Genomic DNA, 56,769 nt, shown 5'->3' with positions numbered 1-56,769 from the left:
GGCGATCGGCGCCAAGATCCCCAAGGGCGTCCTGCTCTACGGCCCGCCCGGAACCGGCAAGACCCTGCTCGCCAGGGCCGTCGCCGGTGAAGCCGGGGTGCCGTTCTACTCCATCTCCGGTTCCGACTTCGTCGAGATGTTCGTCGGCGTCGGCGCCTCTCGGGTCCGCGACCTGTTCGAGCAGGCCAAGGCGAACGCTCCGGCGATCATCTTCATCGACGAGATCGACGCGGTGGGCCGTCACCGCGGCGCCGGTCTCGGAGGTGGCCACGACGAGCGCGAGCAGACGCTGAACCAGCTCCTCGTCGAGATGGACGGCTTCGACGTCAAGGGCGGCGTGATCCTGATCGCCGCGACCAACCGGCCCGACATCCTCGACCCGGCGCTGCTGCGCCCCGGTCGTTTCGACCGCCAGGTCACCGTCGACCGCCCCGACCTGGAGGGCCGCAAGGGCATCCTCAAGGTGCACGGCCGCGGCAAGCCCTTCGCCGAGGGCGTCGACCTCGACATCATCGCCCGCCGGACGCCCGGTTTCACCGGTGCCGACCTGGCCAACGTGATCAACGAGGCCGCGCTGCTCACCGCGCGGGCCGACCAGAAGCTGATCACGATGGAGCTCCTCGAGGAGTCCATCGACCGCGTGATGGCCGGTCCCGAGCGCAAGTCGCGCGTCATGTCGGACCAGGAAAAGAAGATCATCGCGTACCACGAGGGCGGGCACGCCCTGGTGGCGCACGCGCTGCCCAACTCCGACCCGGTCCACAAGATCACGATCCTGTCCCGCGGACGCGCCCTCGGCTACACGATGACGCTGCCGATGGAGGACAAGTTCCTCGCGACCCGCTCGGAGATGCTGGACCAGCTCGCGATGCTCCTCGGCGGCCGTACGGCGGAGGAGCTCGTCTTCCACGAGCCCACCACCGGCGCCTCCAACGACATCGAGAAGGCCACCACCATCGCCCGCCGCATGGTCACCGAGTACGGCATGAGCGAGCAGCTCGGCGCCCGTAAGTTCGGCAGCGGTAACGGCGAGGTCTTCCTCGGCCGTGAGATGGGTCACGAGCGCGACTACTCCGAGAAGATCGCCTCCACGATCGACGAGGAGGTCCGCCGTCTCATCGAGTCCGGGCACGACCAGGCCTGGGAGATCCTTGTCGAATACCGCGACGTGCTCGACAACCTGGTGCTGGAGCTGATGGAGAAGGAAACCCTCTCCCGCGACCAGGTTCTGCAGATCTTCGCCCCGGTCGTCGTCAAGGAGAAGAGGCCTTCCTACTCCGGCTACGGCAAGCGGCTGCCCTCCAACCGCCCGCCGATCCTGTCCCGCAAGGAGCAGTCCGGCAACGGCGCGCTCCCCACGGGCGAGCAGGTGGCCGGTGGCAACGGTGCCCTTCCCGCGGGGACGGGTCACCCCGACTCCTCGCCAAAGGACGTGAACTGAGCGTGGCGGGTGCCAAGCCGCTTCAGGTCGACACGGTCCGGCTGGAAAACGCTGTCCGCGAGATCCTCATCGCCATCGGTGAGGATCCCGACCGCGACGGCCTCCAGGCCACCCCGGCCCGCGTCGCCCGCGCCTACGCGGAGCAGTTCGCCGGGCTGGGACAGACCCCACAGGACGTCCTGACCACGGTCTTCGACGTCGACCACGACGAGATGGTGCTCGTTCGCGACATCGAGGTCTACTCGACCTGCGAGCACCACCTCGTGCCGTTCCACGGCGTCGCCCACGTCGGCTACATCCCGAACGCGAAGGGGCAGGTCACTGGCCTGTCCAAGCTCGCCCGCCTCGTCGACGTGTACGCCAGGCGTCCCCAGGTGCAGGAGAGGATGACCTCCCAGATCGCCGACGCGCTCATGAGCGTGCTGGAGCCGCGAGGGGTCATCGTCGTGATCGAGTGCGAGCACCTCTGCATGACCATGCGGGGTGTCCGCAAGCCCGGTGCCAAGACGATCACCTCGGCGGTGCGCGGAGACTTCCGCAACAGCGACAAAACCCGCGCGGAGGCGATGGCCCTCATCATCCGCTGATCGCCTTCTCGCGTGTTTTCGAGAGCTCGTACGGGCACCCCGCCCGGACCGCCCATCGGTGGTCCGGGCGGGGTTTCCGCGTTCCTGAGGGGGGTGACGGACCTGTGGCCCGGTCCGGGGCAGCAGCCGTGACAGCGTCTGTGGCAGCGTCCGTGAAAGAGCCCGTGACAGCGTCCGTGGCAGGGGTCATGAGGGAGCCCGTAACCGGGCTTGTGGCCGGGAAGGGCTGCGGCGCGGGGAAAGTCCCCCAAGCCGGCCTTGACCGGTCTACTATCGCCACACCCGGCAGGGCCGGGCGCCCCGACCGGGTTCTCTCCGGTTTTCGGATCGCGACGGACACGCCCGAGGGCCCCACGGAGCCGTCGGCGCCGGGTGGAGGAGAACGCATGGCGGCCAGCGGACGTCCCGGGCGGGACACCGGCCGAAGGCCGTCCGCCCTGTGACGGGTGTGCGGATTCGTTATGGCGCAAGCCGGACCCACGAGACGGGCGTACGGTGCACAACGCCTAGGCTTGTCGCCATGACTACGTGGAGTGTGCCCGGGCTGCCGGACGCGGGCCGGTGCCTCGTGATGGGCGTGGTCAACGTGACTCCCGACTCCTTCTCCGACGGCGGCAGGTGGTTCGACCCGGCCGTGGCCGTGCGTCACGGCCTGGAACTGGTCGAGCAGGGCGCGGACATCGTCGACGTGGGCGGCGAGTCCACCAGGCCCGGCGCCGCGCGGGTGCCGCTGGAGGAGGAGCTGGCCAGGGTCGAGCCCGTCATCCGGGAGCTGAGCCGCGAGGGCGTCACCGTCAGCGTCGACACCATGCGGGCCGAGGTCGCCCAGATGGCCGTGGAGGCCGGGGCGAAACTTGTCAACGACGTCAGCGGGGGGCTGGCCGACCCGGCGATGCCGAGGGTCGTGGCCGCCTCCGGCGTGGCGTACGTGGTGATGCACTGGCGGGGGCACAGTCACGCCATGGACCGCAGGGCCGTGTACGGCGACGTGGTGACCGAGGTGCGCGAGGAGCTCGCCAAGCGGGTCGCCTCCGTGCTGGCCGAGGGGGTGGCGGAGGAGCAGATCGTGCTCGACCCGGGGCTGGGCTTCTCCAAGAACCCCGAACACAACTGGGCTCTGATCGCGGGCCTCGACAGGCTCGGAGAGCTGGGTTACCCGTTGCTCGTCGGGGCCTCGCGGAAACGCTTCCTGGGTCGCCTCCTGGCCGACCCGGACGGCACTCCGCGCCCCTTCAGTCGCAGTGACGACGCCACACTCGCCGTGACCGCGCTCGCCGCGCAGGCGGGGGCATGGTGCGCGCGTGTGCACGACGTCCGTCCGAACGCGGACGCCGTCCGTGTGGCTGCCGCAGTTCAGGGAGCGAGATCATGAGCGTCGACACCACCGCCGTCGAGACGGTCAACCAGGCGTTCTACACCGCCATCGAGGACGCCGACCTCGACCGGATGACCGAGATCTGGGCCGAGGACATCGAGGGCGAGCAGGTGAGCTGCGTCCATCCCGGCTGGCCGATCGTGAACGGCCGGCAGGAGGTGCTGCGCTCGTGGGCGCTCATCATGGCCAACACGCCCTACATCCAGTTCGTGCTGACCGACGTCCGCGTCATGGTCCTGGGCGATGTCGCCATCCTCACCTGCGAGGAGAACATCCTCACCGCGGGCGACGAGGGTGATTCCAGCTTCGCGGCGGGAAAGGTGGTCGCGAGCAACACCTTCGTGCGGACGTCGGCGGGGTGGCGGCTCTGGCTGCACCACGGCTCGCCCGTGCTGCAGGGCGACGACGAGGACGAGGAGGAGGAAGCCGCGTGAGCGAACGCACCGGTGAGCGGTCCGGCGGGGACGGCGGTTTTCCCGCGGACGACGGGCGGCCCGGTGGGAGTCGCGATCTTGTGGCGGACGAGCGGCCCGGTGGGCACGGCGACTCCCCGGAGGGGGGCGGATTCCGGGCCCACGCCGGGGCGCCCCTGCGGATCGACGACGGCGTCAGCGACCTGATCGGCGATTCGGCCGATGAGCCGGTCGGCGGCTCGCTTCGGAATCCGCTGGAGAACCCGGCCCTGAGCTCGTTCGGGGACGCGACGTACGGCCTGCCACCGGGCGCGGCCGGCAGGACGGTCGCCGACCGGATCAGCCTGAGGGGGCTGCGGGTGCACGGGCGGCACGGCGTGCTGGCGGCGGAGCGGGAGCTCGGCCAGGAGTTCGTCGTCGACGTCACCCTGTTCCTCGACACGGCTCCGGCGGCGGCCGGTGACGACCTCACCGAGACCGTCCACTACGGCGAGCTCGCCGAGGACCTGGCGGAGGTCGTGCGGGGCGAGCCGGTCGACCTGATCGAGACCCTGGCCCAGCGCCTGGCCGACGTCTGCCTGGCCCGTGAGCTCGTCCAGGTGGCGGAGGTGAGCGTGCACAAGCCCGCCGCGCCGATCCCGCTGCCGTTCGACGACGTGATCGTGACGATCACCCGGGGCCGGGCATGAGGGTGGTCCTGGCGCTCGGCAGCAACCTGGGCGACCGGTTCGACACCCTGCGGGGCGCGCTCGGCGCCCTCTTCGAGAAGCCGGATCTCACGTTCGTCGCGGTGTCGCCGGTCTACGAGACCGACCCGGTCGGCGGCCCCGAGCAGGGCGCCTATCTCAACGCGGTGGTGATCGCCGAGAGCGCGCTGGAACCTCGGGCGCTCCTCGATCGTGCTCAAGGTGTGGAGAACGCCTTCGGCAGGGTCCGGGTGGAGCGCTGGGGAGCGCGCACGCTGGACGTCGATCTGATCACCGTGGGGGACGTCGTCATGGACGACCCCGATCTCACGCTGCCGCACCCCAGGGCGCACGAGCGCGCGTTCGTGCTGGTTCCCTGGGTGCGGGCCGACCCGGGCGCGGTCCTGTCCGGGAGCCGGGTGGCCGACCTGCTGGCCGGCCTCGACCAGGGCTACGTACGGCCCCGCCCCGACCTGATCCTCCAGAGGCCCGCGTGAAGCCAACCCGCCCCGGCGTGCTCGTCGGGATCTTCCTCGTGTTCACGATCCTCACCTGGGCGCTCCTCAAACCGCTCTACTCGGATCTGCCGACCGTGCCGTGGACGGCGATCCCGACGGTGCTGCTGCTGGCGGTCGGCGAGTTCTACAGCGGGTGGATGACGAAGGCCAGGATCGAGCGCAAGCCCGACACCAAGCCCGTCGAGCCCCTGGCCGTGGCCCGCCTGGCCGCCCTGGCCAAGGCCTCCGCGTACGGCGGGGCGGTCTTCGGCGGGATCTTCGCCGGGTTCACCCTCTATACGGTGGAGCTGCTGGAGCAGGAGGTCCCCCGCCGCGACTTCTTCATCACCGGCGGGTCGTTGCTGGTGTGCGTGCTGCTGGTCTGCTCGGCCCTGTACCTGGAACACTGCTGCAAGGTGCCCAAGGACTCCGCGGACGGCGATCGCTGAGGTGCCGCGCCCGGCGCCGGCCCCGCCTCGCCGTCCGGCGCGGAGGAACCGAAGGGTCGAGGGGGCGCGCTAGCGTCGTCGCCGTGCCGTCCACTGGCGTCCGAAGAGCATGATGACCGGGAGGGTGCAGACCAGCGCCCCGGCGACGGCGAGCGGGCGCTCCAGCCACCAGAACAGGTCCGGCCGCACGCCCTCCCCGGGCCCGCCGCCCGCCAGCCACCAGGTCAGCGCCACCCAGATCGCCATGCCGGTCGTGTGGAACAGGAACAGCGGCAGCGCGAAGCGGTTGACCGTCTCGTTCACGCGCTGCCACCTGGGGTGTTCGAGCAGGCGTTCCATGGACGGCCTCAGCACCTCCACCAGGCCGATCTGGAAGATCAGCAGTGCCACGATGACGAAGGTGGGCGGCGCCATGTTGGACAGCTTGTCGCCGGGGACGCCCACCATCGAGCCGGGGTAGATGCCCGAGTAGACGAGGCCGAACAGGGCGAACAGCCCGGTCCACAGGATGGCGACGTCGAAGCGGCGGGGCAGCGCCACCACCCTGTCGTAGAAGAATCCGGCCTGGTGGGCCAGTCCCCAGACGATGATCATGTTGAGCCAGCCCGCGGCCTCGTACCCGTAGCGCAGCCGCAGCACGTCGACGACGAGGGCCGCCCCCGCCAGCCAGATCAGGGCCAGCACGTCGTAGTGCCGGTGCAGCCAGAGCGAGATCGGCAGCAGGGCGATCAGCACGAGGTAGACACCGATGAACCAGAGCGGGCTGATGACGAGCAGGACCACCCGGTCCATCCACTCGATCCCGAACGCCCGCGTCACGATCGCGCCGAAGACGATCCAGGTCCCGGCCAGCGCCAGCGCGGGGATCGCGAGGCTCCGGATGCGCCGCCACACGAAGGTGCCGATGCCGACCCCGCGCTCGCAGGCCCGGTTCCACGACAGCAGGTGGACGTACCCGCCCACGTAGAAGAAGAGCGGCAGCACCTGCAGCAGCCACGTCAAAATCCACAGGCCCGAGGTGAAGCCCAGCGGGCTCGTCGGCGAGGGGCCGTCGGGTCCCCACTGCAGGATCGTGAACGCCCAGTGCCAGACGACCACGACGATCAGGCTGAACGCGCGCAGCCAGTCGACGTACCGGTCCCGCCGTGGCCCGTCCGCGGCCGGGGGAGCCTCGGGCGGTACGGGGTCCGAGGTCGCGGTGGTCTCGGCAGGGGTGCCGGGGGTTTTCAGGGAGGGTGACGCGGGGGGCGTGGGGGGCGCCGAGGGGGTCGCCCTCTCCTGCTCCCCGCCGGGTTCGATCATGCGGTTCCAACCGTGCCTTACTTGTCGATGTCGCCGACGACGAAGAACATCGAGCCCAGGATGGCCACCATGTCCGAGACCAGGTGGCCGGGGAGCATCTCGCGCAGCACCTGGACGTTGTTGAAGGAGGCCGAGCGGAGCTTCATCCGCCACGGTGTCTTCTCCCCGCGCGAGACCAGGTAGTAGCCGTTGAGGCCGAGCGGGTTCTCCGTCCAGGCGTAGGTGTGGCCCTCGGGAACCTTCAGCACCTTGGGCAGGCGCTGGTTGACCGGCCCAGGGGGCAGGTCGAGCAGCCGTTCCACGCAGGCGTCGGCCAGGTCGAGGGAGACCTTCACCTGTTCCAGCAGCACCTCGAACCGGGCGTGGCAGTCTCCCGCCGAGCGGGTGACGACCTTCACCGGCAGCTCGCCGTAGGCGAGGTACGGCTCGTCCCTGCGCAGGTCGACGTCGACGCCGGAGGCGCGGGCGATCGGGCCGCTCACGCCGTACTGCATGATCGTCTCGCGGTCGAGCACGCCCACGCCGCGCGTGCGGGCGAGGAAGATCTCGTTCCCGGCGATCAGGTTCTCGATGTCGGGCAGCCGTCGCCGCACGTCGGCCACGGCCTGGGAGACCCGGCCCGCCCAGCCCTCGGGGATCTCCTCCTTGAGGCCGCCGACCCGGTTGAACATGTAGTGCATGCGCCCGCCGGAGATCTCCTCCATCACGGCCTGGAGGGTCTCGCGCTCCCGGAACGCGTAGAAGACCGGGGTGATCGCGCCGAGCTCCAGCGGGTAGGACCCCAGGAACATCAGGTGGCTGAGCACCCGGTTGAGCTCGGCCATCAGCGTGCGCGTCCAGACCGCCCTGACCGGCACCTCCATGCCGAGCATCCGCTCCACCGCGAGGACGACGCCGAGCTCGTTGGCGAACGCCGACAGCCAGTCGTGCCGGTTGGCCAGCACGATGATCTGCCGGTAGTCGCGCACCTCGAAGAGCTTCTCGGCGCCCCGGTGCATGTAGCCCACGATCGGCTCGGCCGAGCCGATCCGTTCGCCGTCCAGCGTGAGCCGTAGCCGCAGCACACCGTGCGTGGACGGGTGCTGCGGCCCGATGTTGAGGATCATGTCCTCGGTCGCGAGCTCCTTGCCGTGCGCCCCCCGCACGGCTTCGGCTCCGGCCCCCAGCCCCACGCTCAGCTCACGGGGTGCGCCTTCAGTCATAGGGCCATGCTGTCACGTCAGCCGCGCGAGGCAAGATCTCGCAGGGCGCCGATCAGCCGGTCGACGTGCTCGGAGGTGGTACCGATGCCGATGGAGGCGCGGACGGCGGAGGCGGTGACGTCGTCGCAGCCGCCGTCCTTGGCGCCCAGCAGGTGCCGTACGAAGGGGTGGGCGCAGAACTTGCCGTCGCGGACGCCGATGCCGTAGTCGCCGGACAGGGCCTCGGCGACCTCGCGGGCGGTGAAGCCGTCCACCACGAAGGAGACGATGCCGACGCGCGGGTGGTCCGGGCCCCACAGGGACAGCTCGTGGACGCCGGGGACGGAGGCGAGGCCCGCGCGCAGGCGCCCGAGGAGGCGCTCCTCCTCGCGGACCAGCGGGGTCCAGCCGGTGGCGGTCAGGGCGTCGCAGGCCGCGGCGAGCGCGACGGCGCCCAGCACGTTCGGGGTTCCGGCCTCGTGCCGGGCCTCGGGGTCGTCGTACCACTCGGCGCCGTCGTCGTTCACGGCCTTCACCGCGCCGCCGCCCCGCAGGTACGGCTCGGCGTCGGTCAGCCAGTCGGAACGGCCGATCAGCGCGCCGGTGCCGAACGGCGCGTAGAGCTTGTGGCCGGAGAAGGCCACGTAGTCCAGGTCGAGCGCCGTCAGGTTGAGGCGGCGGTGCGGGACGAGCTGCGCGGCGTCGACGAGGACGCGGGCACCGTGGCGGTGGGCGATGTGGGCCAGCGCGGCGATCGGCCAGAGCTCCCCGGTGACGTTGGAGGCGGCGGTCACGACCAGCAGCTTGGGGCCGTCGATCGAGGCCAGGGCCTCGTCGGCGGCGCGGACGGCCTCGCCGGGGAAGGCGGGGGCCGCCAGCCGGACGACCCGCTCCCAGGGCAGCAGCGAGGCGTGGTGCTCGGTGTCGAAGACCACGGCGGTGGTGCCCTCGGGCAGGCTGCGGGCCAGCAGGTTGGTCGCGTCCGTGGTGTTGCGGGTGAAGATCACCGAGTCGTCGGGACGGGCGCCGACGAAGGCGCGCACCGTGTGCCTGGCCTGCTCGTAGCGGGCCGTGGTCAGCTGGGACGCGTACCCGGCGCCACGGTGGACGCTGGAGTATGCCGGGAGCGCGGCGGCGACGGCGGCGCTCACCGGCTCCAGACAGGGGGCGCTCGCGGCGTAGTCGAGGTTGGCGTAGCGGACGAGCCTGCCGCCCCTGACCGGGACCTCCAGGTCCGAGCCGAGCACGGCCGGGATCGGCCGGTCGTCGGACGCGCGGGTCTCGGGGACGGTCACCGGGACGGCGGGGAGGACGGCGGGGGCGGCGGTGGACACGGTGGACACGGTGGACGTGGTGTTCGCCGGGTTCGCGGTGTTCGCGGGGGTGAAGATCGTCAGGGTGGACACGCCATGGCTCCTTCGAGGTCATCGGACCCCAACCCATGGCATAGGTGCCTGGAGCCCGCGCTTGCCCGGCACACCTCGTGCCGGACCAGGTCCTCACCCGGGGCACCCCGCCGCGGACGCGAGGGTTGCCGGCCAGCGAGCCGGGGCTTGTCACTGGCACTCATGACCTACGGGGGAACTATAACCGACTCCCCGCGGTGCCCCGCAAGTCCGAAACGTGATCAACCCGATATCGCCTCCGGAGAGGCGCTCCGGGGAGCGCCCGGTGAATTTGCCAGCGAAGCGTGATGAGAGGGAAGGAACTCAGGGCCTTCCCCGGTCGTCCTGGCAGTCAGCCGAAGAAGCATTCAGCCAGCTGGACGACGGTGCGTTCGAGCACCGGACGACGAAGGAGAAAGCAATGGACTGGGTGACCAACCCGGAGATATGGATAGGGTTCTTCACCCTTGTCGCCCTGGAGATCGTCCTGGGAATCGACAACATCATCTTCATCTCGATCCTGGTGAGCAAGCTCCCGCCCGCTCAGCGCGACAGGGCGCGCAAGCTCGGCCTCCTCGTCGCCCTGCTCAGCCGCCTCCTGCTGCTGCTGGCGCTGTCGTGGGTGGTGAGGCTCACAGAGCCGATGTTCGAGGTTTTCGGGCAGGGCATATCGGGGCGCGATCTGATCCTGATACTCGGCGGCCTGTTCCTGCTGGGCAAGAGCGTCCACGAGATGCACGGCAGCCTGGAGGGCGAGTCCGACCACTCCGAGGGCAGGGTGGCCTCGTCCTTCACCTCGGTGATCATCCAGATCATGATCCTCGACGTCGTCTTCTCGCTCGACTCGGTGATCACCGCGGTCGGCATGGTCGACGAGCTGGGCGTCATGATCGCGGCCGTCATCGTCTCGGTCATCGTGATGCTGGTCGCCTCCGGGCCGATCAGCCGCTTCGTGGAGCGGCACCCGAGCATCAAGATGCTCGCGCTGTCCTTCCTGGTGCTGATCGGCGTCGTGCTCATCGCCGAGGGGTTCGAGCAGCACATCTCCAAGGGCTACATCTACTTCGCGATGGCGTTCTCGCTGCTGGTGGAGCTGCTGAACATCCGGATGCGCGGCAAGGCGAGGCGGAAGCCGGTCGAGCTGCGCGCCCGCTACGAGGCGGATGAGCAGGCTGGTTCTGAAACCCAGGAGACCCTGGAGACCCCGGTGGGCCGGAAGGCTCCGGCGGGCCGGGCGGACGAGCAGGTCGAGGGGGGAAGGCCGGACGGACGGGCAGGCTCCTAGCGCGGGATTACGATGCTTACGTGCGCTTTGATCCTTGGAATCCGGAATTCGTCGCCCACCCCTATGACGTCTACGACGAGCTGAGGCGGGAGCGGCCGGTCAGCTTCTTCGAGCCGACCGGCCAGTGGCTGGTGGCCAGGCACGCCGACGTCAACGCGCTGCTGCGAGATCGCAGGCTCGGCCGCTCCTACCTGCACGTGGCCTCGCACCAGGAGTTCGGCAGGCCGGACGACCCCGAGTTCCAGGACCCGTTCTGGCGGGTGATCAGGGCGGGGATGCTCGACGTCGAGCCGCCGGTGCACACCAGGCTCCGGCGGCTGGTGTCGAAGGCGTTCACCCCCCGCATGGTCCAGGCGCTCCGCCCCAAGGTCGCCCGCATGGCCGGGGAGCTGGTGGACGTCTTCGTCGAGCGCGGCGGCGGAGACCTGATCGCCGAGGTCGCCGAGCCGCTGCCGGTCACCGTGATCGCCGAGATGCTCGGCGTGCCCGAGGCCGACCGGCACCTGCTGCGGCCCTGGTCGGCCGACATCTGCGGCATGTACGAGCTCCAGCCGTCGGTCGAGGCCCAGCGCACGGCCGTACGGGCGGCCGAGGAGTTCTCCGCCTATCTCGTCGAGCTGGCCCGCGCCCGCAGGGCCGATCCCGGTGACGACCTGATCAGCGCGCTCGCCCTGGTGGCCGACGAGGGCGACAGCCTCACCGAGGAGGAGCTGGTCGGCACCTGCGTGCTGCTGCTCAACGCCGGGCACGAGGCCACCGTCAACGTCACCGGCAACGGCTGGTGGTCGCTGTTCCGCAACCCGGCCGAACTGGAGCGGCTCCGCGCCGACCACGCCCTGCTGCCCACGGCGGTCGAGGAGCTGATGCGCTGGGACACCCCACTGCAGATGTTCGAGCGCTGGGTGCTGGAGGACGTCTCGGTGGGCGGGATCGACATCCCGCGCGGCACCGAGGTGGCGCTGCTGTTCGGCTCGGCCAACCGCGACCCCGAGGTCTTCGCCGACCCCGCCCGCCTGGACGTGGGCCGGGCCGACAACCCGCACATCTCCTTCGGCGCCGGTATCCACTTCTGCCTCGGGGCACCGCTGGCCAGGGTCGAGCTGATCGAGTCGTTCGGCGCCCTGCTGCGCAAGGCACCGAAGATGGAACTCGTCACCGAGCCCTCCTGGGGACCGGGTTACGTCATCCGGGGTCTCACCTCCCTCGACGTACGGGTCTGAACCGGCCCGGCCGGAGCGCACGGTCGGGCGACGCGGGCGACGCGGGCGACGCGGGCGACGCGGGCGACGTCACGCATGAAGCGGGTGACGATCGGCGCGCCCCTCCGTTCGCCGCGGATCGCGGGCCCATCGGAACGACGGCGGCGGTTCGGCGGGTCAGGGACGGCTCTGGCAGAGCCAGCCGAACCCGCCGAGTCCTCCGGCGGCGATGAGCTCCGCCTCCTCCGAGGCCCTCGCGAGGGCCTGCAGGTAGCCGCGCGGATCGTTTCCGGCCTGCTCGACCGCTGGACGGCTCCCGGTGACGCCGAGGGCGCGCAAAGCCTCGCGCTGCGTGGTCAGCGCCGTCGTGACGGCTCCGGCGCTCTCGCCGGAGGCCGCGCAGGCGTCGAGCGCCACGTGGGCGGTGATGTCGCACGAGCCGTCGGGCACGGGCGCGACCAACGCCCCGTCGCGGTAGCCGGCCAGCGTGCCGTACGGCGGCCGGTCCTCCAGGGCGTGGGTGTAGTCGATCGCGATCGCCCGGCCGCGCGCCAGCCGTACGATCACCGACGCCCAGGCCCTGTCGCGCGGCCTGCCGATCTCGGCCCGCTCGCCGGGGGCCCGCATCGGCCACCAGCGGTCCAGCCACGCGAGATCGGCCTCGGAGGGCCTGCCGCCGAGCCGCTCCTCACCGTCGGTGACGTTGACCAGGACCAGCCGGGGCCCGTCGGCCGTCTGCTCCGCGATGTCGACGGGGATGTTGTCGAGCCACTCGTTGGCGATCACCAGCCCGTGGATCCCGTCCGGCGCGGCCCGCGCCCAGACGATCTCCTCGGGCAGCGCCGGGGGCCGGGGCGCCAGGTCGACCGCGGTCACCCGGAGCCTCGACCGGAGGGCGGGCGGCGCCGCGGCGAGCACACCGGCCGCCAGCCCGCCCTCGCCGGCGCCGATGTCGACCAGGTCGAGCACCTCGGGACCGCCGAGCGCCTCGTTGATCGCGGCCAGCTCGCGCAGCACGGCCTCGGCGAAGACGGGGGAGGCCCCGACCGAGGTCCGGAAATGGCTGGAGGGGCGCTCCCGGAGATAGAAGCCGCTCTCGCCGTAGAGCGCATGCTCCATCGCGGCACGCCAGGTGAGCCACACGTTCTCAGACGCTACCCGCCGGGGCGGCGGAACGAGATCGACTCGCGCTGACGCTTCGAGTGAATTCATGACTACATTCTGTCACCGATTTACACGATCGTTGTCGACGCCGCGTTGGCGCGCCGCAGGCCGGATCACCGTGTGAGCCAGGTCCGCGGGCCGTCCGGCGCGTCCCGTACGCTCCCGGTGTGCCCGATCCGGGCGCCTGGGGGCGCCCCCCGCCGCCGAACACGAGTCTTGACGCGGTTGCGGCGACATGGCCCGTTACGCTGGTCAATCGGGCACGGAGCCCCACATGGTCGAAGGACGGGACGTCATGGACGCAGTCGATCGCCCGGCACGGCTGGCCGTCGGAGTGGTTGGAGCGGGCAGGGTCGGTTCGGCGCTCGGCGCCGCGCTCGTCAGGGCGGGGCACCGGGTGGTCGCGACGAGCGGCGTCTCCGACGCCTCCAGGGAGCGGGCGGTCGAGCGGCTCGGGCTCGTTCCCACCCGGCCCGAGGACGTGGTGGCCGGCGCGGACCTCGTCCTGCTGACGGTCCCCGACGATGTGCTGCCCGGCCTGGTCTCCGGCCTGGTCGAGACCGGCGCCGATCTGCGCGGCAAGCTGGTGGCCCACACCAGCGGCGCGTACGGCCTGGCCGTGCTGAACCCGGCGATCAAGGCCGGGGCGCTGCCGCTGGCGCTGCACCCCGTGATGACCTTCACCGGACGCGACGACGACCTGCGCCGCCTCACCGGGATCTCGTACGGGGTGACCGCTCCCGACCCGCTCCGCCCGGTGGCCGAGGCCCTCGTCATCGAGATGGAGGGCGAGCCGGTCTGGATCGCCGACGAGGACCGGCCGCTCTACCACGCGGCCCTGGCGGGGGCGGCCAACCACATGGTGACGCTCATCGCGGAGTCCTTGGAGCTGCTGGAGAGGATCGGCGTGGAGCAGCCTGGCCGGATGCTCGGCCCGTTGCTCGGCGCGGCCCTGGACAACGTGCTGAGGCTCGGCATCGCCGGGCTGACCGGCCCGGTGGTGCGCGGCGACGCGGGGACCGTCCGCAGGCACGTGGACGCGCTGATCCTCGCCGCCCCCGAGGCGGCGGACGCCTACGTGGCGCTCGCCAGGCTCACCGCCGACCGGGCGCTGGCGGCCGGGCTGCTCAAGCCCGAGGCCGCCGAGCGCCTCCTGGACGCCCTGGGCGGCAACACGTGGACCTGAGGGCCCGGGACACCCGCGAGATCGGGGACGGGCACGCGACACATGGGCCTGGGGACTCCCGGCCCGGTGCCCGTTCCTCCGGCCCGATCCGGTTAGCTGAGCCGGTGAGCCGAATCCGCCCGGCGAAGGGAACCGGTGGATTCCGCGGATTCCGATGAACGTCATTCCTCTCCGGCCCGGGAGCCGGAGCACCCCCGGGAGGTTCCAGTGATCGTGGCGGACGACCGCGCAGGGCTGATCAAGGCCCGCGCGACCCTGGGGATCGGAGCGGGAGCCCCCTCCGGAGGGAGCGCGCTGGCGCTCGTGCCGACCATGGGCGCGCTGCACGAGGGGCACCGCTCGCTCATCCGGTTGGCCCGCGAGAGGGCCGCGCACGTGGTGGTGAGCATCTTCGTGAACCCGCTCCAGTTCGGGCCCACCGAGGATTACTCCCGCTATCCCCGTACGTTCGACGCCGACCTCGAGGTCTGCCAGGCCGAGGGGGTGGACGTGGTGTTCGCCCCCTCGGCCGAGGACATGTATCCGCCGGACAGGCAGGTCGGCGTCTCCGCGGGCGAGATGGGCTCGGTCGTCGAGGGGGAGTTCAGGCCCGGCCACCTCGACGGCGTGCTGACCGTGGTGCTGAAGCTGTTCAACCTGGTCCAGCCGGACGTGGCGGTGTTCGGGCAGAAGGACGCCCAGCAGCTCGCGATGATCCGCCGGATGGTGGCCGACCTGAACCTGCCGGTCTCGATCGTCGGGGCGCCCACGGTCCGCGAGCCGGACGGCCTGGCGCTGTCCAGCCGCAACCGCTACCTGTCGCCGGACGATCGGGCGGTGGCCCTGGCCCTGTCCCGCGCCCTGACGGCGGGCTCCGCGCTGCGCGCGCCCGCGGAGATCCGCCGGGCCGCGCTCGCCGTCTTGGAGGCCGAGCCGTCGCTGGCGCTCGACTACCTGGTCCTGGTCGACCCCGCGACCTTCGCGGAGGTCGGCGACGACCACGCGGGCGAGGCGATCCTCGCGGTGGCCGCGCGGGTGGGGGCCACCAGACTGATCGACAACGTCACGCTCAGCCTCCACTGATCCCGGGCCGCTCGCCGCTGAAGCCGCTGAGGCCACTGGAGCCGCTGGAGCCACTGGACCCGCTGGACCCGGCGGGTCCGGCGAGCGGCGAGCCGCCGCGTTCCCGCCGCTCCCGTGTCGCCGATTCCCGCCGTTCTCGCGGCGCCTCCGTTCCCCGCGCCGCCGGCCGGCCGCCGGCTAGGTTCCCGTTCCGCCCTCCCTCGGCCGTGTACGGCCCCAAGCTGCTGTGATCTCAGGGTTCGGGTGAGATGTCCCACCCCGGGGAACAGCCGCTTCCCGGAGGGCGTTATCGTCACACTGACGAAATGAAAAGCCTCTAATGAACCCCGCAAGGAGGCGGCAATGAGCATGCCGGCCATTCCCCAGAGGTTGACCGCCCCCCCTCCGGGCTGGACGGTACGCGCGGACGTGGTCGTGGTGGGCTCCGGCATCGCCGGCCTCACCCTGGCGCTGCGATACGCCGCCCTCGACCCCGGGGCGAAGGTCCTGGTCGTCACCAAGGACGTCCTGTCCTCCGGCTCCACCCGCTGGGCCCAGGGTGGCATCGCCGCCGTGCTCGACCCGCGCGACACCCCCGAGGAACACCTGTCCGACACGCTCGTCGCCGGAGTGGGCCTCTGCGACGAGGAGGCCGTCCGGATCCTGGTGACCGAGGGCCCCGACGCGCTGCGCGGCCTGATCGCGGTGGGTGCCCGGTTCGACACCGACGACTCGGGGGCACTCCAGCTCACCAGGGAGGGCGGCCACCGGCGCGACCGCATCGTGCACGCGGGCGGTGACGCCACCGGGGCCGAGGTGCAGAGGGCGCTCGTCCAGGCCGTCATGGAGTCGGGGATCGAGGTGATCGAGCACGCGCTCGTCCTCGACCTCCTCAAGGACGCCGAGGGCCGTACCGCGGGGGTGACCCTGCACGTCATGGGCGAGGGCGAGCGCGACGGGGTGGGCGCGGTCACGGCGGGGGCCGTGGTGCTGGCCACCGGCGGCATGGGCCAGGTCTACGCCGCCACCACCAACCCCGCCGTCTCCACCGGCGACGGGGTGGCGCTCGCGCTGCGCGCGGGCGCCGTCGTCAGGGACCTGGAGTTCGTCCAGTTCCACCCGACCGTCCTGTGGCTCGGAGAGGGCTCCACCGGCCAGCAGCCGCTGATCTCCGAGGCGGTCAGGGGCGAGGGAGCGGTGCTGGTCGACGCGGACGGCACCCGGTTCATGCGGGACGTCCACGAGCTCGCCGACCTGGCCCCCCGCGACGTCGTGGCCAAGGCGATCATGCGGCGGATGCGCGCCACCGGCGCCGACCACGTCTATCTCGACGCCCGCCACTTCGGCGAGGAGAAGTGGTGCACCCGCTTCCCGACGATCCACGCGGTCTGCCTGGAGCACGGCATCGACCCGGTCACTCAGCTCGTCCCCGTCGCGCCCGCCGCCCACTACGCCAGCGGCGGCGTCCGCGCCGACCTGCGCGGCCGTACCAGCGTGCCCGGCCTGTACGCGTGCGGCGAGGTCGCGTGCACCGGCGTGCACGGCGCCAACCGGCTGGCCTCCAACTCCCTGCTCGAAGGCCTGGTCTTCGCCGGGCGCATCGCCGCCGACATCCACGCGGTGCGGGCCGTCCACTCCGGGGACGCGGCGCGGCCGGTCGCGGGTGAGCCGTTCCCCGACGACCGTCCCACCGGCCTGATCGACCCCAGGGCCCGGAGCAGGATCCAGGGGCACATGAGCCGGGGGGCGAGCGTGCTGCGCGGCCAGGAGTCCCTGGGAGAGGTCGCCAGGGCCCTGCTGAACCTCAGGTGGACCCCGGTGGCGGTCGAGCCGTGCACCGAGTCATGGGAGACCACCAACCTGCTGACGGTCGCCTCCGCGCTCGTGGCGGCCGCCCGCGAACGCCAGGAGACCCGGGGGTCTCACTGGCGGGAGGACTTTCCCGAGCGGAACGACACCTGGTGGCTGGGCCACCTCGACACCATCCTGACAGCGGAGGGACCGGCCATGACATACGTACCGCACGGGCAGCGCGTGACGGCGCTGCCGCCCCAGGTGGAGAACGACCTGGTCGAGGCGGGGCTGGACCCGGCAGGGGTGGCCGCGATCCTGGAGGCCGCCGCGGCCGAGGACCTGCAGGAGGGGGGCGACGTCACCAGTGTCGCCACCATCCCCGCGGGCCAGGTCGCCACCGCCGACGTGGTGGCCCGCGCGGACGGAGTGGTCGCGGGGCTGGCCGTGGCCGAGGGCGCGTTCTCCCACCTCAGCCAGGGCCGCCTGGTGGCCGAGCGCAGGGCCAAGGACGGCGAGCGCGTCGTCCGGGGCGACGTGCTGATGACCGTCACCGGTCCCACCCGGGACCTGCTGACCGCCGAGCGCACCGCGCTCAACCTGCTCACCCACCTGTCCGGCATCGCGACCCTGACCGACCGCTGGGTCCAGGCCGTCGAGGGGACGGGGGCCCGGATCAGGGACAGCCGCAAGACGCTGCCCGGACTGCGCGCCCTGGAGAAGTACGCCGTCCGGTGCGGCGGCGGCACCAATCACCGCATGTCGCTTTCGGACGCCGCGCTGATCAAGGACAATCACGTGGTGGCCTCGGGCGGGGTCGCCGAGGCGTTCCGGGCGGTCCGTGACGCCTACCCCGGCCTGCCGATCGAGGTCGAGGTCGACCGGATCGACCAGATCGAGCCGGTGCTGGCCGAGGGAGCGGAGGAGATCCTGTTGGACAATTTCACCGTCGAGGAGCTGGCGCGGGCCGTACGGCTCGTGGCCGGCAGGGCGCGGCTGGAGTCCAGCGGAGGACTGACCCTCCAGGTCGCTCGTGACGTTGCTGAAACAGGTGTTGACTACCTTGCCGTGGGCGCGCTCACGCACTCGGCGCCGGCGCTGGACATCGCCTTGGACCTTCGGGGGAATTGATGCTGCTTGCCATCGACGTCGGCAACACTCACACCGTTCTCGGCCTCTTCGAGGGAGAGGACGTCATCGAGCACTGGCGGATCGCCACGGACGCCCGGCGGACGGCGGACGAGATCGCCGTCGTGCTCCAGGGGTTGCTCGGGCAGTCGCCGCTGCTCAAGGGCGCCGACGTCAACGGCATCGTGATCTGCTCCACCGTCCCCTCGGTGCTCAACGAGATGCGCGAGATGTGCCGCCGCTACTACGGCGACGTGAACGCGGTGATCGTCGAGCCCGGCGTCCGCACCGGGGTGCCGGTCCGGATGGACAACCCGAAGGAGGTCGGCAGCGACCGCATCGTCAACGCGCTGGCGGCCATCCAGCTGTACGGCGGGCCGTGCATCATCGTCGACTTCGGGACCGCGACCTCCTTCGACGCCGTCTCCGCCAAGGGGGAGTACGTCGGCGCGGTGACCGCCCCCGGCATCGAGATATCGGTGGACGCGCTCGCCGCGGCGGGGGCGCAGCTGCACAAGGTGGAGCTGATCCGCCCTCGCTCCGTGATCGCCAAGAACACCGTCGAGGCGCTCCAGGCCGGCATCATCTACGGTTTCGCCGGCCAGGTGGACGGGATCGTCGAGCGGATGGCGGCCGAGCTCGCCGACGACCCCGACGACGTCACCGTGGTCGCCACCGGCAGCGCGGCTCCGCTCGTGGTCAGCGAGGCGCGCTCGATCGACATGCACGAGCCCTGGCTCACGCTGATCGGCCTGCGGCTGATCTACCACCGCAACACCCCCTGAGGGCGCCACTGCACCGGGGAGATATCCCTCCGGTGCCGGACAGGCGGCGAACTCACGAGGTTCGCCACATCGGTACCCTTTGGAACTGTGACCGATGACGTGACCAACCCCGCCGAGGATCTGCCCGAGCAGATGCGCGTGCGCCGGGAGAAGCTCGACCGCCTCCGTTCCGAGGACGTCGACCCCTACCCGGTGAACTTCCCGCGCACCGCGACCAACGCCGAGATCCGCCAGAAATACGCCGATCTCTCCGCTGACACCGCGACGGGCGACAAAGTGGGCGTCACCGGCCGCGTGATGCTGTCCAGGACCGGCGGCAAGCTCTGCTTCGCCACCATCCGCGACGGCTCCGGCGACCTCCAGGTCATGATCTCCCTGGACAGGGTGGGCGAGGACTCCCTGACCGCGTGGAAGCGCGACGTCGACCTCGGCGACCACGTGGGCATCGAGGGCGAGGTCATCACCTCCCGCAGGGGCGAGCTGTCCATCCTCGCCGAGCGCTGGGTGATCACGGCGAAGTGCCTGCGCCCGCTGCCGGAGAAGCACGCCGGGCTCACCGACCCCGAGGCGCGGGTCCGCCAGCGCTACGTCGACCTCATCGTCAACGACGAGGCCAGGAAGATGGCCCGCACCCGCAGCGCCGTGGTCCGGGCCGTCCGCGACTTCTGGCACGAGGAGGGCTACCTGGAGGTCGAGACGCCGATGCTCCAGCCGATCCACGGCGGAGCCACGGCCAGGCCCTTCAAGACCCACATCAACGCCTACGACATGGAGCTCTACCTTCGCATCGCGATCGAGCTCTACCTCAAGCGGCTGGTGGTCGGCGGCCTGGAGAAGGTCTTCGAGATCAACCGCAACTTCCGCAACGAGGGCGCGGACTCCACCCACAACCCCGAGTTCACGATGCTGGAGGCGTACGGCACGTATCTCGACTACAACGACATCGCCGACCTGACCCAGCGGATGATCCAGAATGCCGTGGTGGCCGCCCTCGGCCACTTCGTGGTCGTCCACCAGGGCCAGGAGATCGACCTCGGTCTGGCGAAGTGGCCGCGGATCACCCTGTACGGGTCGGTCTCCGAGGCGCTGGGCGAGGAGGTCACCACCGAGACGCCCCTGGAGCACGTCCGCAAGCTCGCGGACGCGCGGGAGATCCACTGGGACGCCAAGTGGGGCCAGGGCAAGCTGGTCCAGGAGATCTTCGAGGCCCTCGTCGAGCACACGCTCATCCAGCCCACGTTCGTCATGGACTATCCGCTGGAGACCTCCCCGCTGGCCCGCAACCACCGCGACAACCCGCTCCTCACCGAGAAGTGGGACCTGATCGGCTTCGGCACCGAGCTGGGCACCGGCTACTCGGAGCTGAACGACCCGATCGAGCAGCGCCGCCGCCTGACCGAGCAGTCCCTGCTCGCCGCGGGCGGTGACGTGGAGGCCATGCAGCTTGACGAGGACTTCCTCACGGCCCTGGAATATGCGATGCCGCCCACCGGTGGCATGGGCCTCGGCATCGACCGCCTCGTCATGGCCTTCACCGGCAAGAACATCCGGGAGACCATCCTGTTCCCGCTGGTCAAGCCGACCACCTGAGTTCCGCCGGCGGCGCGGAAGGACGTTCTCCCCGTACGGTGGCGCCGGGCAGTGCCCGGCGCCACCGCCACGAGGGCCGGCGCCGCTTTCGCGGGAGAGCGCGTCCCCGGCCAGAGGCGCCCCGAGGCAGGGACCGGACGAACGGCCAGGCAGCCGTTCAGGACCGGGCCGAGGTCCGGTCGAGAGCGAGCCGGGAGGGCCGCCGAGGTCCGGCCGGGTACGAATCGGGACGCGCAGGGGTCCGGGCGGGGGCGGGCAAGAGCCCTGGCACGCCGAGGTCCTGGCGAGGTCGGGAACGGGCCGGGGCGCTGGGGCCCGGTCAAGAACGGGCCGGGGCGCTGAGGCCCGGTCCGAGCGCGCAGGGAAAGGCGCCGGGCTCCGGCCTGGAGCGGGCCAGGGGGCGGACCGGCCGGGTTCGGTGAGCGTCCCGGGGCCCGGCTCGCAGCGCCCGCGTGTCACCGCGTGTCCTCGTCACCACCTTGCCGTCACCGCGTCCTTGTCACCGCGTCGCCGTCACCGCGTCGCCGTCACCACCTCGCCGTCACTCCTCGCCCTCACCGGCCGACGCTTCGCGCGGCCCCGCGCCGGTGGGCGCGAACCCGAGCGTGAGCCGCACGGCCGGGGTGCGGCGGAACGATTCCCGGATCGCCCCCGGGCCCTTCCCCGATCGCCTCCTGGCCGATTGCCGGTCGTCTTCGGGGTCCCCGTGGAGGCGGCTCGGAGCGCCGTGGCGGAGCGGCGCCGAGGGCCCGTCCCCGCGGGTCCGCAGGGACGTGGATCGCGGTGGGCCCCGTACGGTGTGCGGGTGAGGCCGGGACGGGCGGGGTGAACCCCACGGCCTGGAAACGGCCGTCGCGCCCATGGCCTTCCGTAATGGCGGGCGCGTTTCCGTACTGTTCAGAAATCCCTTTCAAGCATGTCCAATATCGTTCGGCATCCGGTCGTTGCCGCGTGATACTTCGCGAATGCCGCAAAGCTGATCTCTTGACCCTCATATTTCCGTGTTTTCCGTGGGGTGCCGTCAAGGCGGTAGATGGCCATGGTCGCCGAAGAGTATCGGGAAGGGATCGGTTTTTCCCGAGAAATGCGGGCGGGCCGGATCCCCGAGGGGCCGGCCCCGGGAAGCCCGGCGGGGCGGCGGTTCTGGCGAAACCTTGTTCTGCCGGGACTTCGATCGCCGCAGCCAGGGGGTGCTTGCCGGCTGGTGCCTCGGCTCGGTCATGACATAGCCGCAAAGGCACTGACATATCATGAGTACTTCACGTAGCGCCTACTATGTCAATACTGGACGCACGCTATGAAGAGCGGAACTTGACGACCTTTGAACAAGGCGTTTACCGTTCCTGGCGGACGGTATTCATTTCCGGCGTCTCGCACCCGGTTTCCAGAGTGGGGGGAGTGACTCTTGATGGCATATCCAGAAGTGGATTCACGCCATGGCGACAGCCCCCTGGGCATGAGCGATATCGGTCTCAGCGACGACGACCTCGTGCTGCTGGCTGAGCTCGCCAAGGGTGTCACGGTCGATCGGGTGGGTCGTCGCCTCGACATCAGCGGCCGGACCGTCAGGCGCAGGCTGAGAGGCATCTGCGACCGCATCGGCGTCGCCACGGCGATCGAGGCCGTGGCCTGGGCCGCGCGCCGCCGCCTGATCTAGCGCACCGCCGCGTGTCCGGCAGGTCGGGCCGGACACGCGTGCGGGCCGGACACCTGTGCGACCCGGCACGCGGGTTCCGGCGGGTTCTAGCCGGCGATGCGGACGCCTCCGGCGAAGGGCCGGTTGTCGATCGTGGCGATGTGGACGACGTCACCCGTCTGGGGAGCGTGGATCATCAGGCCCGCGCCGATGTAGATCCCGACGTGGTGCAGGTCGTTGTAGAAGAAGACCAGGTCTCCGGGGCGCAACTCCTTCCTGGAGACATGGGTGCCCGCGGTCCACTGGTCGCCGGTGTAGTGCGGCAGGCTGATGCCGACCTTCTGGTAGGCCCACATGACCAGCCCGGAGCAGTCGAAGGAGTTGGGCCCCTCGGCGCCCCAGACGTACGGCTTGAGCTGCTGGGTGAGCGCCCAGCGGGTAGCCTCCGCGGCCTTGCCGCTGCCCACGATGGGCACGTTGGTCCTCACCCGGGCGCCCCTGTTGCTGACGGCCCTGGTGCGCACCTCGCTGAACAGGTCGCTCTCGACCCGCGCGACCAGCCGCTCGATCCTGGTCCGGTTGCCGTCGATCTCCGTCAGGAGCTTCTTGACCTCCGAGGTCCTCGCCTTGGCACTGGCCTGCGCCCGCTCGGCGGCCTCGATCGCCCGGGCCACCTGGGCGACCTCCTCGCTCTGCTGCTGCTGGAGCGCGTAGTTGGTGGTGGCCTGGTCGAGGAAGGTGTCGGGGTCGGTCGCCTGGGTGAAGGCGAGGCCGGAGTTCAGGCCGCCCGACATGTAGGTGCTCTGCGCCAGGAGGGTGGCCTTGGTGCGACGGGACGCCAGTTCGGACTCGCTCGACGCGAGGATCTTCTTGGCGCTCTCCGCGGCCCGCTGGGCCTGCCTGAGCTTGACCCGCTCGCCGTTGTACCGCTCGGCCAGGGTGCCGATCTCCTCGTGCAGTTTCTCGGCCTGCTTGGCCAGCTGCTGGAGGCTGGGCTCGGGATCGGCGGTGGCCGCCACCAGCGGGGTGCCGAGGGTCAGGGTGGCGAATGCCAGGCCGATGACCGCCATGCGGCGGCGCAGCCCTCGCGACGCGCGTTCTCGACGGCGGGCGTCGTCGCCCGCCTGGTTTCCTCCGCGGTCGCGCGTGCGCTTCACCAACGGGCTCCTCTCCTCGGCCGCCTACCGGGTTAGCTGACGGGTTCGGGCCGGAGGCAGCCCTACCGGGTGCGCCGGTGGCACTCGGATTCACCCCGGAGGACGTGGTGGGTCCCCGGTTCCCCGCGGTGGAGGATTCGGCGGGTCAGGCTTTTTACGTCTCTGACATCGAGCACGGAGATTAGTGCACCCGTGGTTCCTGCTCAACCAGAACTGCGAATTCAGTAGAGGTTTCGCAACTGAAATGTCACGGAAAGATCACACGTCAATATGATCAACATGGCCATTACGCTGGCTTTACCTCGCGGGTGGCGGGTGCGGCGGAGGTCTTCCCAGGTCCGGGACCGTGCCAAAGGTGAGCTGTGGCACAGGGGAGGCGCCGCGCGCTCACCGTGGTAAAGCGATCACCAACGGTCATGTGAGGGCGGTGAGCTGCGAGTTAAGGATGAGCCGTAATTGAAGACCGGCGAGGACGTACGCTGAACGGTCATGGAGCAGCTTGCTGAGCATTCTCCCGTCCCGGTCGTTCGCGCCCCCGACGGCGGGGAGCGGGGCACCGGATCCGAGGGGGCGGAGCGTGGCTCGCCCCTACCCGTGGCGGGCCCCGCGGTCACGGTCCGCCGTGCCCGCACCCCGGACGTCCGCGCCATCAGGCGGCTCGTCGACACCTACGGCGGTGTCGGCCCGCGCCTGCTGGAGAAGGCCACCGTCACCCTGTACGAGGACGTCCAGGAATTCTGGGTCGCCACCGACGAGGAGGGCGCGGTCATCGGCTGCGGGGCGCTCCACGTCCTCTGGGAGGATCTGGCCGAGATCCGCACCGTCGCCGTCGATCCGACCCGCAGGGGAATGGGAATCGGCCACCGGATCGTCTCCGCGCTCATTCGCACGGCCGTCGAGGTGGGCCTGCGCCGGGTCTTCTGCCTGACCTTCGAGGTCGACTTCTTCGCCAGGCACGGTTTCCGGGAGATCCAGGGAACGCCCGTCGCCCCGGAGGTCTACGCCGAACTTCTCGCCTCCTACGACGAGGGGGTGGCGGAGTTCCTCGATCTGGAGCACGTCAAGCCCAACACCTTGGGAAACACCCGGATGCTGCTCCACCTGACACGCGAGCCCGACTCACATGACTTTAGAGCTGACTGATCGGAAAGGTGACTGTCGATACCTATGTCGATACCTTGTGCAGCAGCAAGCATGTGCGTCTGACATTTGCCACATGCGCAGTCTAAGTGAGGTGACGCGGTGAGCACCGGACAGCCGCCGTATCCACAGGATGATCCCGACCGCGATCGCACACCGTCGGGGCACCCGGATTACGGACAGCACAACGCGGGTCGAGCCGCTGGCGAACTCGACCCCGACGTGACAGTTGTGGGATATCGGTCGGAGGCCTCACAGCCGAACACCGGCCCAGGACAGAGCCAGCCCGGCTACGGCCAGCAGGGCTACGGGCAGCAGCAGTACGGCCAGCAGCAGGGCTACGGCCAGCAGTCCGACTACGGGCAGCAGGGTTACGGCCAGCAGCAGGGCTATGGCCAGCAGGGTGGGACCGGCGCGTACGGGCAGCAGGGTGGGACGGGGGCGTACGGGCAGCAGCCCGCCTACGGCCAGCAGGCGTCCCACGAGCAGCCCGGTTACGGCCAGCAGCAGGGGTACGGCCAGCAGGGTGGGACCGGCGCGTACGGGCAGCAGGGTGGGACGGGGGCGTACGGGCAGCAGCCCGCCTACGGCCAGCAGGCGTCCCACGAGCAGCCCGGCTACGGCCAGCAGTCCCAGCCCGGCTACGGGCAGCAGCCGGGTTATGGCCAGCAGCAGCCCGACTACGGGCAGCAGTCCCAGCCCGGCTACGGCCAGCAGCCCGACTACGGGCAGCAGCAGTACGGCCAGCAGCAGGGCTACGGCCAGCAGCCCGACTACGGGCAGCAGGGCTACGGCCAGCAGCAGCCCGCGTACGGGCAGCAGGGCTACGGCCAGCCGTACGGCGGTCCCCCCGGGGCACCCGCGCCGCTCGCCGAGTGGTGGCAGCGCCTGGTGGCGAGGATCATCGACGGGATCATCCTGGCGATCCCGCTGTTCATCATCACCGCGGTGATGACCGCCGTGCTCGTGTCGCCCCCCACCTTCAACGGCACGACGGTCACGGAGGGGAGTGGTGTCTTCCTCGCCACCCTCCTCACCGCGCTGGTCACCGCGGCGATCTACGTGGCCTACGAGTTCTTCATGCTCAGCCGGGGCGGCCAGACGGTGGGCAAGATGGTCATGGGCATCAAGGTCGTGCCGATCGGCAGCGCCCTGCCGCCCGGCGGGCTCAGCTCCGACGTCGGGATCAAGCGTGCCGGGGTGCTCTTCGGCCCGCAGTTCCTGAGCTGGATCCCGTTCCTGGGCATCATCTTCAACATCTTCAGTCTTGTGAACGTGCTGTGGCTGCTGTGGGACAAGCCGCTGCAGCAGGCTCTGCACGACAAGGTGGCCGGGACGGTCGTCGTCAAGATCAAGTAGTTCCCTGAATAACGGGGCCGGCGGTTCAACCGCCGGCCCCGTTTTCGTGCGCGGGTGAGAAAACGAGGGTCCATAGGGACCCCGTAAGGGTCACGGGGTCCGGGGGCCGCGGAAGCCGCAAAACCATTTGCCGCGTCCTGAGCAACGCGGGGGAACTTATGACCGAGTCTCGGCCCGCTCGTCGGAATATTCGCGTACGGTGCCCACAACGGGCTCACAGCCGCCCGTGGGTCTCCTATGAGGCGTCAATGCCGGATCCGCCGCCGTCGGGGGTTCGCGCACTACTCGCCGAATGGCCGACCCGTCCTGCCTCCGGCATCCTCGGCGACCCCACGCCGGATTCTCTTCTTCGCCTTCCACCGTGTGTTCAGGGCGGCCGGTGAAGGCCTTCTTAGGGCTCCGGATCGGGGGCACGTGGTGTTGGCGGGGTTGTCCGAGGGGCCCATCGTCTTTGGTGGTTATACGGTCTACGACTATGTACTCCGTGCCAGAGCGGGTCGTACTCTTGACGAGAAAGTGTTGAAGATCCGTCTTGTTCCATACGCTTGTGTCACATCGGCCCACACCGGGGTGATGAAGCGAGCGGCTCTCCGTCCGGGTGTTCTGCCGGCGGTGGGCATTCCCGTGATGAACCCGCTCGCGGCGATCTCCGGTTCCATGGCCGGGTGCCGTTCATCACGGCGGACAGGCCCCTTCATCAGGGGTTTCGTCACGGGGAGGTCGATGGCGCGGCGGCCGGGAACCCGGCGGGCATTGGTATTACGGAGACGGCGATGATCACCCGATCGTCCTGTCGGTTTTTCCGCACGGCTTTACGACTGCAACCGGTAAGGCGGCTGGAGAGAAGCATTAGGCTGGACAGAGACGGGCATGGTCGCCCCTGCTGACACGTGTCGCCGGCCGGTGGCGCTATGGTCATCTGTGGGCGGTTCCGGACCGATCGGGCGCGCCCGTGCGGCCCGGGAGTCGCCGCCACATTTCCATGGTCCCCAGAAAGCCACCCACGGTGCGGAGCGAGGACGAATGTACGACGTATTGTCCGCGTTGATACCCCCGGCGGTCGTCGGCGGGGCCTTCATCTTCGGAGTCGTCAAGCTACTTCGGAGTGAAGCCGTCGGCCGGCGTCCGGCAAAACGACCTGACCCGGAGTCACAGAAGAGCTGATCCACGCGAGGCTCGACTGGGAGTCTCGGGTTGCCTGTGAGAATCGCCGGGCTCCTGGAATTGCCGCTCTTCGATCGCGGGTATATGTTTAGCTTGCGAATGAAACAATACCCGCGAAAGGATTGTGTAGATGGCCAAGCAGATCCAGGAGATTCTCATCGACGACCTCGATGGGGGCGAGGCCAATGAGACTGTCGCCTTCGCGATTGACGGCACCAGCTATGAGATTGACCTGAGTGACGTTAACGCGAAGAAGCTCCGCGACTCCCTGTCGCCTTTCGTGCAGAGCGCCCGTCGTTCCGGCGCCCTGGCTCCCCGCCGCCGCCGCGCAGGCGGAGCGCGGGCACTCACGCGAGAGAAGAGCGCCGACATCCGGGCGTGGGCGAAGTCTCACGGCCTTAATGTCAGCGAGCGCGGTCGAATCGCCTCCAAGATCGTCGAGCAGTACGAAGCGGCTCACTAGATCGGCCCAGCAGATCGAGTGAATCATGCGGTTATGGCGGTCACGGTGGGGTCCGGTGGCGGCCATGACCGCATGATGCGTTTCGCTGGTAGACAAACGTCGTTCGCTTGCGGCGTAGCGGGAACATCCCACCCCTCGTAAGTAGTTGGATGGAGGGTGAACGCCCTGCTCTCGGGGAACGTCTTCTGCATAGAGCGGTCGCCGGGTCGGGGCTACCATGCGGGATGACAGGGCTCGGATATCCCGGACCTGCCTGACCGCTCTGTGAGGAGCGACGAGATGTTCGAGAGGTTCACCGACCGCGCACGGCGGGTTGTCGTCCTGGCCCAAGAAGAGGCCCGGATGCTCAACCACAACTACATCGGTACGGAGCACATTCTTCTTGGCTTGATCCATGAAGGTGAAGGCGTTGCCGCCAAGGCTCTGGAGAGCCTCGGCATCAGTCTTGAAGGTGTGCGTCAGCAGGTCGAGGAGATCATCGGCCAGGGTCAGTCTGCGCCGTCGGGGCACATTCCGTTCACCCCGCGTGCCAAGAAGGTCCTTGAGCTGTCGCTCCGCGAAGCCCTGCAACTAGGACACAACTACATCGGCACCGAGCACATCCTGCTCGGCCTCATCCGTGAGGGCGAGGGCGTCGCCGCCCAGGTGCTGGTGAAGCTGGGAGCCGATCTCAACCGGGTCCGCCAGCAGGTCATCCAGTTGCTCCACGGCTACCAGGGCAAGGAGCCGGCCGCCGCGGGCGGTCCGACCGAGGCCGCACCGTCGACCTCCCTTGTGCTGGACCAGTTTGGCCGCAACCTGACCCAGGCGGCCCGCGAGGGCAAGCTCGACCCGGTCATCGGCCGGGAGAAGGAGATCGAGCGGGTCATGCAGGTCCTGTCCCGCCGGACCAAGAACAACCCGGTCCTGGTGGGCGAGCCCGGCGTCGGCAAGACCGCCGTCGTGGAGGGCCTGTCCCAGAAGATCGTCAAGGGCGAGGTGCCGGAGACGCTGAAGGACAAGCAGCTCTACACCCTCGACCTGGGCGCCCTGGTGGCGGGTTCCCGTTACCGCGGTGACTTCGAGGAGCGGCTGAAGAAGGTCCTCAAGGAGATCCGCACCCGAGGCGACATCATCCTGTTCATCGACGAGCTTCACACGCTCGTCGGCGCGGGTGCCGCCGAGGGCGCGATCGACGCCGCCAGCATCCTGAAGCCGATGCTGGCCCGAGGCGAGCTGCAGACCATCGGGGCCACCACCCTCGACGAGTACCGCAAGCACCTGGAGAAGGACGCGGCGCTCGAGCGACGCTTCCAGCCGATCCAGGTGGCCGAGCCCAGCCTCAGCCACACGATCGAGATTCTCAAGGGCCTGCGCGACCGTTACGAGGCCCACCACCGCGTCTCCATCACGGACGGCGCCCTGGTGGCCGCCGCGCAGCTGGCCGACCGCTACATCAGCGACCGGTTCCTGCCGGACAAGGCGATCGACCTCATCGACGAGGCCGGCTCGCGCATGCGCATCCGCCGCATGACCGCGCCGCCGGACCTCCGCGAGTACGACGAGAAGATCGCCAACGTGCGGCGCGACAAGGAGTCCGCGATAGACGCGCAGGACTTCGAGAAGGCCGCCGCGCTGCGTGACCAGGAAAAGCAGCTCCAGCTCAAGCGCGAGCGCCGCGAGAAGGAGTGGAAGGCCGGCGACATGGACGTCGTCGCCGAGGTCACCGAGGAGCTCATCGCCGAGGTCCTGGCGACCGCCACCGGCATCCCGGTCTTCAAGCTCACCGAGGAGGAGTCCCAGCGACTGCTCCGCATGGAGGACGAGCTGCACAAGCGGATCATCGGTCAGGACGACGCCATCAAGGGTCTGTCCCGCTCGATCCGCCGTACGCGCGCCGGTCTGAAGGACCCGCGCCGTCCGGGTGGTTCGTTCATCTTCGCCGGCCCGTCCGGTGTCGGTAAGACCGAGCTGTCCAAGGCGCTGGCCGAGTTCCTGTTCGGGGACGAGGACGCGCTGATCATGCTGGACATGTCGGAGTTCATGGAGAAGCACACCGTCTCCCGTCTGTTCGGCTCGCCTCCCGGCTATGTCGGATACGAGGAGGGCGGTCAGCTGACGGAGAAGGTGCGGCGCAAGCCGTTCTCGGTCGTCCTGTTCGACGAGATCGAGAAGGCCCACCCCGACATCTTCAACTCGCTGCTGCAGATCCTGGAAGACGGTCGCCTGACCGACGCCCAGGGCCGGGTGGTCGACTTCAAGAACACCGTCATCATCATGACGACGAACCTCGGCACCCGCGACATCTCCAAGGGTCAGGGAGTCGGCTTCGCGAAGAACAACGACGCCGAGTCCAACTACGACCGGATGAAGTCCAAGGTCCAGGAGGAGCTCAAGCAGCACTTCCGGCCGGAGTTCCTCAACCGTGTCGACGACATCGTGGTCTTCCACCAGCTCACGCCGAAGGAGATCATCCGCATCGTCGACCTGATGCTGGCCCAGGTGGGCCTGCGTCTGAAGGACCGCGACATGGGGATGGAGCTCACGCAGGAGGCCAAGCAGCTGCTGGCCGACCGTGGCTACGACCCGGTGATGGGCGCCCGCCCGCTCCGTCGTACGATCCAGCGCGAGCTGGAGGACACCCTGTCCGAGAAGATCCTGTACGGCGAGCTTCGCCCCGGCCAGATCGTGAAGATCGCCATCGAGGGCGAGGGGGAGAACGCGAAGTTCACCTTCATCGGTGAGAACGCGCCCGTCGACCAGGTTCCCGACTCGGCCGCCGCCATCGCGGAGCCGATCCAGAACTAGGACCGACCAGGCATGGCCTGATCAGGCAGGGAGCAGACCCCGCCGTGAGGAGACTCACGGCGGGGTCTGCTTATTTGTTACCAAAGACGGTATCTCGCCACGACAGGTAGTACTACACTCTGTAGAGCGAGTTCGGTTAATCCCACCCAGACGATCTCAAAGTTGTACTGACTGCGGTGAGAGCGGTATCGAGGTCAGCCCAGCGACGTACCGAGGAATCAGCTCCGGGAGTGACGTGGAGCTCGGTGCCCGCGCGGGATGCTTCAGACGACCGGGTCGAGCTCCCGACAGGGAGAGCTCCGGCTCACGCCGCCGTCGACGACCGGCGCGGGGCTATCGGGGACGCTTACACGGAAGTACGCCTTGGAGGCACGCATGCGTTTACGGCACGAGGACGGGACACTCGTTCACCTGGCCTACAACGCGGGCGTGCACCCCGCGGAGGATCTGGAAAACCTCATCGCCCACCTGACGCGGTACGCGGTGCCGGTGCGCAAGCGCCTCGGGGTGGAGCGCATGGGGGTGGGCCTCTGGCTCTCCCCGAGCGTCGCCGACCATCTCACCGCCGACAGGATCGAGCTGGTGCGCCTGCGCCGCTCCCTTGAGGAGCGCGGCCTGGAGGTCGTCAGCCTCAACGGCACCGGCGGCAGGAACCAGGAGGTCCCCGGTCCCGACTGGGCCAAGCCCGAGCGTTACCGCTACACGATGGCCCTGGCCAAGATCCTGGCCTTCCTGCTCCCGCAGGACGTCCGCTTCGGAAGCATCTCCACCATCCCCATCGGCTGGCGCCGCGACTGGCCGGCCGACCTGCACTCGATCGCCTCGCGGCGGCTGGAGCGCCTCGCCCGCGAGCTGCGCGGGCTGTACAGCGTCACCGGCAAGACGATCAGGGTCGGCTTCGAGCCGTGGCCCGGCTGCGTGCTGGAGACCACCAAGCAGGCCCTCGACCGGGTCGGCGGCATCGACTCCGAGCACCTCGGCATCTGCTTGGACGCCTGTTACCTCGCGGGCGGCTCCGAGGAGCCCGGTGCCGCCCTGCGCGGCCTGGCGGACGCCGGAGCCCCCGTGGTCAAGCTCGGCCACGTGCACAACCACATGGCCGCCGCCTGCCAGGAGCTGCCCAGCACCCGGCCGGTCCTGGAGGACACCCTCACCGCGATGCTCTCCGGCGCGGTGAACGGCACCGCGCACATCGAGGTGGAGACGCACGATCTGGCCGTGCCTCTGAGGGCCAAGGGCCCCGGCGCCCTGGTCAACATGATCGCCGAGGAGCTCGACTGGGCCCGCACCAGCCTCACCGCGCTCGGCTTGCGCCTCGCCGCCTGACCTCTCTCGCTCGCCGGTTCGCCGGGTTCGCGGCGCGGCGGCGGGAGTCTTCCCCGTCGTGTACGGAGGCCCCGACGGGGAAGGCCCCGGCCGGCCTGCCCCCGGCGGGGAAGGTGACCTCGCCGCTCCCGGCTCGGCGGGAGAGCGCCCCGGGGGCGGGCCGCGCCCTTCTCAGCCGGGGAGGCGGTAGGAACCGTCGTCGAGGACCTCGGCCAGGCCGTCGGCCACCAGGCCGTCGAGGGCCCGCTCACGCTGCGGGGCGTCGTCCCAGACCACGTCGAGCGCGTCCTTGGGCACGGCGCCGTGGGCCTGGCGCAGCACCGCGAGGAGGCGGCCGCGGCACTGGCGGTCTGTCCCCGCGTATGTCTGCCCCTTGCGTGCCGGGCCGTCGTAGGCCGGTTTGCCCGCCAGGCGCCAGGCGCACAGGTCACTGATCGGGCAGTCGGCGCAGCGGGCGGCGCGAGCGGTGCAGACCAGGGCGCCCAGCTCCATGACGGCGACCGCCCAGACGGGGGCGCGGTCGGCGTCGGGCAGCAGCGAGGCGGCGAGCCTGCGCTCGGGGGGCGTGGTGGCCTTCGGCGGATACTCCTGGCCGCTGACGGCCCGTGCCAGGACCCGCCGCACGTTGGTGTCCAGAACCGCGTGGCGGCCCTTGAAGGCGAAGCTGGCGACCGCGGCGGCGGTGTACTCGCCGACACCGGGAAGCGCCAGCAGGGCGTCGTGGCCGGTGGGGACCTCTCCGCCGTGCCGGTCGGCGATCGCGCGGGCGCACGCGTGCAGGTTCAGTGCCCGGCGGGGGTAGCCGAGGCGGCCCCAGTGGCGTACGGCCTCACCGGGGGACTCGCGGGCGAGGGAGGCGGGTGTGGGCCAGCGCTCCATCCACTCGGTCCAGACGGGCAGCACCCTGACCACCGGAGTCTGCTGCAGCATGATCTCGCTGACCAGGATCGACCAGGGGGAGGCGCCGGGCGTCCGCCAGGGAAGGTCGCGGGCGTTGCCGGCGTACCAGTCGAGGACGGGTTCGAGTAAGCGGTTCGGCTCGGGCACCTTTCGACGATAGTGCGGCCCCGGGCACCCTTGGCCCGTCTTCACCTGCCTTCACCCGCCTCTGACCCGTGGCCGGAGGCCGAAACAGGCCGGAAGCGGCGGGTCGCCCGCTGTGGCTCGCAAGGACTAACCATACTGACCGTATGGATCCTGACACGTTCCGTAGCGATATCGGAGTCGACATCTACTGGCGGCGCCGGATGGCCGCGCTCGTCGGTGTGCTCGTGGTGGTCGCCGTCGTGGCGTGGGCCTGCTCGTCGACGAGCGGGCCGGATGACGTCAGGGAGAGAGACTCGGCCGCCCGGCAGGAGACGCCGGACCCCCTGCTGACCGTCCCGCCGACCGTGACGGTCACCCCCTCGGCGTCCGCGAGCCCCACGCCCACCCCGGGGGTGACCAAGGCGGCCGCCAGGCCCAGGCGGCCCGGCGAGGCCTGCGCCGCCCCGCAGCTCGTGCTGAGCATGGAGGGCCAGGGAACGGTCTACCCCCCGGGCATCCGGCCCCGGTTCGTCCTCACCCTCGTCAACGTCGGCAAGGTGATGTGCACCACCGACGTGGGGCCGCGCGCCATGGAGATGCGCATCACCTCCGGTACCGACCGCGTCTGGTCGTCCTCCGACTGCGTCAGCGGCGAGACCGCCAACGTCCGCGAACTCGCCCGGGGCATCCCGTACGTCAAGGAGCTGGTCTGGGACCGCCGCCGGTCCGGTGACGGCTGCACAGCCGACCGCGCCGCCGCCCTGCCCGGCACCTACGTCGCGGTGGTCCACGCCCCGGGCCTGAAGAGCCGCAAGGCCGTCTTCCACCTGCGGTAGTCGCCGAGGGCCCGGCCGGCCGGGGACCTCAGACGTAGCGTTCCAGGATGGACGACTCCGCCAGCCGGGACAGGCCCTCGCGGATGTGGCGGGCCCTGGCCTCACCCACCCCGCCCACCTCCTGGAGGTCGCCGATGCTGGCCGCCAGGAGCTTCTGCAGGCTGGCGAACTGGTCGACGAGACGGTCGACCACCGTGCTCGGCAGGCGCGGGACCTTGGCCAGCAGGCGGTAGCCCCTGGGGCTCACCGGCGTCTCCAGGGCGTCGTTGCCCGAGTGGCCGAGGATCTGGGCGACGACCGAGAGGTCGAGCAGCTCGGCGGAGGAGAGCTGGTCGAACTCGTGCAGAGCCTCGGCGAACTTGCGCGGGCGGCGGCCCGCCGTGGGCAGGTAGTCGCGCACGATCAGCTCCCGGTCGCTCTCGGTGCCGGCCACGAGCTCGTCCAGCTGCAGGGAGAGCAGCCGGCCGTCGGTGCCGAGCTCGACCACGTAGCCCGCGATCTCCTCGGAGATGCGCCTGACCATCTCCAGCCGCTGGGCGACCACGGCGATGTCGCGGACCGTCACCAGGTCCTCGATCTCCAGCGCCGAGAGCGTGCCGGAGACCTCGTCCAGACGGTGCTTGTAGCGCTCCAGCGTGGCCAGGGCCTGGTTGGACTTGGACAGGATGACCGCCGACTCCTCCAGCACGTAGCGGATGCCGTCGAGGTAGAGGGCGATGATCCGCATGGACTTGCTGAGGGAGATGACCGGCACCGACGTTTGCAGGGCCACGCGCTGGGCGGTGCGGTGCCGGGTGCCGGACTCGTCGGTGGGAATGGACGGGTCGGGCATCAGGTGCACGGCCGCCCGCACGATCCGCAGGTCGCCGGAGTTGAGGACGATGGCGCCGTCCATCTTGGCCAGCTCGCGCAGCCGGGTCGCGGAGAACTCGACGTCCAGCTCGAAGCCGCCGCTGCAGATCTCCTCGACCGTCTCGTCGTATCCCAGCACGATCAGGCCGCCCGTGTGCCCGCGGAGAATGCGCTCCAGCCCGTCGCGCAGAGCGGTGCCCGGCGCGACCGCGGCCAGGATGGCTCTACGGCGCTCGTCGAGTCCTTTGTAGGTTGCTGCCACATGACCCCCGTGGTCTGCGTATAACGCTCAGCTTACCGGCGAAGGCCCCGCGCGTTCCGGAATCGGCGGATGCCACGCGCCGTACGGCACCCGTGACGCGCCGCACCGGTGCCGGGCGCCCGGCCATGTCCCGTACGGCGCCCCTGACGCGTCGTGCCGGCGCGGGCGGGAGGCGTCTCAGGTGACGTGGGTGAGGGCATCCCAGACGTTCTCCGCCTCGACGACGTCGAAGCCGGGCGCGAAGGGCGCGCCGCGGCCGGCCACGGGGACCAGGGAGTGGTCGCCGTTGCGCTTCTTGCCCGTCTCGAGGGAGCCCGCGGGGACCAGCGCCCGGGTGAAGCCCAGCCGGGCGGCCTCCGACAGGCGGCGCCGCACGTCGCGCACCGGGCGCAGCTCTCCCGCCAGGCCCACCTCGCCGAGCACCACCAGGCCGGAGGGCAGCGCCTTGTCGCCGGCGGCGCTGGCGACCGCCAGCATCACCGACAGGTCCACCGCGGGATCGCTGAGCTTGATCCCCCCGACGGTGGCGGTGAAGACGTCGCACCCGCCCAGCTTGGCGTTGAGCCGCCGCTCCAGAACGGCCAGGACCATCGTCACCCGGTAGGTGTCGAGCCCGGAGGAGGAGCGGCGCGGCTGCTGGGCCTCGGTCCTGGCGACCAGGGCCTGGACCTCGGCCGGCAGCGGCCGGGTGCCCTCCAGGGTGACCGTGACGCACGTGCCGGGCACTGGGTCGGTGCGGTGGGAGACGAACAGGCCGCTGGCGTCGGCGATGCCCTCGATGCCGCTCTCGTGAAGATCGAAGCAGCCGACCTCGTCGACCGGGCCGTACCGGTTCTTGATCGCGCGGACCAGGCGGAGCCGGGAGTGCCGGTCGCCCTCGAAGTGGAGCACGACGTCGACCAGGTGCTCCAGGGTGCGGGGACCGGCGATCGAGCCCTCCTTGGTGACGTGGCCGACCAGCACGGTGGCCATGCCGCGCTCCTTGGCCAGCCGCACCAGGTTTCCCGCGACCTCCCTGACCTGGGTCACCCCGCCGGGCACGCCCGTCGCCTGGGTGGAGCCGATCGTCTGCACCGAGTCGACGATGAGCAGGTCGGGCTGGACCTTCTCGACGTGCGAGACCAACGCGCCCAGGTCGGTCTCGGCGGCCAGGTAAAGACGGTCCTGGATCGCGCCGATCCGGTCGGCCCTGATCCGCACCTGGGCGGCCGACTCCTCACCCGTGATGTAGAGGACCGTCTGCTGCCGGGCGATCTTGGCCGCGGCCTCCAGCAGGAGGGTGGACTTGCCGATGCCGGGCTCGCCGGCCAGCAGCACGACGGCCCCGGGGACCAGGCCGCCGCCGAGGACCCGGTCGAGCTCGGGCACCCCGGTGCCGCGCGCGTGCGCCACCTCGGCCTTGACCTGGCCGATCGGCACCGCCGGCGCCGACACCGCCCCGGCGGAGGCCACGCGCGCTCCGGCGGCCGCCGTCTCCTCCTCGACCGTGCCCCAGGCCTGGCACTCGCCGCAGCGCCCCACCCACTTGGCCGCCTGCCACCCGCACTCGGCACAGCGGTAGCCACCAGCCTTCTTCGCCATGGCCGCACGTTACCGGCAGGGGCCGACAACTTTCACCCGGTACGGCATGCCGCACCCGGTGAGAGCCGCGGGGACGGACGGCGCGCGTTCCGTCAGATGTGGCCTTCGAGGTCGGCCAGGAGCAGGCGCTTGGGCTTGGCGCCCTTGATCTGCTGCACCACCTCGCCGTCCTTGTAGAGGTTGAGCGTCGGCAGGCCGAGCACGCCGTACCTCGCCGTGATCTCGGGGTAGTCGTCGGCGTTGAGCTTGGCGATCGTGACGCGGTCGCCGTACTCGGCCTCGATCTCCACCAGGACGGGCGCGATCATCTTGCACGGCCCGCACCACTCGGCCCAGAAGTCGACCAGGACGGGCTTGTCGCTCCGCAGCACCTGCTCGTCGAAGTTCTCCGCGGTCAATGTGATCATGGTTCTCCCACTTTCCTCAGTACGCATCCTGGGCAGGCCGTGGTCAGCTGTGCCGCCACCTCCGCCCTCCGGGTGAGAAGCGTGCGGATCTCGTCGTCGATCTCCGCCAGCTTGCGCTGGTAAACGGCCACGGACTCCGGGCAGGACCCCCCGGAGTCGTGACCGGCCCGCAGGCAGGCCACGAACGGGCGGGCGTCGTCCAGGGTGAAGCCGACGGCGAGCAGCGAACGGATCTCGGAGACGAGTCTGAGATCCGCCTCCCCGTACTCCCGGTAGCCGTTGGCCGAGCGCCGGGCCGTGATCAGCCCCTGCTGCTCGTAGTAGCGCAGCGCCCGGGTGCTGACACCCGCCCGCCGTGCCAGCTCACCGATCCGCATCCGGCCCTCCCCATGACACGACGATAGACCTTGACATCAACGTCAAGGTCAAGCCCCCGTCCCGTTGTTCCCGGCCGGGCCCGCGGAGGCCGCCCGTGCGACACCGGCCGGTGTCGCGAGGCCCGTACGACCGTGTCCGCGGAGGAGGTTCAGAACAGCTTCCAGCGCAGCACGTTGGGGTAGGCGATCTCCAGGCCGGGGGTCTCGGCGATGGCCCGCTCGGCGACCGCGGGGGTGAACTCGATGCGGAGCACCGCCTCCAGGTCGGCGCGGCGCTCGAAGGACATGCGCAGGTCGAGCTTGTTCGTCTGCCAGCCCTGGCGGTTCCAGAAGCTCTCGACGGACCTGGCCGAGTACGCGGGGATGGACTGGCCGAACCAGCGGCCGAAGGCGCCGCGGGTGGTGTCGATGTCGATCACGAAGGCCGCGCCGCCGCGCCGCATCACCCGGGAGAGCTCGGCCAGGCCCGGCTCGCATCCGGGGCCGAAGAAGTACGCCCAGCGGGCGATGGCCACGTCCACGGAGGCGTCGGGCAGCGGGAGGGCCTGGGCGGTGGCGGTGTGGATCTCGACGTTCCGCAGGGTGCGGCAGCGGCGCCTGGCCAGCAGGACGAGGTCCTCGTGCGGCTCCGCGCCGATCACGCGGGTGGCCGTGGCGGCGAGGGCGGGCAGGTGGTAGCCGGTGCCGCAGCCGACGTCGAGGACCGTCGCCCCGGTCCACGACCGGATGGCCGCCATCGCGGCCTCGGCGCGCCCCTCGGGATCCACCGCCCGGTTCTCCAGCTCGTAGGTCTGGGGGGTGTTCCAGATGTTGGGGCTGGGGATGGCGCCCCGCAAGAACCTCGGCATGCCTTCACCGTAATGGTGTGATCTCGGGCGCGTCGGTGGTGGCGGACAGCACTGCTCTCCGGACCCGCTTAGGCTGGCAAAGGTGAGCGACTTGAGCGAGTGGGCCGGTCGGCCCGGCGATGTTCGCGAGTGCGCGCTCCGAGCCGGAGACGAGGAAGCGGTATGAGCGTCCGTGTATCCAGCGCGAAGATCGCGCTGTCCACCGCGTCGGTGTATCCCGAACGTACTCCCGACGCCTTCGAACTGGCCGCACGCCTGGGGTACGACGGCGTGGAGATCATGGTGGGCGCCGACCCCGTGAGCCAGGACGTCGACGTCCTGGAGCGGTTGTCGGACCACTACCAGATGCCGATCCTGGCCATTCACGCGCCGTGCCTGCTGGTGACGCAGCGTGTGTGGGGCAAGGACCCGTGGGCCAAGCTCGAGCGCGCGCAGCGCGCCGCCGAGCGGGTCGGCGCCAGGACGGTCGTGGTGCATCCCCCCTTCCGCTGGCAGCGCGACTACGCGCGCGACTTCGAGGTCGGCCTGGCCCGGATGCGTGAGGAGACCGACGTGGTCTTCGCGGTGGAGAACATGTTCCCGCTGAAGGCCAGGGGCAACGAGGTCGTCCCCTACTCCCCCGACTGGAACCCGGTCGACTACGACTTCCCGCAGGTCACGCTGGACCTGTCGCACACGGCGGTGTCCGGGTCCGACGCCCTGGAGATGTTCACCAAGCTCGGCGACAGGCTCGCCCACCTGCACCTGGCCGACGGCATGGGAGTGCCGAACAAGGACGAGCACCTGGTTCCCGGGCGGGGCGGCCAGCCGTGCGCGCCGATCCTGGAGCGGATGGCGGGCAACGGCTATTCCGGGCTGGTCGTGCTGGAGATCAACACGCGCAGGGCGACCAGCCGCTCCGAGCGGATCGACGACCTCACGGAGGCGCTGGCCTTCGCCCGGCTGCACCTCGCGGCCTCCACCCCCGCATGAGTGAGCCCGTCGTGAGCACCCCGGCCGGGAACGGGTCCTCCACGGGGGCCAGGAGGCGTCCGGGGCGCAGGCCGGGGTCGGCCGACACGCGGGGGCAGATCCTCGCGGCGGCGCGTGAGACCTTCGCGGAGAAGGGGTTCGACAAGGCGACCATCCGGGGCATCGCCCGGCAGGCGGGGGTGGACCCGGCGCTGGTCCACCACTACTTCTCCGGCAAGGAGGGGATGTTCGTCGAGGCGATGGAGCTGCCGATCAACCCCGAGAACGTCCTCGGGGTGCTCATGGCGGGGCCCCGCGAGGAGGTCGGTGAGCGGCTGGTCCGGCTCATTCTGACGATCACCTCGGAGGCCGAGGCACGCCAGCCGGTGCTGGCGCTGGTCCGCACCGCGATGACCAACGAGCGGATGGTCGTCATGATCCGCGAGTTCATGACCCGGGCGGTCCTCAACCGGGTCGCGGAGAGCATGGGCATCCCGCTGATCCGGATGGAGGTGGCCTTCGCGCAGATGTTCGGCGTGATCCTGATGCGCTACGTCCTCAAACTGGAGCCGCTGGCCTCGGCGGACCAGGAGGAGCTGGTGGAACTGCTCACCCCCACGATCCAGGGCTACCTCGCCCCGCCCCGGTAGCCTTCCCTTCGCGTCCAGGCCCGCCCACCCGGGTCTCCCGACCCGTTCCAGGTCCCCCGTTCAGGCCCGTCCCGATGTCCCGGCGGTCTTCCCGGTCATTTCGACGCCGCCGGGAGGCGTGCAGAGCATTGTTCTGGGAACGGTGTGGACCATAGGGTGACCACGGTCGCCGCGGGTCCCGGTACGAAGAGAAGTTACTCATCGGTAGGATTCGGGGAGACCCCTTGTCATCGTGGATGACCGGCGGTCGTACGCTGGCAGCCAACGCCGTCTGTGGGAGGACCCGTGCTCTGGGTAGCGATCATCGGGCTGGTCATGACAGCCGTCGCGGTCGCGCTTGCCGCGCGCCGCGTGTTGTTCCTGTACAAGCTCGCCACGATCGGGCCCTCCGCGCCCGAGCGCGTCGAGTACGCCAGGACCCACCTGGGTGAGGAGATCAAGGCCCAGCTGGTCGAGGTCTTCGGGCAGCGGAAGCTGCTGAAGTGGACGGCGTCGGGCGTCGCGCACTTCTTCGTCATGTGGGCGTTCTTCATCCTGGTCACCGTTTATGTGGAGGCGTACGGCGCGTTGATCCAGGGGGCCGTCACCGGCACCCCCGACTTCCACATCCCGCTCGTCGGGACGTGGGCGATCCTGGGCTTCCTGCAGGACTTCATCGCGGTAGCCGCCCTGATCGGCCTCCTCGCCTTCGCGATCATCAGGATCAAGAACTCGCCGAAGAAGCTGGGCCGCAGGTCCCGCTTCTTCGGGTCGCACCTCGGCGGTGCCTGGCTCGTCCTCTTCATGATCTTCAACGTGATCTGGACGATGCTCCTCTTCCGCGGCGCGGCGGCCAACACCGGCAACCTGCCGTACGCCTCGGGGGCGTTCGCCTCCGACGGGGTCGCCGCCCTGCTGCGCCCGCTGGGCCCCTCGGCCAACGAGATGCTCGAACACGTCGGCCTGCTCCTGCACATCGGCGTCATGCTGGTGTTCCTCGTGATCGTGGTGAACTCCAAGCACCTGCACATCTTCACCGCGCCGCTGAACGTGGCGTTCTCCCGGCGTCCCGACGGCAACGGCCCGGCCCAGCCGATGCGGATCGACGGCAAGATCGTCGACTTCGAGGACGAGGAGCTCGACGGAGACAGGCTCGGCCGGGGCAAGATCGAGGACACCACCTGGAAGGGCTTCCTCGACTTCTACACCTGCACCGAGTGCGGGCGATGCCAGGACCAGTGCCCGGCCTGGAACACCGACAAGCCGCTGTCGCCGAAGATGCTGATCCTGGAGCAGCGCGACCACGCCTTCAAGATCGCGCCGTACCTGACGGCCACCGAGGAGCAGCGCGCGGGCTTCCACGAGGACGTGCTGGCCCTGCTGGACAAGCCGCTGGTCGGCGAGGACGGCGTCATCCACCCCGACGTGCTGTGGTCCTGCACCAACTGCGGCGCCTGCGTCGAGCAGTGCCCGGTCGACATCGAGCACATCGACCACATCCTCGACATGCGCCGCTACCAGGCGATGGTGGAGTCCAACTTCCCGTCCGAGGCCGGCGTCATGGTCAAGAACCTGGAGAACAAGGGCAACCCGTGGGGGATGTCCGAGACGAAGCGGGCCGACTGGATCGAGGAGCTCGCCGGCCGCGAGGTCGACCCCATCGAGGTCCAGCTCATCGACGAGAAAATGCCCGACGACACCGAATACCTCTTCTGGGTCGGCTGCGCCGGGGCCCTGGAGGACCGGGCGAAGAAGACCACCAAGGCGGTCGCGGAGCTGCTGCACGTCGCGGGGGTCAAGTTCGCGGTGCTCGGCCCGATGGAGGCGTGCACCGGCGACCCGGCGCGCCGGCTGGGCATGGAGTATCTCTTCGACATGCTGGCCAAGCAGAACATCGAGACGCTGAACGAGGCCGGGGTCAAGAAGATCGTCGCGACCTGCCCGCACTGCTTCAACACCCTCGCCAACGAGTATCCCCAGCTGGGCGGCACCTACGAGGTGGTGCACCACACCCAGCTGCTGGCCAAGCTCGTGGACGAGGGCAAGCTGGTCCCGGTCACGCCGATCGAGGAGAAGATCACCTACCACGACCCGTGCTTCCTCGGCCGCCACAACAAGGTCTACTCCCAGCCCCGCGACATCATGGCCAAGGTGCCCGGGGTGAAGACCCAGGAGATGCACCGCCACAAGGACCGCGGCTTCTGCTGCGGCGCCGGCGGCGCGCGGATGTGGATGGAGGAGCGGCTCGGCAAGCGCATCAACACCGAGCGCGTGGACGAGGCGCTGACCACCGAGCCGGACACCATCTCCACGGCGTGCCCGTTCTGCCTGGTCATGCTCGGTGACTCGATCAACGAGAAGAAGAACACGGGTGAGGCCAAGGAGACGCTGGAGGTCGTCGACGTCTCACAGCTGCTGATCAAGTCGATCAAGGGCCAGCCCGTCGAGGCTTCCTGACACCCGATCGCTCGCCGTCAGAAGGGACATCTTCCCGATGTTCCTTCTGACATAGGGTCAAGTCAACGGGAAAAGGACGTCAGGTCCGAAAACCTTTCTCCACATAACGGGAAAATCACGGTAACCTCAACGTCGCGTAGCTCATTCAACGGGGAGGGGGCTTGACGATGCCCGTCGTCGTCAGCGATGCCGAGGTTACCCTGGCCGATGTTCTCTCACTTCGGCTGGCCGTCGACGAGCCTCTGGCCGACGGCACCGAACTGGTCCTGCGTAACCGGGCCACCTCGGTCGAGAGCCGGGTGCCGCTGGGCACTCCGGACGTACAGATGCGCGAGGCGGAACTGGCGGTCTCGCTCGCCCCGCTCGAACTCGGTCCCGGCCGCTGGGACACCTACCTGCAACAGGGCACGGCGCGCACGCGGCTGCGCAGCGTCGATCCCGGATTCTCCCTCGACCACCTCGACGCGTACGCGCTGAGCCGCCGCACGCTGGCCTACCGCGCCTACCGGACCCGCAACGGCTTCCTGGCGCTGAAGGTCGACGACGCCCGGCCGGCGGCGGAGGTCCGTTCCGTCTGGTTCAGGGAGGGGCGCTTCGAGGTCACCGGGCTGCTGGCCTTCACCGGCCTCGACGACGACGAGGCGCGGCACGAGGCGAAGCTTGCCCTGCGCCGCAGCCGGCCCGACGCCGAGCTGACCTCTGTTGCAACGGTCCAGGGCGTGCGCTTCCACGCCGCGCTCTCACTGTGCGACGTGCTCGCCGCCGCCCCCGACCAGACCGGCACCTGGGAACCCTCGCTGGAGGTACGCGGCGTGGCCACACCGCTCCGGCTGGGCTCCCGGCTGGACGACGTCGACGGCAAGCGCCGCCGCCTGCACTATCCCGCCGCGCAGATCGACGGGGTGCCGATCCGTCCCTGCTACACGGCGGACGACGAGCTCAGGATCGAGGTAGGCGGGTGAGGATCTGCCTGCTCACCCCCTCCGTCTACGGCATGCGCGGTGACGTCCGCTCGATCGTCAACCTCGCGGGAGAGCTGGCAGAACGTCACGAGGTCGAGATCGTCAGCGTCCGCCGCCAACGGGAGAAACCGTTCTTCCCGGTGGCGGCCGGCGTGACGCTCTCCTGGGTGGTCGACGCCCGGCCGGGGGTCAGGTACCTGCTCCCGCGGGGCCAGATGCGCACCGAGGTCGCCCTCTGGCGGCGGCTGCGCGGGCTGCGGGCCGACGTGCTCATCAGCACCCGGCCCGGCCTGAGCGTCCAGGCGGCCAGGCACGTGCCGCGCGACGTCACGCGGATCGCCCGCGAGTGGGGCCGGCCGCCGGTGCCGGGGCCGATCAGGAAGTTCTACCCGCGCCTGGACGCGGTCGCCGCCGCCACCGAGACGAGCCGGCGGGAGTGGGACGACCTGCTGGGCGGGAACGTCCCGGTCAGCGTGATCCCGGACGCGCTGCCAGCCGGGCCGTGGCCGCGCTCGCGGATGGACAACCGCATCGTCGCCGCGGGAGGGCGCCTGGTGCCGGTGAAGGCCCACGACCGGCTGATCCGCGCGTTCGCCGTCGTCGCGGGCAAGCGCCCCGACTGGCGGCTGCGCCTGTACGGCGGTGGCCCGGAGGAGAAACGCCTGCGCGCCCTGGTCGGCGACCTCGACCTGCACAACCACGTCTACTTCATGGGGACGACCTCCGACCTGACCGGCGAGTTCGCCAAGGCGTCGATCGTGGCGACGACCTCCAGGACGGAGGTGCTCGGGATGACCGTGATCGAGGCGATGGCCAGCGGGGTGCCGGTGATCGCGTTCGACGCTCCCCGGGGCCCGGGTGAGTTCGTGGCCGACGGGCGGAACGGGGTGCTGGTCGCCGAGGGGGAGGACGAGATCGAGGCGTACGCGTCCGCGCTGCTCGCGCTCATCGACGACGAGCGGCGGCGCAGGGAACTGGCCGCGGGCGCCCTGGAGGTCGCGGCGGGCCACGGCGCGTCCTCGGTGGCCGACCGCTGGGAGAAACTGATCGCGGCTACGTCCCGCCGTGCCTGACACCGGTACCGTTGGGACATGCATGGGTACAGCGGTGACAAGCAGGCTTATCTGACCCGGTTACGGCGCATCGAGGGGCAGATCAGGGGCCTGCAGCGGATGGTCGAAGAGGATGCCTACTGCATCGACGTGCTGACCCAGGTCTCGGCCGCCACACGGGCGCTCCAGGCGGTGGCGCTCGGCCTCCTGGAGGACCACATCGGGCACTGCGTCGCCGACGCCATCAACACCGGGGGGCCGGAGGCGGAGGAGAAGGTCAAGGAGGCGTCTGCCGCGATCGCCCGTCTCGTCCGTTCGTGACTAGTCACATGACTATCTTTTCCGACCACGTCCCGGACCCCGTTGGAGGGTCCGGGACCAGGTCTTGGAAACGGTTCTTCCCGAGGCTTCAGCAAACAGCCGAAGCGCTCAATCCGAGCGCGTTGTCGAGCTCCACCAAGGTGAGGGGCCGTTCGCTGATCGCGACGGCGGACAGCACCTCGGCATAGAGCGCGATCTCGTCCAACGCGACACGGTCGTGGACCCTAGAGTCCAGGTCGTCGTGCCCCACCGCGTCGTCCTTCCTTCCGCAGCCCACACCCACTTCGAGGTTACGGCGGGCGGTCATCGGTGCCCATGGCCCATCGGGACCATTCCTCGCCCCGCCCGGCACGTCCTCACGGGGGATCATTTCCCGTTTACGAGATCACAATTCAGCTAATTGTCTGATGCGTGGGGGGCTAGAAGGATATAGGGAGAGTAAGGATGAAATAACTCTATTTGTGGTTTAAGCATACTGGCGCGTGTCAGAAGTGCCGGGGGTAAGTTCCCGATACGCCTGGGGCGGGGTCGTCGCGCTCGTGCGTCAGCCGATGCACGACCGCCGAGGCCGTCGCGAATCCGCGCTCCGGTATCTCGGTCCCCGTGAGGCGGCACCACGCGAGCCCGGTGGCGTAGGCGGCGCCGAGCAGGGCCGCCGCCGCGGCCCGGTCCGGCGGGTGGAGCGCCGGGGGCAGCTCGCCCGAGCGCGGCCAGCACCCCCGCAGCGGGTGCGAGGCGTCGGTGAGCACCACGTGGAGGATGTGCCGCAGCTCGGGATCCAGCCACGGGTAAAGACCGTCCGCCGCCCTGGGCGCGAAGGCCGACAGGTCGGCGGCGAGCAGCGAGGCGGCCACCGCCCGGGGGTCGGCGCCCATCGGGGCGAGGAAGCCCAACGCCTGGACCAGGTCGTAGAGCGCGTGCTGGAAGTACTCGCCGGGCGAGGCGTCGGGCAGCGTCATGTGGGGCGGGCAGCGCGAAAGCCACGCGTGCCGTACGGCGTCGTCGCCCTGGTGGGCCACGGCGGGATCCTGGCAGGCCCGGCGGAGCAGCGGCTCGACCATGGACAGCAGGGCGTCGGCCCTCGGCCTGAACCTCGGGTCCTCACGCACCACGGCGGCGGTGTCGGCCATCAGCGCGACCAGCCGCAGGCCCGCCTCCGGGTGCCCGGCCCTGACCCGCTCGCCGTACAGCGCGACCAGGTCGCCCAGCGAGGTGGGCGGCAGCCAACGGACCCACTCGTCGCCGGGAAGCGGGCGGGCCAGGAACTCCCCGAACATCGACAGCAGCACCTCGTTGCCGTCGAAGGCGGGGGCGTAGGCGCACCACATGAGCGTGCCCCAGATCGTGGCGACGGGACTGGCCACCTCCCCGGCGAAGAGCCCGGCGAACGGCCCGCTGATCGGGAAGTCCTCCCTGCGCCTGCCGCGCTGGGCGATCAGCAGCTCGCGGACCCGCTCGGTGATCTTGTACGGCACGTCGGGACCGACGAACCCCTGGACCGACCCCCGGTCGGCGGCGAAGTCGGACCCGGCCGGGATCAGGTGCGGCATGATCATCGAGGTGACGTGGATCACGTGCGCCGCGGCGCGGAAGTCCCGGTCGGCGGGGGGAGCGGTCAGGTACCAGCGGCCGTCGGCCGGGTCCTGGCGGTACCACCGGGCGTGCGCGCCGAACAGCCAGCGCCCGCCGTCCGGGGTGGCCAGGGTGCGCTGCGCGATGGCCTGGGCGCGCGCGAGCGGCGGCAGCGTCACCCACCGGTGGTCGGCGACCATGGTCCGCACGTCGTTCTCGATGGCGTCGAACCCATCCCACTGCCACATGCCGGTCATCGGCATTCCGGGGCGAGGGCCCATGACCTGCGTCACGGACGGGCTGCCCCTGCCTCCCTTCGGTCAAGGTCGTGCCAGGCCCCGCGATCCCCCGATCGGGCCTTGCACGATCGTAAGGCTCTCCCCGCCGCCGCGTCGGGGGGCGTGCGGTGCGGCCGGGGGCCGGGGGATCCCGAGACGCCCGGACACCCGGGCGTCCGGAGCGTTCGGACCTTCAGGTTTCCGGACGTCCGGTCACCGAGGCCGCCCAGGTCACCGAGCTCGTTCAAGGTCGCCCGGGTCGTTCGGGGCGTTCGAGGTGTCGGTGCCGCTCAGGCCGGCGGGAGGGCGGTCGCGGCCCGGTGACGGGCCGCCTTGGCGATGTAGCCGTCCGGTGTACGGGCGAACGAGGCGCGGTCGTCGTCCGTGAGCTCACGGACGATCTTCCCGGGGACGCCCGCGACGAGCACCCCCGCCGGGATCCGCTTCCCCGGCGTCACCAGGGCGCCCGCCGCGATCAGCGATCCCGCGCCGATCCTGGCGCCGCCCAGCACGATCGCGCCGATGCCCACGAGCGCGCCGGTCTCCACGTGGGCCCCGTGCACCATGGCCTTGTGCCCGAGGCTCACCCGGGGCTCCAGCACGGCCGGCTCACCCGGGTCGGCGTGCAGGCAGCATAGGTCCTGGATGTTGCACTCCTCCCCGACCTCGATGTCCTCGTCGTCGCCGCGCAGGACCGAGCCGTACCAGACGTTCGCGGCACGGCCCAGCCGTACCCTTCCGACGACCACCGCTCCGGGGGCGATGTAGGCGTCCGGATGGATCCGCGGGATCGCGTCGCCGTCGAGGGCGGCGATGTAGGGCTTGGCGTTCATGAGGACGATGGTACGAGGGGTCGGTCTGTCCGGTATTTCCGCAAGCAGGTGGGGCGTTCCGGTTGCGGACTTGGGCAGTAAGCAGGAAAGTCGTCTCCTGACGTCTCCTTTCCCGCCACACGACCTCCACGGGCAGTGCCATGACAAACCAGCACGACAGCTTTCCCGACCTGATGCATGAGGACTCGTTCGAGGTCGTCATGCGCGGCTACAGCCGTCGTCAGGTTCACGACTACATGGACCGCCACCGCCACCAGATCCGCGACCTGGAGGAGCGGCTCGGGCGCGCGATCGACCAGGCCGAGCAAGGCCGGATCGAGCTCGCCGAGGTCCGCAGGAGGCTTTCCGACGCCCCGCAGGACTATGACGAGCTCGGCCAGAGGCTCAGCCAGATCCTGAAACTGGGCGAGGAGGAGGCCACCTCCAAGAAGCAGGTCGCCGAGGCCGAGGCGATCAAGCTTCGCGACGACGCGATCATGGAGGCCGAGCGTCTGATCACCTCCGCCCGAGACCGGGCCGAGGGCATACTGAACGCCGCGCAGCAGGAGGCCGAGCGCCGGGTGGCCGAGGCCACCGCCGCCGCCGAGCAGATGCTCTCCCAGGCCGGCAACGACGCGGAGGAGACGCTCAACGCGGCCCGTGCCGAGTCCGAGGAGACCCTGCGCGGCGCCCGTACCGAGGCCGACCGGATGGTCACCTCGGCGAGGAACGAGGCCGAGCGGACGGTCCAGGAGGCCCGTGCCGAGGCCGACTCCACGCTGGGCGCCGCCCGCGCCGAGGCGGAGGCGACCGTCCTGGCCGCCAACACCGACGCGCACTCCACCCTGTCGACGGCCCAGCAGCGCGCCGCCGCCCTGGACGAGACCACCGGCCGCCGGGTCGTGTACCTCACCGACACCCACCACGAGGTCATGCGCCGCCTGCACGAGATGGGCGCCGTCCTGGGCGACCTGCTCCACCGCGAGGGCGTGGCCGGGCCCCTCGTCGACGAGAGCTCCGTGCTCCCCCCTGCGCGCATCCAGGCCGCGCTGGCCGCCCCCGTCGCCGATTCCGCACCCGTCACCGGTCCCGAGTCCGTCACCGGTCCCGAGTCCGTCACCGGTCCCGAGTCCGTCACCGGTCCCGAGTCCGTCACCGGTCCCGTTCCCGTCACCGCACCCGAGTCCGGTCCCGCTTCGGTCGAGGCTCCCGACAAGGCTCGGAGCGCGTCCGACGCGGGGGATGACGCCGCACCCGACGGCGCATTCGACGGCGCGGAGGCGCCGTCAGGACAGACCGGGCACTCCCGCCGCGCCGGATCCGAGGACGCGCCCAAGGACGCGTCCGAGGACGCGCGGGACGCCGGGTTCGACGGCTCGGCCGACCTGGAGTCCGTACGCGTGATCGTGGACGACGACGCCCCCACCGGCGCCGCGGATGAGCGGCGTGGCCGCGACGACGACCGTTCCGATGAGACGCATGTCGAGGTGTACGACGACCCCGCCGACGCGACCGACCTCGGCCCGGCCGCGGGGAAGGCCGGGAGGAACGAGGAGAAGTACGCCGCCCCCAGGAAGTAGGCGGGTGAGCGAATCGTCCCGCTGGAGGCGGTGAGCGGGCTCGCGCGGTTCTGGAGGCGTCGCGCGGGGTCGTGGAGATCCGTGGCTCCGCGTGGACCGGAACGGTCCGGAGCGCTCGATGTGGCCCGGGGAGCCGGGAGGGCCGGGAGCGGTGCGGAGATCAAGCGGAAGCCCCCGCCCCCGATAGGGTCGGGGACTTCCGCGATTGGGGGCCCGGCGCCGGGACCGCATCGGATCCGCTCACCCCGGCACCGGGCGGTCTTCAGGTGTCCGTCCTCGGCTCCGTGTCGCCGGAACGTTCCTGCTGGTCGAGTAGCTGCTCGCGCAGCCCTTCCGGATCGTCCGCGTCGATGGTCATCGCGCAGCCGACGTCACGCTGGGCGGAGGTCAGCGGGTGGTGGCGGGTCGCCCACCACCTGCCCGCGTCGCTCCGCCAGATCGTCCAGTCGGGGAACTCCCGGGCGATTTCAGCGAGATGTCGGTCGAAAGACATCCGTGCACCTTCCCCGCGCCCAGGCCCGTCTTTGCGACGTTCCACCTCTGACGGTGAGGCACTTCTCTAGAGAAATCAATGATCGCGAGGGACAGGTCAACCTATCGGTTGACGGATGGCCTTGATCTATGAGTCGAAGTCGTACTGAAGTACGTAAGAGGCGGCATCGAGGACCATCTCGTTGACCTCGACGGCGACGCCGTCGGCGGTGCGGGCGACCCGGGCGATCACGATGACCGGGGTGCCCGCGGGGAGGTCAAGCTGGATGGTCTCGTGGGGGTGGGGCATGCGGGCCCGGATCTCCTCGGTGAAGTGCGCCGGGGCGTGGCCGAGCTCGCCGAGGCGCGCGTAGACGCCTCCGGGGCCCGTGTCCTCTCTCGTGATCGCGGTTCCCTCGACCAGGGCGGCGGGGAAATGGGAGACCGACAACTGCACCGGCCGTTCGTCCACGGAGTAGCGCCGCCTGCGGACCCACACGTCGGAGCCGCCCAGCACCCGGGCCACGGCGTCCTCGGCGGTCTCCCGGTCGATGTCCACCTCGTCCACGGTGTAGGGGCGGCCCCTGGTGTCGGAGTCCCAGATGGCCTCACCGCGTCCCCACTGGTCGTGGGAGAGCCGCCGGGAACCGTGTCGCCTGATGGGGCGGAACTGCCTGACGTACACCCCCGACCCGCGTTTGGGGACGGCCAGTCCTTCGTTGATTAGTACGGACAGGGCCTGCCTGGCGGTGGCACGGGCTATGCCGTGTCTCGCCATCAGGGCGTTCTCGCCCGGAAGCCGATCCCCGTCTCGGAGATCGCCGGACAGGATCGCTTCGCGAAGCCCGTCGGCGATGCGCCGATAGATCGGGGGCTCGGGAGGTACCGGGGACTGCTGCACGTTCGATCACCCTCTGTCACCAACCGGGTTTGGCGTCTCCAGAGAACTTGCCCCGCCTTGTCCACGATCGCACAGATACGGAGGTTGGTATCGTGCTTCTTTTGGGAGGATCGTGCCCGTGTGGCGATCTTAAAGAGTTTTCCCGGTCCGTTACTGTGGAACGGTCCGGGCCGGTATTCGGACGGCCCACCACCGGCGTGTGACGACCGCGGCCAGCACGGCCCCCGCCGCGTTGACGATCACGTCGTCGACGGAGCTCACCCGCCCCAGGCGCAGGGCGTACTGGAGGACCTCCACGGTGAGCGACGCCCCGGCCGCCACGGTCGCGATCCGGGCGAGTGACGCGAACTGCGCCGAACGGACGGGAAGCATGGCCCCGAGTGCCGCGAACACCAGAAGGTTCCCCCCGACCTGCACGAACGCCGCCTGTCCCGGTCCGTGAAGGGTCGCCCACAGGTCCGCGAACGGGACGAGGCTGACGCCCGAGACGCCTGCTCCGGGGGTGAGGATCATCCAGATCCAGGGCGCGGTCCCGGCCACCGCGACCACGTCGGCCAGGGCGGTGCGCGCGGGGAGGGGATGACCGGCGCGGGCGCGCCGGAGGGCCGGCAGGCGGACGGCCACGACGACCGCGGGGACCGCCAGGAAGGCCGTCAGAACGATGTTCCCCCACTGCTGCCACGCCTGGTGCATGAGGCAATGATGCGGTGCGCGAAGGCCCGCCGGGCGGCCTCCGAGGTTACGAGAAGGTGACCTTCAGGCAAGGGTCCTCATCGGGCGCCTCCTCGGGCGCCGGACCTGAATGGCCTCGCCGCACGACGCCTCACCGCGCGTCGAAGGACCCTCCGCGCCCGCGGACACCTCCACGACGCCTCACCGCGCGTACGGAGGTTCCGCCTGCCCATGGACGCCCCTGCGAAGTCTCACCGCGCCCACGGACACCCCCACGAAGCCTCACCGCCGTACGGAGGCTCGCCCGCGCCCGCGGGCGCCCCGACGACGCCCACGGAAGTGTGAGGCGCCTCAGGGCAGGGAGGACGGGGCGAGGTTGCGTCCGAGGAAGTGCACGGCCCGGTCCCAGGCGGCCCGCGCGGCCTCCGGCTGGTGGAACTGCGGGGCCTCGTGGTTGTGGAAGGCGTGCCCGGCCTCCTCGGCGACGTACATCTCGACGTTCGACCGCCCGGCCGCGGCCTTCTCCACCACGGAGACCCGCTCTCGCGGGATGTAGGGGTCGGAACCGCCGAACACGAACAGCAGCGGGCAGGTGACCTTCTCCAGCATGCCCGCGGCGTCGGGCACGGCGGATCCGTAGAACGACAGGACCGCGTCCACCTCGACCGTGGCCGCGAGCAGGTAGGCGATCGAGCCTCCCAGGCAGAATCCGACCACCCCGGCCCCGCCCTCCGCCTCGGGCAGTCCCCGCAGGTGCGCCAGGGCCACGGCCGAGTCGGCCACCCCGTGGGGGACGTCGAACGTGGAGGCCATCTCGATCGACAGGGCCGTTCCGGCCTCGTCGTGGCCGGACACCCAGTTGGGCCGGATCCGCCAGAACAGGTCGGGGGCGCCGACGACGTACCCGAGCGCCGCCAGATCCTCGGCGACCTTCCTGATGTACGGCCCGACCCCGTAGATCTCCTGGATCAGCAGGACGACCGGGCCCCGGCCGGCCGGGGGCAGCCACAGATGCAGGTCGAACGAGCCGTCGGCGACGGTGACCGTCTCGGTGCGAGTTTCCACGGGATCCTCCTGCTGATGTATGGCGACCTGATGTACGGCGACCTGGCGTATGGCGACGAACGGCCAGTGAACCGCATACCCGTCGAACGCGGACAGATGTGCGGGCAGACGCAGGGGCCGTCAGATGGTCCTGGCCAGGGCGCGGGAGATGCCCAGGGCGGCGGCCTTGACGGCCGGGGCCAGCCGGGTGGGCTGGAAGCGGGCCAGCGGCACCGAGACGGACAGCGCGGCCACGGCCACGCCGTCGCCGAATACCGGGGCCGCGATGCAGGCGCCGCCCAGCTGGGCCTCCTCGCGCTCGTAGGCCAGCCCCGCCGCCTGGATCTGGCCGAGGGCCTCCTCCAGGCGCCGGGGGTCGACGATCGAGTGCGGGGTCAACCGGCGCAGCGGGCGGCCGAGGACCTCGTCGATCAGGTCGGGCCCCGAGTAGGCGAGCAAAGCCTTGCCGATCCCGGTACAGGTCAGCGGGAGGCGCCCGCCGACGCGCGAGGGCAGGGCGAAGGTCTCCTGACCGCGGATCTTCTCGACGTAGACGACGTCGAGGCCGTCGCGCACGCCCAGGTGGACGGTCTCGTGGGTGGCCTCGTAAAGGTCGTGCATGAAGGGCAGCGCCGCGTGTCTCAGGTCGCGCTCCAGGGGCACGATGCTCCCGAGTTCGAAGAGGCGGCGGCCGAGATAGTAACCGTCCGGACGGCGGGTGACCGCGCCGATCGCGGCCAGCTCGGTGAGCAACCGGAAGGCGGTGGTCTTGGGCAGGTGGCAGCGCCCGGCGACGTCGGTCAGGCGCAGTGGTCCTCCCGTGGGACGGAACGCGTCGAGTACGAGCCAGGATTTCTCCAGCACGGACAGCCGATCGGGGTTCCGTTTCACGGAACACATTCTTGCCTACGAGCCACTCACGGCTCTATACCCGTACGTAGTGACCCTGAGGAGTACATCCCGAGGAGCAGTCTTGTATGACCAGGTGAACCACTTCATCGGTGGGGTGCCGGTCGCCGAGGGCGCGACGTTCGTCACCCACGACCCGGTGACCGGTCTGCCGGTGCGTGAGGTCCGCGAGGCGGACCAGGCCGTCGTCGACAGGGCGGTGGCCGCCGCCCGGGAGGCCCTTCCCGCGTGGGCGGCGCTTCCGGTGGCGGAGCGCGCCGCGTGGATGCGCCGCCTCGCCGACGCGATCGAGAAGCGGTTCGAGGACCTGGTGGCGGCGGAGATCGCCGACACCGGAAAGTCGGTCACCCAGACCCGCACCCTGGACATCCCGCGCGGCGCCGCGAACTTCCGGTCGTTCGCCGAGATCGCGGCCCAGCACCCGGAGGACGCGTTCCACCTGACGGACGTGCTGAGCTACACCGTCCGCAAGCCCCTCGGCGTGGTCGCGGTGATCGTGCCGTGGAACCTGCCGTTCCTGCTGGCGACCTGGAAGCTCGGCCCCGCGCTGGTCGCGGGCAACACCGTCGTGGTCAAGCCCTCCGAGCACACGCCGGGCTCGGTCGCGGTGCTCGCGGAGATCGCCGCCTCGATCGGCCTGCCCCCGGGCGTCCTCAACGTCGTGAACGGCTTCGGCGGCGGCTCCACCGGCCAGTTCCTGGTGGAGCACCCCGGCGTGGACGCGGTCACCTTCACCGGCGAGAGCCGCACGGGGTCGACGATCATGAAGGCGGTCGCGGACCGGGTCAAGCCCGTCTCGTTCGAGCTGGGCGGCAAGAACGCCGGGCTGGTTTTCGCCGACGCCGACCTGGACGCGGCCGTCGAGGGGAGCGTGCGGTCGGTCTTCACCAACGGCGGCCAGGTCTGCCTGTGCACCGAGCGGCTCTACGTGGAGCGGGCCGTCTTCGAGGAGTTCACCGCGCGGCTGGCCAGGCGCGCGGGGGAGCTGCGGTTCGGCCGCCCCTCGGACGAGGACGCCACGATGATGCCGATGATCTCCGCCGAGCACCGGGACAAGGTGCTCTCCTACTACGAGCTGGCCAAGAACGAGGGCGCCGAGATCCACGTCGGGGGCGGGGTGCCGCGCTTCGGCGACGACCGCGACGGCGGCTACTACGTCGAACCGACCGTGCTGACCGGCCTGCCGCACACCTCCCGGGTGAACCGGGAGGAGATCTTCGGCCCGGTCTGCCACATCGCCCCGTTCGACACCGAGGCCGAGGCGGTCGGGTTGGCCAACGACAGCGAGTACGGCCTGGCGGCGACCGTCTGGACCTCCAACCTGAGCAGGGCCCACCGGGTCGCCCGGTCGCTGGAGGCCGGGCTGGTCTGGGTCAACACCTGGTACCTGCGCGACCTGCGCACGCCCTTCGGCGGGGTGAAGCTGTCCGGCATCGGCCGGGAGGGCGGCACGCGCTCACTGGACTTCTACTCCGAGCCCACCACGATCACCATCAAGCTGGAGCCTGGACATGACTGAGTGGAGCGAGGCCACCGACGTGCACGCGGAGGCGGCCGACCGGCTGCTGGAGGCGGCCAGGAGCGGCAAGCCGTGCGCCCCGGTGCGCGAGACGCTGCCGAGCGGGAGCGCCGAGACCGGCTACGCCGTACAGGAGATCAACACCAGGCGGGCGCTGGACGAGGGCCGGAGGCTGGTCGGCAGGAAGATCGGGCTGACCTCCGCGGCGGTCCAGCGCCAGCTCGGCGTGGACCGGCCCGACTTCGGGATGCTCTTCGCCGACATGGCCTATCTCGACGGCCTGCCCGTGCCGACCGGACGCTTCCTGCAGCCCAGGGTCGAGGCGGAGGTCGCGCTGGTCCTCGGGGACGACCTGGAGGGCGGCCCGTTCACGGTCGCCGACGTCATCCGGGCGGTCGACTTCGCGCTGCCCGCGATCGAGATCGTCGACAGCCGCATCGCGGGATGGGACATCACGCTCGTCGACACGATCGCCGACAACGCCTCCAGCGGCGCGTTCGTCCTCGGCAACACCCCGGCGAGCCTGCGCGGCCTGGACCTGCGCCTGGCCGGGATGACCATGAACCGGCGCGGGCAGGAGGTCTCCACCGGCGCGGGGGCGGCCTGTCTCGGGCATCCGCTCAACGCCGCGGTCTGGCTGGCCGACGCGCTGGGCCGTACGGACTTCCCGCTGCGCGCCGGGGACGTCGTGCTCACCGGCGCGCTCGGCCCGATGGTCGACGTCGAGCCGGGCGACGCGTTCGAGGCCCACATCGAGGGCCTCGGCTCGGTCAGGACGGTCTTCTCGTGAAAGCTCACGGACCCCGTCCACTCGCGGAACTCGCGGAACTCGCGGAACTCGCGGAACTCGCGGAACTCGCGGAACTCGCGGAACTCGCGGAACTCGGGAAAGCGGTCCTCTCGTGAAAATCGCCATTATCGGTTCGGGGAACATCGGCACCGACCTGATGTTCAAGGCACTGCTGTCGGAGAAGGTCGAGGTCGTCGCGATGGCGGGCATCGACCCCGACTCCGACGGCCTGGCCCGTGCCCGCCGCCGAGGGGTCGCCACCACTCACGAGGGCGTCGAGGGGCTGGTCGCGCTGCCCGGGTTCGCCGAGGTGGACGTCGTCCTCGACGCGACCTCCGCAGGCGCGCACCGGCACAACGACCGGGTGCTCCGGGCGCACGGCAAGCGCGTCATCGACCTGACCCCCGCCGCCGTCGGCCCGTACGTGGTGCCCACGGTCAACCTGGACGCCCACCTCGCCGAGCCGAACCTCAACATGGTCACCTGCGGCGGGCAGGCCACGATCCCGATCGTCGCGGCGGTCGCCTCGCGGGTGCCCGTCCGGTACGCGGAGATCGTCGCCTCGATCTCCTCCCGGTCGGCGGGGCCCGGCACGCGGGCCAACATCGACGAGTTCACCGAGACGACCTCCCGGGCGATCGAGCGGGTCGGCGGGGCGGCGAAGGGCAAGGCGATCATCGTCCTCAACCCGGCCGAGCCGCCGCTGATCATGCGCGACACGGTCTACTGCCTGGTGGACGAGTGCGACGAGACGACCGTGGCGGAGGTGGCGGGCGCCGTGCTGGAGATGGTGGCGCGGGTCAACGACTACGTGCCCGGCTACCGGCTCAAGCAGGACGTGCAGTTCGAGACGGTTCCCGCCGGGGAGCCGCTCCCCGACGGCACCCGCGACGGCGGCGTCAAGGTGACCGTCTTCCTGGAGGTGGAGGGCGCCGCCCACTACCTGCCCGCCTACGCGGGCAACCTCGACATCATGACCTCCGCCGCGCTGCGCACGGCCGAGCGCCTGGCCGAGCTGTCGGACCGGGCCGTGGACGCGGAGGTGGACGCGTGAAGCTGTACGTGCAGGACGTGACACTGCGGGACGGGATGCACGCCATCCGGCACCGCTACACCGTCGCCCAGGCCGCCGAGATCGCCGCGGCCCTCGACGCCGCCGGGGTGGCGGCCATCGAGATCGCGCACGGCGACGGCCTCTCCGGGGGCAGCTTCAACTACGGAGCGGGCGCGCACACCGACGACGAGTGGATCGAGGCGGTCGCCGGGGCCGTGCGGCGGGCGAGGCTGACCACCCTGCTGCTGCCCGGCATCGGCACCATCGGAGACCTCAGGCGCGCCCACGCCCTCGGCGTCACCTCGGTCAGGGTCGCCACCCACTGCACCGAGGCCGACATCTCCGCCCAGCACATCTCCACCGCGCGAGAGCTGGGGATGGACGTGGCGGGGTTCCTGATGATGTCCCACATGGCCCCCGCCGAGGAGCTGGCGCGGCAGGCCGCGCTCATGGAGTCGTACGGCGCCCACTGTGTCTACGTGACCGACTCCGGCGGCCGGTTGACCATGGACGGGGTCAGGGAGCGGGTCAGGGCGTACCGCTCGGGGCTCGACGAGGGTACGGAGATCGGCATCCACGCCCATCACAACCTGGGGCTGGGCGTGGCCAACTCGGTCGTGGCGGTGGAGAACGGCACCTACCGGGTGGACGCCTCCCTGGCGGGGATGGGCGCGGGGGCGGGCAACTGCCCGATCGAGGTGTTCGTCGCGGTGGCCGACCTGATGGGCTGGGAGCACGGCTGTGACCTGCACGCCCTGATGGACGCGGCCGACGACCTGGTCAGGCCGCTGCAGGACCGGCCGGTCCGGGTGGACAGGGAGACGCTGACGCTCGGCTACGCGGGGGTCTACTCCAGCTTCCTGCGGCACGCGGAGGCGGCCTCGGCGCGGTACGGGGTCGACACCCGGACCATCCTGACCGAGGCGGGCCGCCGCGGGATGGTGGGCGGGCAGGAGGACATGATCGTGGACATCGCGCTGGACCTGGCACGGACGGGGGAGCGGTCATGACCGACCCGCACAAGCTCGCCGCCGTCCTGGACGAGGCCGCCCGCACCGGCCGCGCGGTGCCGAGGCCCGAGCAGGACTA

Annotated in this window: 51 protein-coding genes and 2 riboswitches (2 of these 53 cut by a window edge); of the genes, 33 read left to right on the top strand and 18 right to left on the bottom strand. The window is 70.5% G+C overall.

All coding sequences use genetic code 11. The features are described 5' to 3' along the window. The 7 genes from ftsH to ACSDR0_RS13470 all read left to right on the top strand — a co-directional run. Positions 1 to 1,441, top strand: partial view of an ATP-dependent zinc metalloprotease FtsH gene (gene ftsH, locus ACSDR0_RS13500; RefSeq protein ID WP_435289113.1) — the 3' portion only. 569 nt of this gene lie to the left of the window's left edge; the window shows 1,441 of its 2,010 coding nt (coding positions 570-2,010); its start codon lies beyond the left edge, outside the window; the stop codon is at positions 1,439 to 1,441. A gap of 2 nt (positions 1,442 to 1,443) precedes the next feature. Beyond that, complete coding sequence (gene folE, locus ACSDR0_RS13495; protein ID WP_435289112.1) at positions 1,444 to 2,028, top strand: GTP cyclohydrolase I FolE; 585 nt, start codon at positions 1,444 to 1,446, stop codon at positions 2,026 to 2,028. Between the two features lie 520 nt (positions 2,029 to 2,548). Continuing rightward, a complete protein-coding gene (gene folP, locus ACSDR0_RS13490) occupies positions 2,549 to 3,400 on the top strand; it encodes a dihydropteroate synthase (protein ID WP_435289111.1) in 852 nt (283 codons plus the stop codon). Beyond that, entirely contained in the window at positions 3,397 to 3,837 is a 441-nt protein-coding gene (locus ACSDR0_RS13485) for a nuclear transport factor 2 family protein (protein WP_350972537.1), read from the top strand. Before folP ends, ACSDR0_RS13485 begins: the two co-directional genes overlap by 4 nt. Before the next feature lie 278 nt (positions 3,838 to 4,115). Next, complete coding sequence (folB, locus tag ACSDR0_RS13480) at positions 4,116 to 4,505, top strand: dihydroneopterin aldolase (protein ID WP_435289142.1); 390 nt, start codon at positions 4,116 to 4,118, stop codon at positions 4,503 to 4,505. Then, a complete protein-coding gene (gene folK, locus ACSDR0_RS13475) occupies positions 4,502 to 4,999 on the top strand; it encodes a 2-amino-4-hydroxy-6-hydroxymethyldihydropteridine diphosphokinase (protein WP_435289110.1) in 498 nt (165 codons plus the stop codon). The genes folB and folK overlap by 4 nt, the downstream gene beginning before the upstream one ends. Further along, complete coding sequence (locus tag ACSDR0_RS13470) at positions 4,996 to 5,448, top strand: DUF3180 domain-containing protein (RefSeq protein ID WP_435289109.1); 453 nt, start codon at positions 4,996 to 4,998, stop codon at positions 5,446 to 5,448. The genes folK and ACSDR0_RS13470 overlap by 4 nt, the downstream gene beginning before the upstream one ends. A gap of 69 nt (positions 5,449 to 5,517) precedes the next feature. On the opposite strand, the gene ACSDR0_RS13465 is transcribed toward ACSDR0_RS13470, so the two are convergent. The 3 genes from ACSDR0_RS13465 to ACSDR0_RS13455 are packed head-to-tail and all read right to left on the bottom strand — an operon-like array spanning position 5,518 to position 9,337. Next, positions 5,518 to 6,750 carry an acyltransferase family protein gene (locus ACSDR0_RS13465; RefSeq protein ID WP_435289108.1) on the bottom strand — a complete coding sequence of 411 codons (1,233 nt, stop codon included), beginning with the start codon at positions 6,748 to 6,750 and terminating at the stop codon, positions 5,518 to 5,520. Between the two features lie 17 nt (positions 6,751 to 6,767). After that, positions 6,768 to 7,952, bottom strand: a complete 1,185-nt coding sequence (locus ACSDR0_RS13460) for an NADH-quinone oxidoreductase subunit D (RefSeq protein WP_435289107.1) — start codon at positions 7,950 to 7,952, stop codon at positions 6,768 to 6,770. Positions 7,953 to 7,969: 17 nt separating this feature from the next. Then, positions 7,970 to 9,337: an aminotransferase class V-fold PLP-dependent enzyme gene (locus tag ACSDR0_RS13455; RefSeq protein ID WP_435289106.1), complete on the bottom strand. Its 1,368-nt coding sequence runs from the start codon at positions 9,335 to 9,337 to the stop codon at positions 7,970 to 7,972. Between the two features lie 52 nt (positions 9,338 to 9,389). Then, a riboswitch (SAM riboswitch) is annotated at positions 9,390 to 9,505 on the bottom strand. Between the two features lie 232 nt (positions 9,506 to 9,737). Here ACSDR0_RS13455 and ACSDR0_RS13450 point away from each other — a divergent pair. Further along, on the top strand, positions 9,738 to 10,601 hold the full coding sequence (locus ACSDR0_RS13450) for a TerC family protein (protein ID WP_435289105.1): 864 nt from the start codon (positions 9,738 to 9,740) through the stop codon (positions 10,599 to 10,601). A 20-nt stretch (positions 10,602 to 10,621) separates the two neighbouring features. Then, a complete protein-coding gene (locus ACSDR0_RS13445) occupies positions 10,622 to 11,821 on the top strand; it encodes a cytochrome P450 (RefSeq protein ID WP_435289104.1) in 1,200 nt (399 codons plus the stop codon). A 156-nt stretch (positions 11,822 to 11,977) separates the two neighbouring features. Here ACSDR0_RS13445 and ACSDR0_RS13440 read toward each other — a convergent pair whose 3' ends face one another. Next, the gene (locus ACSDR0_RS13440) at positions 11,978 to 12,943 is read right to left on the bottom strand and encodes an SAM-dependent methyltransferase (RefSeq protein WP_435289103.1); all 966 of its coding nucleotides are present in this window, start codon (positions 12,941 to 12,943) and stop codon (positions 11,978 to 11,980) included. Between the two features lie 316 nt (positions 12,944 to 13,259). On the opposite strand from ACSDR0_RS13440, the gene ACSDR0_RS13435 reads away from it, so the two are divergent. From ACSDR0_RS13435 to ACSDR0_RS13410, 6 genes are all read left to right on the top strand, one after another. Beyond that, on the top strand, positions 13,260 to 14,150 hold the full coding sequence (locus tag ACSDR0_RS13435; RefSeq protein ID WP_435289102.1) for a Rossmann-like and DUF2520 domain-containing protein: 891 nt from the start codon (positions 13,260 to 13,262) through the stop codon (positions 14,148 to 14,150). 234 nt (positions 14,151 to 14,384) lie between these two features. Further along, positions 14,385 to 15,212 carry a pantoate--beta-alanine ligase gene (panC, locus tag ACSDR0_RS13430; RefSeq protein WP_435289141.1) on the top strand — a complete coding sequence of 276 codons (828 nt, stop codon included), beginning with the start codon at positions 14,385 to 14,387 and terminating at the stop codon, positions 15,210 to 15,212. Positions 15,213 to 15,554: 342 nt separating this feature from the next. Beyond that, positions 15,555 to 18,113: an L-aspartate oxidase gene (locus ACSDR0_RS13425; RefSeq protein WP_435289101.1), complete on the top strand. Its 2,559-nt coding sequence runs from the start codon at positions 15,555 to 15,557 to the stop codon at positions 18,111 to 18,113. Then, complete coding sequence (locus ACSDR0_RS13420) at positions 18,113 to 18,895, top strand: type III pantothenate kinase (protein WP_435289100.1); 783 nt, start codon at positions 18,113 to 18,115, stop codon at positions 18,893 to 18,895. Before ACSDR0_RS13425 ends, ACSDR0_RS13420 begins: the two co-directional genes overlap by 1 nt. A gap of 87 nt (positions 18,896 to 18,982) precedes the next feature. After that, positions 18,983 to 20,485, top strand: a complete 1,503-nt coding sequence (lysX, locus tag ACSDR0_RS13415; protein WP_435289099.1) for a bifunctional lysylphosphatidylglycerol synthetase/lysine--tRNA ligase LysX — start codon at positions 18,983 to 18,985, stop codon at positions 20,483 to 20,485. A gap of 1,456 nt (positions 20,486 to 21,941) precedes the next feature. After that, on the top strand, positions 21,942 to 22,142 hold the full coding sequence (locus ACSDR0_RS13410; protein WP_030905642.1) for a LuxR C-terminal-related transcriptional regulator: 201 nt from the start codon (positions 21,942 to 21,944) through the stop codon (positions 22,140 to 22,142). 86 nt (positions 22,143 to 22,228) lie between these two features. On the opposite strand, the gene ACSDR0_RS13405 is transcribed toward ACSDR0_RS13410, so the two are convergent. Further along, positions 22,229 to 23,278 (bottom strand): NlpC/P60 family protein, encoded by a 1,050-nt coding sequence (locus ACSDR0_RS13405; RefSeq protein WP_435289098.1) that lies wholly within the window; start codon positions 23,276 to 23,278, stop codon positions 22,229 to 22,231. 5 nt (positions 23,279 to 23,283) lie between these two features. Beyond that, positions 23,284 to 23,431, bottom strand: a riboswitch (cyclic di-AMP (ydaO/yuaA leader). Positions 23,432 to 23,767: 336 nt separating this feature from the next. On the opposite strand from ACSDR0_RS13405, the gene ACSDR0_RS13400 reads away from it, so the two are divergent. The 5 genes from ACSDR0_RS13400 (at position 23,768) to ACSDR0_RS13380 (ending at position 31,517) form a co-directional block, all read left to right on the top strand. Continuing rightward, positions 23,768 to 24,421, top strand: coding sequence for an amino-acid N-acetyltransferase (locus ACSDR0_RS13400; protein WP_435289097.1), 654 nt, complete (start codon positions 23,768 to 23,770; stop codon positions 24,419 to 24,421). Between the two features lie 219 nt (positions 24,422 to 24,640). Next, a complete protein-coding gene (locus ACSDR0_RS13395; protein ID WP_435289096.1) occupies positions 24,641 to 25,777 on the top strand; it encodes an RDD family protein in 1,137 nt (378 codons plus the stop codon). A 1,294-nt stretch (positions 25,778 to 27,071) separates the two neighbouring features. Continuing rightward, positions 27,072 to 27,404 (top strand): histone-like nucleoid-structuring protein Lsr2, encoded by a 333-nt coding sequence (locus ACSDR0_RS13390; RefSeq protein WP_012895497.1) that lies wholly within the window; start codon positions 27,072 to 27,074, stop codon positions 27,402 to 27,404. Between the two features lie 279 nt (positions 27,405 to 27,683). Continuing rightward, positions 27,684 to 30,191 carry an ATP-dependent Clp protease ATP-binding subunit gene (locus ACSDR0_RS13385; protein WP_435289095.1) on the top strand — a complete coding sequence of 836 codons (2,508 nt, stop codon included), beginning with the start codon at positions 27,684 to 27,686 and terminating at the stop codon, positions 30,189 to 30,191. Between the two features lie 375 nt (positions 30,192 to 30,566). Then, positions 30,567 to 31,517: a TIM barrel protein gene (locus ACSDR0_RS13380; RefSeq protein WP_435289094.1), complete on the top strand. Its 951-nt coding sequence runs from the start codon at positions 30,567 to 30,569 to the stop codon at positions 31,515 to 31,517. A 171-nt stretch (positions 31,518 to 31,688) separates the two neighbouring features. Here ACSDR0_RS13380 and ACSDR0_RS13375 read toward each other — a convergent pair whose 3' ends face one another. Continuing rightward, positions 31,689 to 32,609, bottom strand: a complete 921-nt coding sequence (locus ACSDR0_RS13375; protein WP_435289093.1) for an A/G-specific adenine glycosylase — start codon at positions 32,607 to 32,609, stop codon at positions 31,689 to 31,691. Between the two features lie 98 nt (positions 32,610 to 32,707). On the opposite strand from ACSDR0_RS13375, the gene ACSDR0_RS13370 reads away from it, so the two are divergent. Further along, entirely contained in the window at positions 32,708 to 33,379 is a 672-nt protein-coding gene (locus ACSDR0_RS13370) for a hypothetical protein (RefSeq protein WP_435289092.1), read from the top strand. Between the two features lie 28 nt (positions 33,380 to 33,407). On the opposite strand, the gene disA is transcribed toward ACSDR0_RS13370, so the two are convergent. The 5 genes from disA to ACSDR0_RS13345 form a co-directional block, all read right to left on the bottom strand. After that, on the bottom strand, positions 33,408 to 34,493 hold the full coding sequence (gene disA / locus ACSDR0_RS13365; RefSeq protein WP_435289091.1) for a DNA integrity scanning diadenylate cyclase DisA: 1,086 nt from the start codon (positions 34,491 to 34,493) through the stop codon (positions 33,408 to 33,410). 177 nt (positions 34,494 to 34,670) lie between these two features. Next, positions 34,671 to 36,074 carry a DNA repair protein RadA gene (gene radA / locus ACSDR0_RS13360; protein WP_435289090.1) on the bottom strand — a complete coding sequence of 468 codons (1,404 nt, stop codon included), beginning with the start codon at positions 36,072 to 36,074 and terminating at the stop codon, positions 34,671 to 34,673. Between the two features lie 92 nt (positions 36,075 to 36,166). Next, positions 36,167 to 36,481: a thioredoxin gene (gene trxA / locus ACSDR0_RS13355; protein ID WP_435289089.1), complete on the bottom strand. Its 315-nt coding sequence runs from the start codon at positions 36,479 to 36,481 to the stop codon at positions 36,167 to 36,169. Further along, the gene (locus tag ACSDR0_RS13350) at positions 36,478 to 36,858 is read right to left on the bottom strand and encodes a MerR family transcriptional regulator (protein ID WP_435289088.1); all 381 of its coding nucleotides are present in this window, start codon (positions 36,856 to 36,858) and stop codon (positions 36,478 to 36,480) included. Before ACSDR0_RS13350 ends, trxA begins: the two co-directional genes overlap by 4 nt. A gap of 149 nt (positions 36,859 to 37,007) precedes the next feature. Continuing rightward, positions 37,008 to 37,706 (bottom strand): class I SAM-dependent methyltransferase, encoded by a 699-nt coding sequence (locus tag ACSDR0_RS13345; protein WP_435289087.1) that lies wholly within the window; start codon positions 37,704 to 37,706, stop codon positions 37,008 to 37,010. Between the two features lie 162 nt (positions 37,707 to 37,868). Here ACSDR0_RS13345 and ACSDR0_RS13340 point away from each other — a divergent pair, with 162 nt between their 5' ends. The 6 genes from ACSDR0_RS13340 to ACSDR0_RS13315 all read left to right on the top strand — a co-directional run bounded on the left by ACSDR0_RS13340 (position 37,869) and on the right by ACSDR0_RS13315 (position 44,078). Beyond that, positions 37,869 to 38,678 (top strand): sugar phosphate isomerase/epimerase family protein, encoded by an 810-nt coding sequence (locus ACSDR0_RS13340; protein WP_435289086.1) that lies wholly within the window; start codon positions 37,869 to 37,871, stop codon positions 38,676 to 38,678. Further along, positions 38,675 to 39,307, top strand: a complete 633-nt coding sequence (locus tag ACSDR0_RS13335; RefSeq protein WP_435289085.1) for a TetR family transcriptional regulator — start codon at positions 38,675 to 38,677, stop codon at positions 39,305 to 39,307. The genes ACSDR0_RS13340 and ACSDR0_RS13335 overlap by 4 nt, the downstream gene beginning before the upstream one ends. 285 nt (positions 39,308 to 39,592) lie before the next feature. Continuing rightward, on the top strand, positions 39,593 to 41,743 hold the full coding sequence (locus tag ACSDR0_RS13330; RefSeq protein WP_435289084.1) for a (Fe-S)-binding protein: 2,151 nt from the start codon (positions 39,593 to 39,595) through the stop codon (positions 41,741 to 41,743). A gap of 167 nt (positions 41,744 to 41,910) precedes the next feature. Then, positions 41,911 to 42,705, top strand: a complete 795-nt coding sequence (locus ACSDR0_RS13325) for a hypothetical protein (RefSeq protein ID WP_435289140.1) — start codon at positions 41,911 to 41,913, stop codon at positions 42,703 to 42,705. Further along, a complete protein-coding gene (locus tag ACSDR0_RS13320; protein ID WP_435289083.1) occupies positions 42,702 to 43,778 on the top strand; it encodes a glycosyltransferase in 1,077 nt (358 codons plus the stop codon). The genes ACSDR0_RS13325 and ACSDR0_RS13320 overlap by 4 nt, the downstream gene beginning before the upstream one ends. An 18-nt stretch (positions 43,779 to 43,796) precedes the next feature. Next, on the top strand, positions 43,797 to 44,078 hold the full coding sequence (locus tag ACSDR0_RS13315; protein ID WP_089210077.1) for a metal-sensitive transcriptional regulator: 282 nt from the start codon (positions 43,797 to 43,799) through the stop codon (positions 44,076 to 44,078). A 485-nt stretch (positions 44,079 to 44,563) separates the two neighbouring features. On the opposite strand, the gene ACSDR0_RS13310 is transcribed toward ACSDR0_RS13315, so the two are convergent. Together ACSDR0_RS13310 and ACSDR0_RS13305 are read right to left on the bottom strand one after the other, a co-directional pair. Further along, positions 44,564 to 45,907, bottom strand: a complete 1,344-nt coding sequence (locus ACSDR0_RS13310; RefSeq protein WP_435289082.1) for a hypothetical protein — start codon at positions 45,905 to 45,907, stop codon at positions 44,564 to 44,566. 311 nt (positions 45,908 to 46,218) lie between these two features. Further along, complete coding sequence (locus tag ACSDR0_RS13305) at positions 46,219 to 46,761, bottom strand: gamma carbonic anhydrase family protein (protein ID WP_435289081.1); 543 nt, start codon at positions 46,759 to 46,761, stop codon at positions 46,219 to 46,221. 140 nt (positions 46,762 to 46,901) lie between these two features. On the opposite strand from ACSDR0_RS13305, the gene ACSDR0_RS13300 reads away from it, so the two are divergent. Further along, a complete protein-coding gene (locus ACSDR0_RS13300) occupies positions 46,902 to 48,320 on the top strand; it encodes a hypothetical protein (protein WP_435289080.1) in 1,419 nt (472 codons plus the stop codon). Positions 48,321 to 48,582: 262 nt separating this feature from the next. Here the strand turns inward: ACSDR0_RS13300 and ACSDR0_RS13295 are convergent, their stop codons facing one another. The 5 genes from ACSDR0_RS13295 to ACSDR0_RS13275 all read right to left on the bottom strand — a co-directional run bounded on the left by ACSDR0_RS13295 (position 48,583) and on the right by ACSDR0_RS13275 (position 52,308). Continuing rightward, positions 48,583 to 48,813, bottom strand: a complete 231-nt coding sequence (locus tag ACSDR0_RS13295) for a hypothetical protein (RefSeq protein WP_435289079.1) — start codon at positions 48,811 to 48,813, stop codon at positions 48,583 to 48,585. Between the two features lie 126 nt (positions 48,814 to 48,939). Next, positions 48,940 to 49,692 carry a GntR family transcriptional regulator gene (locus ACSDR0_RS13290; protein WP_435289078.1) on the bottom strand — a complete coding sequence of 251 codons (753 nt, stop codon included), beginning with the start codon at positions 49,690 to 49,692 and terminating at the stop codon, positions 48,940 to 48,942. A 150-nt stretch (positions 49,693 to 49,842) separates the two neighbouring features. Beyond that, a complete protein-coding gene (locus ACSDR0_RS13285; protein ID WP_435289077.1) occupies positions 49,843 to 50,385 on the bottom strand; it encodes a VanZ family protein in 543 nt (180 codons plus the stop codon). Between the two features lie 330 nt (positions 50,386 to 50,715). Then, positions 50,716 to 51,429: a dienelactone hydrolase family protein gene (locus ACSDR0_RS13280; protein WP_435289076.1), complete on the bottom strand. Its 714-nt coding sequence runs from the start codon at positions 51,427 to 51,429 to the stop codon at positions 50,716 to 50,718. Between the two features lie 120 nt (positions 51,430 to 51,549). Continuing rightward, a complete protein-coding gene (locus ACSDR0_RS13275; protein WP_435289075.1) occupies positions 51,550 to 52,308 on the bottom strand; it encodes an IclR family transcriptional regulator in 759 nt (252 codons plus the stop codon). Positions 52,309 to 52,381: 73 nt separating this feature from the next. Between ACSDR0_RS13275 and ACSDR0_RS13270 the strand changes: the two genes are divergently transcribed. From ACSDR0_RS13270 to ACSDR0_RS13250, 5 genes are all read left to right on the top strand, one after another. Further along, the gene (locus ACSDR0_RS13270) at positions 52,382 to 53,836 is read left to right on the top strand and encodes a 2-hydroxymuconic semialdehyde dehydrogenase (RefSeq protein WP_435289074.1); all 1,455 of its coding nucleotides are present in this window, start codon (positions 52,382 to 52,384) and stop codon (positions 53,834 to 53,836) included. Beyond that, positions 53,829 to 54,626, top strand: coding sequence for a 2-keto-4-pentenoate hydratase (locus tag ACSDR0_RS13265; protein ID WP_435289073.1), 798 nt, complete (start codon positions 53,829 to 53,831; stop codon positions 54,624 to 54,626). Before ACSDR0_RS13270 ends, ACSDR0_RS13265 begins: the two co-directional genes overlap by 8 nt. Before the next feature lie 112 nt (positions 54,627 to 54,738). Then, positions 54,739 to 55,680 (top strand): acetaldehyde dehydrogenase (acetylating), encoded by a 942-nt coding sequence (locus ACSDR0_RS13260; RefSeq protein ID WP_435289072.1) that lies wholly within the window; start codon positions 54,739 to 54,741, stop codon positions 55,678 to 55,680. Further along, complete coding sequence (gene dmpG, locus ACSDR0_RS13255; protein ID WP_435289071.1) at positions 55,677 to 56,690, top strand: 4-hydroxy-2-oxovalerate aldolase; 1,014 nt, start codon at positions 55,677 to 55,679, stop codon at positions 56,688 to 56,690. The genes ACSDR0_RS13260 and dmpG overlap by 4 nt, the downstream gene beginning before the upstream one ends. Continuing rightward, on the top strand, positions 56,687 to 56,769 hold the 5' portion of the coding sequence (locus tag ACSDR0_RS13250) for a 2-keto-4-pentenoate hydratase (protein ID WP_435289070.1). Its footprint extends 721 nt past the window's final position; the window shows 83 of its 804 coding nt (coding positions 1-83); the start codon lies at positions 56,687 to 56,689; its stop codon lies beyond the right edge, outside the window. The genes dmpG and ACSDR0_RS13250 overlap by 4 nt, the downstream gene beginning before the upstream one ends.

This window comes from Streptosporangium sp. G11, from assembly GCF_051192615.1.
Taxonomy (GTDB): domain Bacteria; phylum Actinomycetota; class Actinomycetes; order Streptosporangiales; family Streptosporangiaceae; genus Streptosporangium.
Note: the sequence above shows the minus strand (reverse complement) of the source record. Positions and strands in the feature narration are given on the sequence as shown.

Bases quoted from the DNA above. Each gene is read 5' to 3' on its own strand.
- folP (WP_435289111.1), top strand. From the start codon at position 2,549: ATGACTACGTGGAGTGTGCCCGGGCTGCCGGACGCGGGCCGGTGCCTC.
- ACSDR0_RS13485 (WP_350972537.1), top strand. From the start codon at position 3,397: ATGAGCGTCGACACCACCGCCGTCGAGACGGTCAACCAGGCGTTCTAC.
- folK (WP_435289110.1), top strand. From the start codon at position 4,502: ATGAGGGTGGTCCTGGCGCTCGGCAGCAACCTGGGCGACCGGTTCGAC.
- ACSDR0_RS13465 (WP_435289108.1), bottom strand. From the start codon at position 6,750: ATGATCGAACCCGGCGGGGAGCAGGAGAGGGCGACCCCCTCGGCGCCC.
- ACSDR0_RS13460 (WP_435289107.1), bottom strand. From the start codon at position 7,952: ATGACTGAAGGCGCACCCCGTGAGCTGAGCGTGGGGCTGGGGGCCGGA.
- ACSDR0_RS13450 (WP_435289105.1), top strand. From the start codon at position 9,738: ATGGACTGGGTGACCAACCCGGAGATATGGATAGGGTTCTTCACCCTT.
- ACSDR0_RS13435 (WP_435289102.1), top strand. From the start codon at position 13,260: ATGGACGCAGTCGATCGCCCGGCACGGCTGGCCGTCGGAGTGGTTGGA.
- ACSDR0_RS13425 (WP_435289101.1), top strand. From the start codon at position 15,555: ATGAGCATGCCGGCCATTCCCCAGAGGTTGACCGCCCCCCCTCCGGGC.
- ACSDR0_RS13420 (WP_435289100.1), top strand. From the start codon at position 18,113: ATGCTGCTTGCCATCGACGTCGGCAACACTCACACCGTTCTCGGCCTC.
- ACSDR0_RS13410 (WP_030905642.1), top strand. From the start codon at position 21,942: ATGAGCGATATCGGTCTCAGCGACGACGACCTCGTGCTGCTGGCTGAG.
- ACSDR0_RS13400 (WP_435289097.1), top strand. From the start codon at position 23,768: ATGGAGCAGCTTGCTGAGCATTCTCCCGTCCCGGTCGTTCGCGCCCCC.
- ACSDR0_RS13390 (WP_012895497.1), top strand. From the start codon at position 27,072: ATGGCCAAGCAGATCCAGGAGATTCTCATCGACGACCTCGATGGGGGC.
- ACSDR0_RS13385 (WP_435289095.1), top strand. From the start codon at position 27,684: ATGTTCGAGAGGTTCACCGACCGCGCACGGCGGGTTGTCGTCCTGGCC.
- ACSDR0_RS13380 (WP_435289094.1), top strand. From the start codon at position 30,567: ATGCGTTTACGGCACGAGGACGGGACACTCGTTCACCTGGCCTACAAC.
- ACSDR0_RS13370 (WP_435289092.1), top strand. From the start codon at position 32,708: ATGGATCCTGACACGTTCCGTAGCGATATCGGAGTCGACATCTACTGG.
- radA (WP_435289090.1), bottom strand. From the start codon at position 36,074: ATGGCGAAGAAGGCTGGTGGCTACCGCTGTGCCGAGTGCGGGTGGCAG.
- trxA (WP_435289089.1), bottom strand. From the start codon at position 36,481: ATGATCACATTGACCGCGGAGAACTTCGACGAGCAGGTGCTGCGGAGC.
- ACSDR0_RS13350 (WP_435289088.1), bottom strand. From the start codon at position 36,858: ATGCGGATCGGTGAGCTGGCACGGCGGGCGGGTGTCAGCACCCGGGCG.
- ACSDR0_RS13345 (WP_435289087.1), bottom strand. From the start codon at position 37,706: ATGCCGAGGTTCTTGCGGGGCGCCATCCCCAGCCCCAACATCTGGAAC.
- ACSDR0_RS13340 (WP_435289086.1), top strand. From the start codon at position 37,869: ATGAGCGTCCGTGTATCCAGCGCGAAGATCGCGCTGTCCACCGCGTCG.
- ACSDR0_RS13335 (WP_435289085.1), top strand. From the start codon at position 38,675: ATGAGTGAGCCCGTCGTGAGCACCCCGGCCGGGAACGGGTCCTCCACG.
- ACSDR0_RS13325 (WP_435289140.1), top strand. From the start codon at position 41,911: ATGCCCGTCGTCGTCAGCGATGCCGAGGTTACCCTGGCCGATGTTCTC.
- ACSDR0_RS13315 (WP_089210077.1), top strand. From the start codon at position 43,797: ATGCATGGGTACAGCGGTGACAAGCAGGCTTATCTGACCCGGTTACGG.
- ACSDR0_RS13310 (WP_435289082.1), bottom strand. From the start codon at position 45,907: ATGACCGGCATGTGGCAGTGGGATGGGTTCGACGCCATCGAGAACGAC.
- ACSDR0_RS13305 (WP_435289081.1), bottom strand. From the start codon at position 46,761: ATGAACGCCAAGCCCTACATCGCCGCCCTCGACGGCGACGCGATCCCG.
- ACSDR0_RS13300 (WP_435289080.1), top strand. From the start codon at position 46,902: ATGACAAACCAGCACGACAGCTTTCCCGACCTGATGCATGAGGACTCG.
- ACSDR0_RS13295 (WP_435289079.1), bottom strand. From the start codon at position 48,813: ATGTCTTTCGACCGACATCTCGCTGAAATCGCCCGGGAGTTCCCCGAC.
- ACSDR0_RS13285 (WP_435289077.1), bottom strand. From the start codon at position 50,385: ATGCACCAGGCGTGGCAGCAGTGGGGGAACATCGTTCTGACGGCCTTC.
- ACSDR0_RS13275 (WP_435289075.1), bottom strand. From the start codon at position 52,308: ATGTGTTCCGTGAAACGGAACCCCGATCGGCTGTCCGTGCTGGAGAAA.
- ACSDR0_RS13265 (WP_435289073.1), top strand. From the start codon at position 53,829: ATGACTGAGTGGAGCGAGGCCACCGACGTGCACGCGGAGGCGGCCGAC.